At 38.4% G+C, this 56,210-nt stretch carries 65 protein-coding genes (2 of these 65 running past the window's edge); 45 read left to right on the top strand and 20 right to left on the bottom strand.

Annotated elements, in window-relative coordinates; genetic code table 11:
- The 3 genes from AAC026_RS10915 to AAC026_RS10905 all read left to right on the top strand — a co-directional run.
- Positions 1-3,974: the 3' portion of a translocation/assembly module TamB domain-containing protein gene (locus AAC026_RS10915; protein WP_339697815.1), read on the top strand. The gene continues 448 nt to the left of window position 1, outside the view; 3,974 of the gene's 4,422 nt are visible here — the last part of the coding sequence; the start codon falls outside the window, past its left edge; the stop codon is at positions 3,972-3,974.
- A gap of 41 nt (positions 3,975-4,015) precedes the next feature.
- Entirely contained in the window at positions 4,016-5,320 is a 1,305-nt protein-coding gene (locus tag AAC026_RS10910; RefSeq protein ID WP_339697812.1) for a deoxyribodipyrimidine photo-lyase, read from the top strand.
- 81 nt (positions 5,321-5,401) lie between these two features.
- Positions 5,402-6,766, top strand: coding sequence for a sigma-54 dependent transcriptional regulator (locus AAC026_RS10905; protein ID WP_339697809.1), 1,365 nt, complete (start codon positions 5,402-5,404; stop codon positions 6,764-6,766).
- A gap of 1 nt (position 6,767) precedes the next feature.
- Here AAC026_RS10905 and AAC026_RS10900 read toward each other — a convergent pair whose 3' ends face one another.
- Positions 6,768-7,127: a response regulator gene (locus AAC026_RS10900; RefSeq protein WP_339607743.1), complete on the bottom strand. Its 360-nt coding sequence runs from the start codon at positions 7,125-7,127 to the stop codon at positions 6,768-6,770.
- A 296-nt stretch (positions 7,128-7,423) separates the two neighbouring features.
- Here AAC026_RS10900 and AAC026_RS10895 point away from each other — a divergent pair, with 296 nt between their 5' ends.
- The 8 genes from AAC026_RS10895 (at position 7,424) to AAC026_RS10860 (ending at position 17,332) form a co-directional block, all read left to right on the top strand.
- Complete coding sequence (locus tag AAC026_RS10895) at positions 7,424-9,808, top strand: prolyl oligopeptidase family serine peptidase (protein ID WP_339697806.1); 2,385 nt, start codon at positions 7,424-7,426, stop codon at positions 9,806-9,808.
- Between the two features lie 6 nt (positions 9,809-9,814).
- A complete protein-coding gene (gene ggt / locus AAC026_RS10890; RefSeq protein WP_339697804.1) occupies positions 9,815-11,521 on the top strand; it encodes a gamma-glutamyltransferase in 1,707 nt (568 codons plus the stop codon).
- 125 nt (positions 11,522-11,646) lie between these two features.
- The gene (locus tag AAC026_RS10885; protein ID WP_339607746.1) at positions 11,647-12,987 is read left to right on the top strand and encodes a serine hydrolase domain-containing protein; all 1,341 of its coding nucleotides are present in this window, start codon (positions 11,647-11,649) and stop codon (positions 12,985-12,987) included.
- A 124-nt stretch (positions 12,988-13,111) separates the two neighbouring features.
- A complete protein-coding gene (locus AAC026_RS10880; protein ID WP_339697802.1) occupies positions 13,112-14,122 on the top strand; it encodes a hypothetical protein in 1,011 nt (336 codons plus the stop codon).
- Between the two features lie 109 nt (positions 14,123-14,231).
- Positions 14,232-15,722, top strand: a complete 1,491-nt coding sequence (locus AAC026_RS10875) for a peptidase S10 (RefSeq protein WP_339697799.1) — start codon at positions 14,232-14,234, stop codon at positions 15,720-15,722.
- Positions 15,723-16,076: 354 nt separating this feature from the next.
- Complete coding sequence (locus tag AAC026_RS10870) at positions 16,077-16,508, top strand: SRPBCC domain-containing protein (protein ID WP_339697796.1); 432 nt, start codon at positions 16,077-16,079, stop codon at positions 16,506-16,508.
- A gap of 1 nt (position 16,509) precedes the next feature.
- Positions 16,510-16,833 (top strand): metalloregulator ArsR/SmtB family transcription factor, encoded by a 324-nt coding sequence (locus AAC026_RS10865; RefSeq protein ID WP_339697793.1) that lies wholly within the window; start codon positions 16,510-16,512, stop codon positions 16,831-16,833.
- Between the two features lie 4 nt (positions 16,834-16,837).
- The gene (locus AAC026_RS10860) at positions 16,838-17,332 is read left to right on the top strand and encodes an SRPBCC domain-containing protein (RefSeq protein WP_339697790.1); all 495 of its coding nucleotides are present in this window, start codon (positions 16,838-16,840) and stop codon (positions 17,330-17,332) included.
- Positions 17,333-17,441: 109 nt separating this feature from the next.
- On the opposite strand, the gene AAC026_RS10855 is transcribed toward AAC026_RS10860, so the two are convergent.
- The 3 genes from AAC026_RS10855 to AAC026_RS10845 form a co-directional block, all read right to left on the bottom strand.
- The gene (locus AAC026_RS10855) at positions 17,442-17,966 is read right to left on the bottom strand and encodes a hypothetical protein (RefSeq protein WP_339697787.1); all 525 of its coding nucleotides are present in this window, start codon (positions 17,964-17,966) and stop codon (positions 17,442-17,444) included.
- A gap of 86 nt (positions 17,967-18,052) precedes the next feature.
- Complete coding sequence (locus AAC026_RS10850) at positions 18,053-19,318, bottom strand: hypothetical protein (RefSeq protein WP_339697784.1); 1,266 nt, start codon at positions 19,316-19,318, stop codon at positions 18,053-18,055.
- Positions 19,319-19,452: 134 nt separating this feature from the next.
- Positions 19,453-20,433: a helix-turn-helix domain-containing protein gene (locus AAC026_RS10845; RefSeq protein WP_339697781.1), complete on the bottom strand. Its 981-nt coding sequence runs from the start codon at positions 20,431-20,433 to the stop codon at positions 19,453-19,455.
- A 125-nt stretch (positions 20,434-20,558) separates the two neighbouring features.
- Here AAC026_RS10845 and AAC026_RS10840 point away from each other — a divergent pair, with 125 nt between their 5' ends.
- The 4 genes from AAC026_RS10840 to AAC026_RS10825 are packed head-to-tail and all read left to right on the top strand — an operon-like array spanning position 20,559 to position 22,132.
- The gene (locus tag AAC026_RS10840; RefSeq protein WP_339697778.1) at positions 20,559-20,972 is read left to right on the top strand and encodes an SRPBCC family protein; all 414 of its coding nucleotides are present in this window, start codon (positions 20,559-20,561) and stop codon (positions 20,970-20,972) included.
- Between the two features lie 17 nt (positions 20,973-20,989).
- Positions 20,990-21,208 (top strand): DUF4287 domain-containing protein, encoded by a 219-nt coding sequence (locus tag AAC026_RS10835; RefSeq protein WP_339697775.1) that lies wholly within the window; start codon positions 20,990-20,992, stop codon positions 21,206-21,208.
- Between the two features lie 4 nt (positions 21,209-21,212).
- Positions 21,213-21,644: a VOC family protein gene (locus AAC026_RS10830; RefSeq protein ID WP_339697772.1), complete on the top strand. Its 432-nt coding sequence runs from the start codon at positions 21,213-21,215 to the stop codon at positions 21,642-21,644.
- Entirely contained in the window at positions 21,641-22,132 is a 492-nt protein-coding gene (locus tag AAC026_RS10825) for a VOC family protein (RefSeq protein WP_339697768.1), read from the top strand. Before AAC026_RS10830 ends, AAC026_RS10825 begins: the two co-directional genes overlap by 4 nt.
- 152 nt (positions 22,133-22,284) lie before the next feature.
- Here the strand turns inward: AAC026_RS10825 and AAC026_RS10820 are convergent, their stop codons facing one another.
- Positions 22,285-23,262, bottom strand: a complete 978-nt coding sequence (locus AAC026_RS10820; RefSeq protein WP_339606654.1) for a helix-turn-helix domain-containing protein — start codon at positions 23,260-23,262, stop codon at positions 22,285-22,287.
- A 168-nt stretch (positions 23,263-23,430) separates the two neighbouring features.
- On the opposite strand from AAC026_RS10820, the gene AAC026_RS10815 reads away from it, so the two are divergent.
- From AAC026_RS10815 to AAC026_RS10710, 22 genes are all read left to right on the top strand, one after another.
- Positions 23,431-23,928 (top strand): DinB family protein, encoded by a 498-nt coding sequence (locus tag AAC026_RS10815; RefSeq protein WP_339606655.1) that lies wholly within the window; start codon positions 23,431-23,433, stop codon positions 23,926-23,928.
- A gap of 10 nt (positions 23,929-23,938) precedes the next feature.
- Positions 23,939-24,307, top strand: coding sequence for a DoxX family protein (locus tag AAC026_RS10810; RefSeq protein WP_339697765.1), 369 nt, complete (start codon positions 23,939-23,941; stop codon positions 24,305-24,307).
- A gap of 27 nt (positions 24,308-24,334) precedes the next feature.
- On the top strand, positions 24,335-24,547 hold the full coding sequence (locus AAC026_RS10805; protein WP_339697762.1) for a hypothetical protein: 213 nt from the start codon (positions 24,335-24,337) through the stop codon (positions 24,545-24,547).
- Positions 24,548-24,564: 17 nt separating this feature from the next.
- A complete protein-coding gene (locus AAC026_RS10800; protein WP_339697759.1) occupies positions 24,565-25,119 on the top strand; it encodes a dihydrofolate reductase family protein in 555 nt (184 codons plus the stop codon).
- Between the two features lie 11 nt (positions 25,120-25,130).
- Complete coding sequence (locus AAC026_RS10795) at positions 25,131-25,430, top strand: hypothetical protein (protein ID WP_339697756.1); 300 nt, start codon at positions 25,131-25,133, stop codon at positions 25,428-25,430.
- Positions 25,431-25,454: 24 nt separating this feature from the next.
- Positions 25,455-25,895, top strand: coding sequence for a VOC family protein (locus AAC026_RS10790; protein ID WP_339606660.1), 441 nt, complete (start codon positions 25,455-25,457; stop codon positions 25,893-25,895).
- A 12-nt stretch (positions 25,896-25,907) separates the two neighbouring features.
- Positions 25,908-26,267, top strand: coding sequence for a nuclear transport factor 2 family protein (locus AAC026_RS10785; protein ID WP_339697753.1), 360 nt, complete (start codon positions 25,908-25,910; stop codon positions 26,265-26,267).
- A gap of 5 nt (positions 26,268-26,272) precedes the next feature.
- Entirely contained in the window at positions 26,273-27,067 is a 795-nt protein-coding gene (locus AAC026_RS10780; RefSeq protein WP_339697748.1) for a helix-turn-helix domain-containing protein, read from the top strand.
- Between the two features lie 74 nt (positions 27,068-27,141).
- Entirely contained in the window at positions 27,142-27,516 is a 375-nt protein-coding gene (locus AAC026_RS10775) for a VOC family protein (RefSeq protein ID WP_339697745.1), read from the top strand.
- Between the two features lie 334 nt (positions 27,517-27,850).
- A complete protein-coding gene (locus tag AAC026_RS10770; protein WP_339606664.1) occupies positions 27,851-28,174 on the top strand; it encodes a metalloregulator ArsR/SmtB family transcription factor in 324 nt (107 codons plus the stop codon).
- Positions 28,174-28,542 carry a DUF1801 domain-containing protein gene (locus AAC026_RS10765; RefSeq protein ID WP_339697742.1) on the top strand — a complete coding sequence of 123 codons (369 nt, stop codon included), beginning with the start codon at positions 28,174-28,176 and terminating at the stop codon, positions 28,540-28,542. Before AAC026_RS10770 ends, AAC026_RS10765 begins: the two co-directional genes overlap by 1 nt.
- On the top strand, positions 28,539-29,036 hold the full coding sequence (locus AAC026_RS10760; protein ID WP_339606666.1) for an SRPBCC domain-containing protein: 498 nt from the start codon (positions 28,539-28,541) through the stop codon (positions 29,034-29,036). The genes AAC026_RS10765 and AAC026_RS10760 overlap by 4 nt, the downstream gene beginning before the upstream one ends.
- Before the next feature lie 93 nt (positions 29,037-29,129).
- Positions 29,130-29,612 carry an SRPBCC family protein gene (locus AAC026_RS10755; RefSeq protein WP_339697739.1) on the top strand — a complete coding sequence of 161 codons (483 nt, stop codon included), beginning with the start codon at positions 29,130-29,132 and terminating at the stop codon, positions 29,610-29,612.
- A 2-nt stretch (positions 29,613-29,614) separates the two neighbouring features.
- On the top strand, positions 29,615-30,256 hold the full coding sequence (locus AAC026_RS10750; RefSeq protein ID WP_339697736.1) for a DUF998 domain-containing protein: 642 nt from the start codon (positions 29,615-29,617) through the stop codon (positions 30,254-30,256).
- Between the two features lie 2 nt (positions 30,257-30,258).
- Positions 30,259-30,699 carry an SRPBCC domain-containing protein gene (locus tag AAC026_RS10745; protein ID WP_339697733.1) on the top strand — a complete coding sequence of 147 codons (441 nt, stop codon included), beginning with the start codon at positions 30,259-30,261 and terminating at the stop codon, positions 30,697-30,699.
- Positions 30,700-30,720: 21 nt separating this feature from the next.
- On the top strand, positions 30,721-31,110 hold the full coding sequence (locus AAC026_RS10740) for a DUF1801 domain-containing protein (protein WP_339697730.1): 390 nt from the start codon (positions 30,721-30,723) through the stop codon (positions 31,108-31,110).
- Positions 31,111-31,135: 25 nt separating this feature from the next.
- Positions 31,136-31,351, top strand: a complete 216-nt coding sequence (locus AAC026_RS10735) for a hypothetical protein (RefSeq protein ID WP_339697727.1) — start codon at positions 31,136-31,138, stop codon at positions 31,349-31,351.
- Positions 31,352-31,426: 75 nt separating this feature from the next.
- A complete protein-coding gene (locus tag AAC026_RS10730; protein WP_339697724.1) occupies positions 31,427-32,206 on the top strand; it encodes a HipA family kinase in 780 nt (259 codons plus the stop codon).
- Complete coding sequence (locus AAC026_RS10725) at positions 32,184-32,567, top strand: DUF3037 domain-containing protein (protein WP_339697721.1); 384 nt, start codon at positions 32,184-32,186, stop codon at positions 32,565-32,567. Before AAC026_RS10730 ends, AAC026_RS10725 begins: the two co-directional genes overlap by 23 nt.
- A 9-nt stretch (positions 32,568-32,576) precedes the next feature.
- Positions 32,577-32,969, top strand: a complete 393-nt coding sequence (locus tag AAC026_RS10720) for a thioesterase family protein (protein ID WP_339697718.1) — start codon at positions 32,577-32,579, stop codon at positions 32,967-32,969.
- A gap of 82 nt (positions 32,970-33,051) precedes the next feature.
- A complete protein-coding gene (locus tag AAC026_RS10715; protein WP_339697715.1) occupies positions 33,052-33,759 on the top strand; it encodes a hypothetical protein in 708 nt (235 codons plus the stop codon).
- A 273-nt stretch (positions 33,760-34,032) separates the two neighbouring features.
- Entirely contained in the window at positions 34,033-34,299 is a 267-nt protein-coding gene (locus AAC026_RS10710; RefSeq protein ID WP_339697712.1) for a hypothetical protein, read from the top strand.
- 96 nt (positions 34,300-34,395) lie between these two features.
- Here AAC026_RS10710 and AAC026_RS10705 read toward each other — a convergent pair whose 3' ends face one another.
- Complete coding sequence (locus tag AAC026_RS10705) at positions 34,396-35,388, bottom strand: hypothetical protein (RefSeq protein ID WP_339697709.1); 993 nt, start codon at positions 35,386-35,388, stop codon at positions 34,396-34,398.
- A 63-nt stretch (positions 35,389-35,451) separates the two neighbouring features.
- Positions 35,452-35,751: a hypothetical protein gene (locus AAC026_RS10700; protein ID WP_339697707.1), complete on the bottom strand. Its 300-nt coding sequence runs from the start codon at positions 35,749-35,751 to the stop codon at positions 35,452-35,454.
- Between the two features lie 426 nt (positions 35,752-36,177).
- Here AAC026_RS10700 and AAC026_RS10695 point away from each other — a divergent pair, with 426 nt between their 5' ends.
- On the top strand, positions 36,178-36,417 hold the full coding sequence (locus AAC026_RS10695) for a type II toxin-antitoxin system ParD family antitoxin (protein WP_339697705.1): 240 nt from the start codon (positions 36,178-36,180) through the stop codon (positions 36,415-36,417).
- A complete protein-coding gene (locus AAC026_RS10690; protein WP_339697703.1) occupies positions 36,410-36,697 on the top strand; it encodes a type II toxin-antitoxin system RelE/ParE family toxin in 288 nt (95 codons plus the stop codon). Before AAC026_RS10695 ends, AAC026_RS10690 begins: the two co-directional genes overlap by 8 nt.
- Before the next feature lie 60 nt (positions 36,698-36,757).
- Here the strand turns inward: AAC026_RS10690 and AAC026_RS10685 are convergent, their stop codons facing one another.
- The 5 genes from AAC026_RS10685 to AAC026_RS10665 form a co-directional block, all read right to left on the bottom strand.
- A complete protein-coding gene (locus AAC026_RS10685; protein ID WP_339697701.1) occupies positions 36,758-37,660 on the bottom strand; it encodes a histone deacetylase in 903 nt (300 codons plus the stop codon).
- Positions 37,661-37,776: 116 nt separating this feature from the next.
- Positions 37,777-38,334 carry a hypothetical protein gene (locus tag AAC026_RS10680; RefSeq protein WP_339606679.1) on the bottom strand — a complete coding sequence of 186 codons (558 nt, stop codon included), beginning with the start codon at positions 38,332-38,334 and terminating at the stop codon, positions 37,777-37,779.
- A gap of 92 nt (positions 38,335-38,426) precedes the next feature.
- Positions 38,427-38,948, bottom strand: coding sequence for an acyl-CoA thioesterase (locus tag AAC026_RS10675; RefSeq protein ID WP_339606680.1), 522 nt, complete (start codon positions 38,946-38,948; stop codon positions 38,427-38,429).
- A complete protein-coding gene (locus AAC026_RS10670; RefSeq protein WP_339697699.1) occupies positions 38,948-39,460 on the bottom strand; it encodes a DinB family protein in 513 nt (170 codons plus the stop codon). Before AAC026_RS10670 ends, AAC026_RS10675 begins: the two co-directional genes overlap by 1 nt.
- A 49-nt stretch (positions 39,461-39,509) precedes the next feature.
- Positions 39,510-40,034 (bottom strand): gamma carbonic anhydrase family protein, encoded by a 525-nt coding sequence (locus AAC026_RS10665; RefSeq protein ID WP_339606682.1) that lies wholly within the window; start codon positions 40,032-40,034, stop codon positions 39,510-39,512.
- 133 nt (positions 40,035-40,167) lie between these two features.
- Here AAC026_RS10665 and AAC026_RS10660 point away from each other — a divergent pair, with 133 nt between their 5' ends.
- On the top strand, positions 40,168-40,905 hold the full coding sequence (locus AAC026_RS10660; protein WP_339697697.1) for a YceI family protein: 738 nt from the start codon (positions 40,168-40,170) through the stop codon (positions 40,903-40,905).
- Positions 40,906-40,994: 89 nt separating this feature from the next.
- Positions 40,995-42,251: an anthranilate synthase component I family protein gene (locus AAC026_RS10655; protein WP_339697696.1), complete on the top strand. Its 1,257-nt coding sequence runs from the start codon at positions 40,995-40,997 to the stop codon at positions 42,249-42,251.
- Between the two features lie 51 nt (positions 42,252-42,302).
- Here the strand turns inward: AAC026_RS10655 and AAC026_RS10650 are convergent, their stop codons facing one another.
- Entirely contained in the window at positions 42,303-43,931 is a 1,629-nt protein-coding gene (locus AAC026_RS10650) for a hypothetical protein (protein ID WP_339697695.1), read from the bottom strand.
- 292 nt (positions 43,932-44,223) lie between these two features.
- Here AAC026_RS10650 and AAC026_RS10645 point away from each other — a divergent pair, with 292 nt between their 5' ends.
- Genes AAC026_RS10645 through AAC026_RS10635 form a run of 3 tightly spaced genes read left to right on the top strand, consistent with a single transcriptional unit; the run spans position 44,224 to position 46,623 of the window.
- A complete protein-coding gene (locus tag AAC026_RS10645; protein ID WP_339697694.1) occupies positions 44,224-45,597 on the top strand; it encodes a serine hydrolase domain-containing protein in 1,374 nt (457 codons plus the stop codon).
- A 2-nt stretch (positions 45,598-45,599) separates the two neighbouring features.
- The gene (locus tag AAC026_RS10640; protein ID WP_339697693.1) at positions 45,600-46,073 is read left to right on the top strand and encodes a sigma-70 family RNA polymerase sigma factor; all 474 of its coding nucleotides are present in this window, start codon (positions 45,600-45,602) and stop codon (positions 46,071-46,073) included.
- 4 nt (positions 46,074-46,077) lie between these two features.
- Positions 46,078-46,623 carry a hypothetical protein gene (locus tag AAC026_RS10635; protein ID WP_339606688.1) on the top strand — a complete coding sequence of 182 codons (546 nt, stop codon included), beginning with the start codon at positions 46,078-46,080 and terminating at the stop codon, positions 46,621-46,623.
- Between the two features lie 76 nt (positions 46,624-46,699).
- On the opposite strand, the gene AAC026_RS10630 is transcribed toward AAC026_RS10635, so the two are convergent.
- A complete protein-coding gene (locus AAC026_RS10630; protein WP_339697692.1) occupies positions 46,700-46,861 on the bottom strand; it encodes a hypothetical protein in 162 nt (53 codons plus the stop codon).
- Between the two features lie 154 nt (positions 46,862-47,015).
- Here AAC026_RS10630 and AAC026_RS10625 point away from each other — a divergent pair, with 154 nt between their 5' ends.
- Complete coding sequence (locus AAC026_RS10625; protein ID WP_339697691.1) at positions 47,016-49,853, top strand: pitrilysin family protein; 2,838 nt, start codon at positions 47,016-47,018, stop codon at positions 49,851-49,853.
- 68 nt (positions 49,854-49,921) lie between these two features.
- Here the strand turns inward: AAC026_RS10625 and AAC026_RS10620 are convergent, their stop codons facing one another.
- The 6 genes from AAC026_RS10620 to hisD all read right to left on the bottom strand — a co-directional run.
- Positions 49,922-50,356 carry a hypothetical protein gene (locus tag AAC026_RS10620; protein WP_339697689.1) on the bottom strand — a complete coding sequence of 145 codons (435 nt, stop codon included), beginning with the start codon at positions 50,354-50,356 and terminating at the stop codon, positions 49,922-49,924.
- A gap of 125 nt (positions 50,357-50,481) precedes the next feature.
- On the bottom strand, positions 50,482-51,825 hold the full coding sequence (locus AAC026_RS10615) for a hypothetical protein (RefSeq protein WP_339697687.1): 1,344 nt from the start codon (positions 51,823-51,825) through the stop codon (positions 50,482-50,484).
- A 44-nt stretch (positions 51,826-51,869) separates the two neighbouring features.
- On the bottom strand, positions 51,870-52,790 hold the full coding sequence (locus tag AAC026_RS10610; RefSeq protein ID WP_339697685.1) for a hypothetical protein: 921 nt from the start codon (positions 52,788-52,790) through the stop codon (positions 51,870-51,872).
- A 126-nt stretch (positions 52,791-52,916) separates the two neighbouring features.
- Entirely contained in the window at positions 52,917-54,014 is a 1,098-nt protein-coding gene (hisB, locus tag AAC026_RS10605) for a bifunctional histidinol-phosphatase/imidazoleglycerol-phosphate dehydratase HisB (protein ID WP_339698012.1), read from the bottom strand.
- 149 nt (positions 54,015-54,163) lie between these two features.
- Entirely contained in the window at positions 54,164-55,216 is a 1,053-nt protein-coding gene (gene hisC / locus AAC026_RS10600) for a histidinol-phosphate transaminase (RefSeq protein ID WP_339697683.1), read from the bottom strand.
- Positions 55,209-56,210 carry the 3' portion of a histidinol dehydrogenase gene (gene hisD / locus AAC026_RS10595; protein WP_339697681.1) on the bottom strand. 288 nt of this gene lie beyond the right edge of the window, so 1,002 of the gene's 1,290 nt are visible here — the last part of the coding sequence; the start codon falls outside the window, past its right edge — the gene reads right to left on this strand; its stop codon occupies positions 55,209-55,211. Before hisD ends, hisC begins: the two co-directional genes overlap by 8 nt.

Below are 56,210 nucleotides of genomic sequence, written 5' to 3'. Positions count from 1 at the left end.
TAAGAGCAGACATTCGCAACCTCGAATCCATAGGGAGTAATTTTGAAATCAATGTACAGTTTCTAACTGCCGAAGATCAAGCCTCAGGCCTTAAAATTGATAATCTTGAAACCATTTTTCAGACTTCATTAAAGAAAATGGCTTTTACCAATCTTGATCTTAAGATTGGCAAAAGTCACATTAAAGATTCGATTGTATTCAATTTTGATGACCCCTCTGCGATGAGTGAGTTTGTTACGGAAGTTGACTTTGACGCTAACTTTAAAAGTTCACTTTTACACTCTGATGAACTCAGCTACTTTGTTCCTGAATTCAAAAAATACGACCAACAAATTAAGATTGATGGTTATTTTCAAGGAAAAGTGAATTCGTTTTATTCCGATGACTTTGAAATATCTTTTGGAGAATACTCTAAACTCAATGGCAGACTAGATATTGAGGGCTTGCCAAACATTAATGAAACGATTTTTGATGTTGATTTGGACGACTCTTTTTTAAAGGCTACTGACTTACGGCAATTCATTAACGATCGTACTTTCAAAATATCAAATAAGCTTGGGCTGGTTAAACTGAATGGTCAATACGATGGGCTTATAAACGATTTTGTGGCAGATGGAGAATTTGAAACTGCTTTGGGCAATGTAAACCCTAACGTTCAAATTACTTTACCTGATAACAAACTCGCTTCGTACAGTGGTCGGTTATCTTTGGAAGATTTTAATGTAGGCGTACTTACAGAAGACAGCGTTTTCCAGAAAGTAAACTTACACGGTAGTGTTGAAGGTGAGGGTTTCACACTTGAGCAAGCCAATTTTAAACTAGATGCTAAGGTGAGCAAAATAGGCATATTGGGCTATCAATACGTAAACATCACCACGAACGGTACTTTTGCACAATCGTTTTTCTCTGGAGACATATCGGTAGACGACCCCAATTTGATTTTCAAGGCCGAAGGCTCTGTTGACTTAAGAAATAACAAAAGACTTTTTAAAATTAATGGGCGCTTGACTCGCGCAGACTTAACGGCAATCAAGCTTGCCGAAGATGACCTTTTCATCGCTTCAGACTTCGACCTTGACTTTGAAGGAGTTAAACTTGATAGCTTGCTAGGCAATTTTCATCTCACAGATGCTTACCTTAAGTATGGCAACGAGGATATTCTTATAGATTCCGTTTTCTTCTCTTCGCAACGCAACTCAAGAAACCGATCTGTAAAATTTAACTCAGATTACTTTAACATTAATATGGATGGCCAATTTGAGTTCTCAACTTTGCTTACTGAACTCCAAAACATTAACGGACAATACAAACTCGTTTTCTCTAGCCGAAGCAATGAAATTCCTGAATACTTAAAAACCAACGGAAAAAGCACACAAGCTTTCGATATTACTTACTCTGCCGAATTGCCCAATATTAATCCCATCATTCAGCTTTTCGACTCTGCAATTTATGTAGGAAAGAATGCTTCGCTAAATGGTCGGTTCATTAATTCAAACACAGAAGATTTTCAGTTGAATGCAAAAATTGATTCGCTCATTTATTCAAACATATCATTCTTAAACAATGAAATAGATATCAATGCCAGCAGTTTACGAGATCCTGATAAAGTTTTGGCTTTAGGTTATTTGTATTCTGAAAAGCAAATTTATGCGAACACCTCTGAAACTGACGCACTTACCTTAGAAACGGTTTGGGATGGAAAAAGAATTGAATTAAGACAAAACATTGGGCAAACTGCCAGCGGAAATTATGCTGAAATAGGAGCTGGAATTGATTTTTTTGAAAATAGAACTGAACTCAGGTTCCAAGAATCGAACATTATAGTCTTAGATCAAATCTGGAATATTACAGAAGACAATGTGGTTGTTTTTGGAGAAAACAACATCAGCATCGAAAACCTTGATATTTATAATGATAACCAATCTATTACTTTGGACGGGCAAATTTCGGTATCGAGAGATAGTACCGAAAGCATGAAGGTGGTTTTTGAAAATGTAGAGGTTGAAAACCTGAATACACTTACCTTAAAATCCTATTCAGGAAAAATTAACGGATCTGTTACAGCTCATAATCTGCTTTACAACCCCTTGCTATATGGTGATGTAAAGATCAACGAATTCAAAATTGACGATTTCTTGGTAGGCGATATCAGTGGTGCCTTACTTTGGAATGACATCAATAGTAAATTTGACATCAACTTGATTGTTGACCGTTTGGGCAAAAAAATCATTCAACTTGAAGGAGATTTCTACCCAGCTAGAAACACAAACCAACTGGATTTAGACTTAATTCTAAACGATGCCAACCTCAACATTGGAGAGCCTTATATTGAAGATTACTTTACCAGAGTAGCTGGAACAATCAATGGAAGACTCACTGTTGGCGGCACGCTCTCCGACCCTCTCATTCGGGGTAATGGAACAATCAAAAACGGGGGGATTAAAATCAACTATTTAAATACCGAATATAAGTTTGGTGGCGGTGTTAAATTCGACAAAAATCTTATTTCACTTTCAGGTTTACAGTTCCTAGATGTAAACGGAAATCCTGCTCAATTTGGAGGCGAGGTTCGCCATAACTCATTCCGTGACATTAGTCTCGACTTGAATGGTAACCTTGATAGGTTTGAAGTATTGAATACCACAGTGGACAATGGCGATATTTATTATGGTAACGCCTATGCTACTGGAAATGTAAGTCTAAGAGGAGCTGCAAGTAACCTCACCATCAATGCCAATGTAACCACAGCCCCCAACACCAAAATATACATTCCTATTAGCGAGGGTAACGATAATGCTTCGGTCGATTATATCAACTTCATCAACCTAACCGATACTACGCAAACCTATAGCTCAAGTGGCGATGAAGTGGAAAAAATGAAAATTGAGGGGCTAAAACTAGACCTTAATATTAACGTCACGCCAGACGCTTACACAGAAATCATTATTGACCCAAAAACAGGAGATATTATTAGAGGGCGGGGCAATGGTCAATTAAGATTGCAAATTGACACCCAAGGAGATTTTCAAATGACAGGAGGTTTGAATATTACGGAAGGAGCATACAATTTCTCTTTATACAACATTATCACCAAAGAGTTTGACATTGAGCAGCCGAGTCGTATTACATGGTCTGGCGACCCATATTCTGGCATTATGGACATCAATGCTTCATACTCTCAAAACACTTCATTGGCCCCTATCTTTAAGCAAACTGGTTTTGCCGATGGCAATGAGTCTTCAGCAGTCAATCGCAGGTACCCTACCAAAGTGCTTTTGCACCTAAACGGGCCATTACTTTCTCCAGAAATCAATTTTGACATTGACTTCTCTGAAATCAACGCACAAAACTTTGAATTGCAAACAGCATTAAATGCATTCAAAAATCGCTTGGCAAGTGACGAGCAGGAACTCACTAGACAAGTAGTGAATGTAATTGTGCTCAACAGCTTTTCTGATAATAACACTTTAAATATTGGAGGGAAAAGTGCTTCTCAAAACGTAAGTCAGCTGCTATCCAATCAACTAAGCCAGCTCGTTGCCCAATTAGATGAAAACCTTGAAATTGATTTTGATTTAGCTTCTTTAGACCAAGATGCCTATAATACCTTCCAACTAAGGCTATCTTATACTTTTTTGAATGGACGCTTGAGAGTAACCCGTGAAGGCGGACTTTCTAATCAAGTGAATCAAACTGATTATACCACGGACATTAATAGTATTGCGGGCGATTGGACAGCGGAATATTTACTTACTTCTGATGGCCGATACAAAGTAAAAGTCTATTCACGAAGCAGCTATAATTTTGCCACCGCTGTTTCTGGAGGAACTACTCAAACCAGTGGTGCCAGTATTACGCAATCTAGTAGCTTCAACAGCCTAAGTGAGTTCTTTACTGGGGTTGATAAAAAGAGAAGAGAACGCAGAGAAGAGAAACTAGCGAGAAAAGAGGAAGAAGAAAATAATTCGAACTAATTGCCTCTAAGTCGGTTGTTTTTCCAGATTCAAATTAACCCATGTCAAAAATCAACATATTCTGGTTTAGGAGAGATTTACGCTTTACCGACAATACCGCACTTTATTATGCCCTAAAGGAAAATTTGCCCGTGTTGCCCATCTTTATTTTCGACAAAAGTATTTTGGGAAAACTAGAAAATAAGGAAGATGCCCGAGTTGAGTTTATTCAGAACACTATTGCTAAAATGAATCATAAACTGAGGGATAAAGGCTCAAAATTCAAAACATTCTACTCCAACCCTATTGAGGCATTTGATAGTCTCACCAATGAATATGAAATAGAGTCGGTTTTTACCAATAGAGATTACGAACCCTCTGCCATTACCCGCGACCAACAAGTAGAAACATTCTTAAAATCGAAAGGCATCAAGCTCTATACTTTCAAAGACCATGTGATTTTTGAAAAGGAGGAAATTGTATCAGGTACCGGCAACTTTTACAAAGTATTTACCCCTTATAGTAAGGTATGGTTAGAGAAATATTCAAAGAACAAACCTGCCATACTTAATGATGGACTAAGTGCAAACAACTGGTATCAAACCAGCCATAAAGAAGTCCACTCCCTAGACCAAATCGGTTTTAAGAAAACCGAGATTCATATTCCTTCCGAAAGTCTTAAGGAAGAATTAATTAAAAAGTATGATCAGTTAAGGGACTTTCCTGCAAAAGACGCTACTTCTCGTTTAGGTATTCATTTAAGGTTTGGAACGGTCAGTATTAGGCAATTGGCTAAAAAAGCCGAAAGCATCAATCAAACCTTTCTCAACGAGCTGATATGGAGAGATTTCTATGCGATGATTTTAGCAAACAATCCTCAGGTTGTGAGTAATGCATTCAAACCTCAATACGACCAAATTCCTTGGCTACGCGATGAAGAAGGTTTTCAGAAATGGTGCGATGGCACAACGGGGTATCCGATAGTAGATGCAGGTATGAGGCAACTCAACCAAACGGGTTTTATGCACAATAGAGTAAGAATGATTGTAGCCAGTTTTCTTACCAAACACCTACTGATAGATTGGCGCTGGGGAGAAGCCTACTTTGCTGAAAAACTGCTCGATTTTGATTTAGCTTCGAACAATGGTGGTTGGCAGTGGGCTGCAGGAACAGGCACCGATGCACAACCCTACTTCCGTGTTTTCAACCCCGAATCGCAAACAAAAAAGTTTGACCCCGAATTGAAGTACATTAAAAAATGGGTGCCTGAATACGGTTCTTCAAATTATCCGAAACCAATGGTGGACCACAAGTTTGCCCGACAAAGAGCACTGAATACTTACAAAGTTGCGTTGGCAAACAATTAGAATTCATCAAACCGATTAAAGGTGTTTTTTTTAAGCCTATTTAATTAATATCTTCGCCAAGCACGTCAGCCACACTTTTTAATGGAATATATACCAGAACCAGTAAAGATCTTTGTTGTAGAAGATGATCCTGTTTATCAAAAACTACTAAAGTACATTGCAGAGCTAAACCCTGACCATGTAGTTAAAGTGTTTCCAAATGGCAAAGACTGCATTGCCCATTTGAACGAAAATCCTTCAGTAGTTACGCTAGATTACTCGCTACCAGATATGACTGGTGACGAAGTGTTAAAGGCCATTAAAAGTAATAACCCAGAAACCAATGTGATTGTGGTTTCCTCTCAGGAAGACATTAATACGGCCATAGGTCTATTAAAAGTTGGTGCTTACGACTACATTACAAAAGACGAAGAAACAAAAGACAGACTGCTTAACGCCATTAATAACGCTAAGAAAAACGCTTCATTAAAAGAAGAGATTATTCATTTGCGTGAAGAAATTGGCGAAAAATACGAGTTCGAAAAAAGCATAATAGGAGAAAGTAAAGCGATTCAAAGAGTATTTAAACTCTTAGCAAAAGCAATTAAAACGAGTATCACCGTTTCAATTACTGGTGAAACAGGAACTGGTAAGGAAGTAGTCGCAAAAGCCATTCATTATAACTCCGACAGAAAAGGAAAACCTTTTGTAGCTGTTAATATTGCCGCAATTCCAGACAACCTTATTGAAAGCGAATTATTTGGGCATGAAAAAGGAGCGTTTACTGGCGCTATGGCCCGTAGAAAAGGTAAGTTTGAAGAAGCAAACGGAGGCACTATTTTCTTAGATGAAATTGGTGAGATGGACATTAACCTTCAAGCCAAACTTTTAAGAGTTATACAAGAAAGAGAACTAAATCGTGTAGGTGGAAATGAGGCCGTAAAATTCGATGTTAGAATTTTGGTAGCTACCCATAAAAATCTAGCGGAAGAAGTAAAAAGCGGTGCTTTCAGAGAAGATCTATATTATAGATTACTCGGTATTCCTATTGAACTACCACCTCTCAGAGATAGAGACAAAGACATTCTTCTTATTGCCCGTCATTTATTAGCCAATTTTGCCAAAGAAAACGGACTAGGAAAAGTTAGCCTTAGTAGAAACGCCCAAACCAAATTATTGAAGTACGGTTATCCTGGCAATGTTCGTGAGCTGAAGTCCGTGATTGAACTAGCCGCAGTAATGTGCGAGAATAATCAAATTGAAGAAGAAGACATTACCTTTAACTCTTTGGCCAAAGAAGGGCAATTTTTAATGGATGAAATGTCGTTAAAAGATTACACCTTTAAAATCATTAGGCATTTCTTAGATAAGCACGACAACAATGTTTTGTTAGTAGCAAGTAAGCTCGACATTGGTAAGTCGAGCATTTATCGCTATTTAAAAGAAATGGAAGAGGAAGGAATTTAGTTTATTCCAACATTTCTGAAAGAGTAGACTTAAGCATAAAAGGCTCTAAGGGTTTTTGAAGGTAGGGCCTTTTACACTTCAGTCGTTTACTCACTTCCTCTTCTTCTAAACTTGAGGTAAGCACCATTCCAATATTCTGAAACCTTGGGTCATTACTCACACGGCTTATAAACTCGAAACCGTCCATTTTTGGCATTTCCAAATCTGTAATAACAAGATCAACTTTGTTTCCACTCTCTAGCCAAGTCAAGCCTTGAAGCCCGTCTTCAAATAAAAACAGTTCGTAGTCCCTAGAAAGTAAGTGTATTATAAGCGCTCTATTGGTAGGTTCATCATCTAGAATTAATATCCTCTTTTTCATAGTTATAGTCGCTAACCTCGCTGAATCCGTGCCAGAAATGTTGAATCCCTTCAAAAAGGTTAAATCAAGAGATTTCTAGAGTATATCAAATTTTATTATTCTTAAAACCATCCCAATTCGAGACTTTAATCCCTAATATTGACCCATATTCAAATATTACCTCCTATAAAAAGCCACCTTTCAATTGAATCTTTTTTAGTTAATTTTCCCTGTTCAAAGTAAATGAGGTAAAGTGGCCTATTTGGTCTGAATTCTCCTTGAAAAAAATAATAGCTGACAATCAAATATCAATTACCATGAAGAAATTTTTACTAGCGATTTGCTTTTTAATCGTATCAGGCTTCCTAGGTTTTGCCCAACAAAAGCCACTCTCTCAACTCACCGTTGAAGAACTAATGCAAGAGCCCGATCAATTTGTGGGCATTATGCCTTCTAGACCTCAATGGTCTAGAGATAGCAAATCAATCTACTTTATGTGGAACCCAAGCGGAGAAGGATTTCCTAGTTATCATAAGGTGGGTTTAGATGGAAACAATCCTGTTGAAATAGAAGATACAAGCGATGGTTTTCCTTCAAATTACCAATACAATAAAGATCGCTCTAAAATAGTTTTCGAACGATCTGGTGATATCTATACCATGGATGTAAAAACCATGACAGAAAAGAAGATAACTTCCACAGTCGCCAGAGAATCAAGCCCCTCTTTTCACAGCGATGAATCAGTTATCACCTTTATTACTGATAATAACCTATTTTCTATTGATACAAGAACTGGACTGATTAGACAGTTAACGAACATTAAAATTGCAGACGATAATGAAGATAGACCTAACCGTCCTTCTACCTCTAGAGATGGCAACAGAGACCAAGACAAATGGATTTCTGATGATCAACAGTCTACTTCTGAAATTTTAAGAGAGCAAAGAAACAGGCCAAGACGTTTTTCAGCAGCTGGCCAAAGGTTTTTCCAACAAAGCCAAGGCGAAGGCAGAATGTCGCAAATTGAATTAGACAATGTTAGTGGACTACAGCTTTCACCTGATGGAAAATATGTGAGCTTTAGTGTTTGGATTGCAGCAGAAAACCCAGCAAAAAACACAATTGTACCAAACTATGTAACCAGCAGTGGCTATACTACAGACATCAACGCGAGATCAAAAGTAGGTGGAGACCAATCTTACAGAGAACTGGGTATTTATAACATTGAGGCAGACAGCTTTTATATGGTAGACACAAAACAATTGCCTGGCATTACCGATTTGCCAGATTACGTAACAGACTACCCAGACAGAAGCTTTGATAAAGAGCCAAGAAAAGTGTCTTCTGGAAGTATCGCTTGGTCTAACGATGGTAAATACACAGTGGTGCAATTTTCATCTTTAGACAACAAAGACCTTTGGATCATGAGACTCCTTCCTTCTTCTGGTGATTTAATTCCTGTTGACCGCCAGCGTGATGAGGCTTGGATTGCTGGGCCTGGTATTGGAAGAGGCATGAACTTCTTACCAGACAACAAAACTATTTACTATCAGTCAGAAAAATCTGGTTACTCTCACCTCTATACCCATGATCTATCTACTGGTGTCGTAAAACAACTTACTACTGGAAACTACGAAGTATATGACCCTCAATTATCCAATGATGGAAAAACTTGGTACTTCACTGCAAACATGAAACACCCTGGAATCCGTCATTTTTATTCAATGCCATTAAAAGGTGGAAAGCCAACGCAAATCACTACTGAAGACGGCCATAACGATGTTACGCTTTCTCCAGATGAAAAAAACTTGGCTATTCTTTACTCTTACACCAACCGCCCACCAGAGCTTTTCATTCAAGCAAACAAGCCGGGTGCTGCTAAAAAACAAGTTACCGAAAGCTTACAAGCTGGTTTCAAACAGTATAATTGGTACAAACCAGAAGTAATTACTTTCAAGGCACAAGATGGTGAAATGGTGCATGCAAGAGTTTATAAGCCAGAAAACCCAAATGGAGCAGGTGTAATTTTTGTTCATGGTGCTGGCTACCTACAAAATGCACATTACGGCTGGAGTAGCTATTTAAGAGAATTCATGTTCAACAACATGTTAATGGCCAAAGGCTATACCGTATTAGATATTGATTATCGCGGTAGTGCCGGATATGGCAGAGACTGGAGAACTGGAATCTATCGCCACATGGGTGGAAAAGACCTTTCTGACAACATTGATGGAGCTAAACTATTGGTAAGCGACTATGGTGTAGATCCTAAGAGAATTGGAATGTACGGTGGATCATACGGTGGTTTCATTACTCTTTTTGCTATGTTCAATCACCCTGATGTAATTACAGCAGGTGCAGCTTTGAGATCGGTTACTGACTGGGCACATTATAACCACGGTTATACTTCCAACATCTTAAATACACCGTTAGAAGACCCAAAAGCTTATAAAAGAAGCTCCCCTATCTATTTTGCAGAAGGTTTACAAGGCCATTTATTGATTGCTCACGGAATGGTAGATACCAATGTTCATTTTCAGGATGTAGTTCGTTTGGCCCAAAGATTAATTGAACTGGGGAAAGACAACTGGGAAATGGCACTCTACCCTGTTGAAAATCATGGATTTACAACTCCAAGTAGCTGGACAGATGAATACAAAAGGATATTCAAATTGTTCGAAATGAACATAGGTAAGAAATAACCCCTTATGAAAAAACTAGCAACAATGGCTTTGGCACTGGCCTTTATGGCCTGCCAAAACCAAGCCCCCATAGACGACCCCAATATTGCAAGAGGCTTAATTGCCAGTAAAGCAATGGTAGTTTCCGCCCACCCCATTGCCTCCAATGTAGGGAAGGAAATTATGGAGAAAGGTGGAAACGCAGTAGATGCCGCAGTAGCCGTTCAATTTGCATTAGCTGTGGTCTATCCAGGTGCTGGTAACATTGGCGGTGGTGGCTTTATGGTTTCACGAATGGCCGATGGCACAGCCAATACGCTAGATTTTAGAGAAAAAGCACCAAATGCTGGTGGTCGTGATATGTACCTTGACGAAAACGGAGAGGTGATTTCTAACTTAAGTACACGCGGACATTTGGCTGCTGGCGTTCCTGGTTCTGTAGCAGGTATGGTAGAAGCGCATAAGAAGTATGGCAAGTTAAGCTGGGCAGAACTGGTTCAACCCGCCATCGATATTGCTTCAAAAGGATGGGTACTTACTGCCAGAGAAGCCTCAGGTTTGAATGGCAATCGTAAGTCATTCATGGACTTAAACACTGTAATGCCCGATTTCTTTTTGGCTGAAGAAGGTCAGGAATGGAAAGAAGGCGACTTGGTTAAAATTCCAGAACTCGCCAAAACCCTTGAAAGAATTCGCGACAATGGTCGTGACGGTTTTTACAAAGGTGAAACAGCCGATTTGATCGTTGCTGAAATGAAAAGAGGTAACGGAATCATTTCACATGAGGATTTAGAGCAGTATGAAGCCGTGTGGCGTACTCCTATTCAGGGCACTTATGGTGAATATGAGTTTATTTCAATGCCTCCTCCCTCAAGTGGTGGAATTGCATTAGCTCAACTTTTCGGGACAATGGAAAACTACAAGCTTAGCGAAATGGATTTCCATAGCACTGAGGCTGTGCATCTAATTGTTGAAGCTGAAAGAAGGGCCTATGCCGACCGTGCAGCACATTTGGGTGATCCAGACTTCTATGATGTGCCATTAAAGGGATTACAAGACCAAAACTACATTAAGGACAGAATGAAAAGCTTCGACCCTAACAAAGCCACACCAAGTAGCGAAGTTAGTGCTGGTAAGCCTGCCCCAGCCGAAAGTATGGAAACCACTCATTTCTCTATTATTGATCCAATGGGCAATGCCGTGTCGATTACTACCACGTTAAATGGCGGTATGGGGTCTAAAGTATTTGTGGGTGGCGCGGGCTTTCTGTTGAACAATGAAATGGACGACTTTAGTGTAAAGCCGGGAGTTCCAAACATGTATGGTTTAGTAGGTGGTGAGGCCAACGCCATTGCCCCAGGCAAAAGAATGCTAAGCTCTATGACACCAACCATTGTTTCTAAAGACGGAAAGCTCTTTATGGTGGTAGGAACACCAGGCGGTTCAACCATTATCACTTCAGTTTTTCAAACCATTATTAACGTAACCGATTTCGGAATGGGAATGCAAGAAGCAGTAGCTGCGCCCCGCTTCCATCACCAGTGGTTACCAGATCAAGTTACTTATGAGCGTGACGGCTTGAGCGCAGAACTACTGCAAGCACTTGAAGCTAAAGGGCATAAATTTAGAACCACAGGAGCAATTGGTCGTGTAGATGCTATTTTGGTAATGCCTAATGGCAAACTAGAAGCAGGAGCAGATCCTCGCGGTGACGATGCCGCTTCGGGCTTCTAACGAAAACAATAAGGACAACCATCCTTTTATCCATTTAGCCTGTAATTAACTCCATTTATCAATTGGTAAAACTTTGGAGCTTAATTGCAGGCTATTTTTATTTTATAACTTTAAAATAAAAACCCATGAAGAAGCTGCTTTTCATCTCCCTCCTATTCAGTAGTGTAGTTCTTTCTGCCCAAGATTTTGACAAACAAAAGTTAGACACCTACATCAACTCACTCCAGAAAAATGACAAAGCAAGCTTAGCAGTAGCCATCTCTAAATCGAACAAACCTGTTTATGAAGGTTACGCAGGTTTTCTCTCAGATAAAAATGAAAGGCAGATTGATTCAAATACCAAGTTTAGGATTGGCTCCATTACTAAAACCTTTACTGCAGTAATTGTTTTTCAATTGATTGAAGAAGGGAAAATCACTTTAGACACAAAGGTGGACCAGTTTTTTCCTGATGTGAAAAATGCAAATAAAATCACTGTAGCCCATCTTTTAAGTCATCAAAGCGGCATTTTTAATTTTACAGATGCACCATTATTCATGAACCTAATGGTCCAGAAAAAATCGAAGGACGATCTACTTGAAATCATCAAAGACCAAGATTCGGTTTTCGAGCCCGGCAGCCAAACCTCCTACTCCAACAGCGGCTATGTACTATTGGGTTTAATTATTGAAAAGGCAACCGGCAAAAGCTATGAAACACATCTAAAAAACAGAATCATTGATAAGCTTGGACTAAAGAACACTGCTTATGGCGACAAAATTGAAGCAGAGAAAAATGAAGCCACTTCTCTAAGTTTTCAAAATGGAAAATGGAATAACTTTCCTTTAGAGTCAGACATGAGTATCCCCTTTTCGGCAGGCGCTATAGTTTCAACTCCAAACGACTTAAATCAGTTTACCTACGCCCTATTCAATGGAAAGCTAGTTTCTGATGAATCAATAACAAAAATGAAGGAAATCAAGAGTGGTTTAGGACATGGCCTAATACCTGTTCCTTTCTATGGAAAAACCGCTTACGGGCACAATGGAAAAATCGACAATTTCGAATCTAGCGCGTATCACTTTAAAGCTGACGATATGAGTATTTCCGTTCTGGCCAATGGCTTAACCATTGGGTTCAACGACATTATGGTTGGAATGCTAAGCATTTATTTCAACCGAGATTTCGACCTCCCAAGCTTTGATCAGAAGCCCATTGAATTAAGTGCTGAAAGCTTAAAGAAATATGCTGGTTTGTTTTCATCTGATGCCCTACCCATCCAGATCGTGATTAATGCAGAAAATGGAAACATAACAGCTCAGGCTACAGGGCAAGCTGCCTTTCCACTTACACCTTACAGCCATAGAGAATTCAGGTTTGATCAAGCGGCAATAGTTATTCTATTTGGTGGAACTTCTGATGCGGTAGATTATACCACCTTCACACTCAAGCAAGGTGGTCAACAATTCACCTTTAAAAAGCAGTAATAAAGAAACACCTCAAGACAAAGTCTCTTTATTCATAGAATTATCCCAAAGCCCACTATATTAGTGCTTGGTTGTAAATAATGATAGCTCAGTTGTAAAGCTGACTGTCAAAGAATTGTGCTCAATGGTTTCGCTGTCAAGAATTCGATTTTGTATCGCCTTACTACTTTTCCTGTGCTCTTTCGGCCTTCTCAATGCCCAAGAGCAAACCACTGATTTTTTCCCGAAAGAATTATCTAAAGAACTAATAACGCTACCTACCGAGGGCAACCCACGCTCATACACCATAAGAACGCAAGAGCTTAAAGACAAAGCATCTACCATTACCATGTCTGAAATAACTCAAGAATACCTTTTAACCAACAACCGAGTTTATCAGGTGAGTTTAAAAACCCGAAAAGCACCTTTAGCAACTTATACTTTCGATTCACTTTTAAGAATAAAAACTATTGAAGACTATACAGACAGCGCTCCCACTCCTTGGGCTTTTTATCAATACAATGACATTGACCGCACTATAACAGAGTTAAAATTAAGAAGTGACTCCACTGTCTATACCAAAACTGTTTTAACCTTCAACAAAAACAACTCACTCGTTTCTAGGAAAGAGTATTTTGGTGAATCTGATCTAAAAAGCGAAAAGCATTTCACCTATAACGAGCATGGAGACTTACAGACTGAAAGCACCTTAGGTAACCAAGAAGAAAGTACAAGTATTTACCAATATCAGTACGATAGCAATGGTGCTAAATTAATGCGTAAGAAATTCAATAATGAAAAATTGGAAAACAGAATTGAGTATCAATACTTTCCAGATTCAACCGTCCAAATATCAACCGATTATGGTTTCAATAAAAGGCCTAAATCTCAAAATTTAACTGTTCTACAAGATTCACTCAGGGTAGAAATTGTAGGTTACTTTTCCAGCATAGACACCACCCAGTACAGATCTAGCTTTAAAGAATTATATGTGGGCGAAGACCTATTGGAGTACGAAAGCAGAACAATTAATGGGGTATTCGTTAACCGTTTCAAAACATTCTACGAATATGATTCACATGGAAATTGGATCAAACGTATGACCTATGAGAACAACAAATTGATTAAGGTAGAAAACCGTTTATTTCGGTATTAATCATACCAAAGGGTTGAGTTTTTAAACTTTAAGCATTCCACTAAAAGGTATTCCCCTTCTTCATTAGAATTCCTTAAATTCAGCCAATCAATTCTTACTTTTTGCAATCATGAAGCACCTTTATTCAACCTGTCTAATCTTCACCTTTCTTCTTTGTTCCACATTTAGCTTTTATGGTCAAGAACAGAAAGACCCAAAAATACCTGAGCCAAAGAAATTCACAACCCAACACGAAGGAGTTTTTGGTGGTAAAAAAATAGCCTATACAGCTTCGGGCAGCGAAATGCACTTGACCAACTCAAAGAACGAGCCTACTGGCTCAATGTGGTCGGTGGCTTATACTAAATCGGGTAGTATTGAACAAAGTACTCGCCCCGTTACTTTTGTTTTTAATGGAGGCCCAGGATCTGCTTCTATGTGGCTTCACATGGGTTTCTTTGGCCCAAAAGTAGTACGTGTAGATAGTGACGCTGTTGAAGATGACGGGGGCGCTCCCTACCCTATTGACGAAAACAAGTTTGGCCTTTTAGATATTACTGACCTGGTATTCATCGACCCAATTGGCACAGGCTATAGTCAGTTGATTGGTAATGGAAAGGGAGAAGAATACTGGGGTTTGAATCAAGATGCGCAATCAGTAGCTACCTTCATTCGCCAATGGGTAACTCAGAATAACCGATGGATGTCGCCTAAATATATTGCTGGCGAAAGCTTTGGTACCACCAGAGCTGCTGCTGTTTCTCAAGCATTAGAGGGCAGCGGACAAGCCTTGGCTTTGAATGGTTTAATCTTAATTTCTCAAGCCTTGGATTACGAAGGTTCAACCTCAATTGATGATAACATTACTTCATATGTTACCTACATGCCTACAATGGCCGCTACGGCTTGGTACCACAAAAAAGCAGGGCAAGGCAAAACCTTGGAAGCTTTTGCACAAGAAGCACGCGATTTCGCATACAATGAATATGTATCTGCGCTCTATAAAGGTGATTTAATTACACCACAAGAAAAAGAAGCCATTTCCCAAAAGCTGGCTTATTTCTATGGCATCGACATTAACTTTATAAAAAGAGCCAACAATCGAGTGTTGACTGGTCGTTTCAAAAAAGAGCTTTTAAGAGACAGAGGTGTAGCATTAGGCACTTTAGATTCTCGATACTATGGCGATGATCCCGATGACACTGCCGATTCTCCTGAACTGGGCGATGCCTCTAGTTATAAGGTTTCCGCAGCCTATACCGCAGCGTTGAACCATTACTTTACCAATGATTTAAAGATTACCATGGACAGACCTTACCTTACTAGCGGACGATTGAGCAGCTGGGACTGGGGCGCTGGTGGCGAACCTATGTACGTAAAAACCTCCCGTAGATTGGCCAACGCCATGCGTAGAAATGAGGGAATGAAAGTATTGGTGGCTTGTGGTTATTATGATATGATTACCCCCTTTTTCGATGCTGAATTCACCTTCTCTCGTAATGCCATCCCGATGGCCCGCGTGAAATTAACCTATTATGAAGGTGGTCATATGATGTACAACCATCAGCCCGATTTCGAAAAGCTAGCCAACGACATCAGGGCGTTTATTACAGAGAAGTAAGGCGAGAATTAACGAGCTAATAAAACATTCAAGGCTTTTTACTTGAATATAGCAACACCCTCTACTAACAGAATTATAAATTTTCAGACCTTTCGTTCCTCAAGGAAAGAAAACAAGCATTTTCTGTTTTAGCGAATAAAAGTTGTATGCACACTCCTTTTCATCCTGAACGGTAGTGAAGGAACTGAAAACTATGTCATTATCAAAGCTCAATAATCACTACATAACCTATTCGGAGCGTCATTGCGAGAAATAAGCGATGCGCAAGCATGAGCTTATGACGAAAATCAATCAAAAAATATTTTGAGTAACTCAAAAGTTACATATATATTTGCGTAACCTTAAAGTTACGCAATGATGAAAACAGAAATTAAGCACAAGTGGTTTTACAACCAATCTCCAGAAGAAATTTGGGAATATCTTACTAAAGCGGAATTAATCGAAAAGTGGCTTATGCCCAATAATTTCGAGCTCAAAATGGGTCACGAGTTTAGATTTAAGACAAACCCGATTCCCAGCTTAGGTCTTGATGGAAACTTCTATTGTAAAGTTCTAGAAATTGTTCCCCTCAAGAAACTTGTTTATAGCTGGAAAGGTGGTTTGAGTGAAAAAAATCCAACACTTGAAACCATAGTGGAATGGACTCTAGAGGCAAAAGAAAGTGGAACCGAACTAAGACTTGCTCACACTGGATTTAAGGAAGATAATGGTTCAATCCTCGCAGCGATGTTTGATGGCTGGGACAAAAACATTCAAAAAATGCTCACCCATTTAAACTTACACTAGAATGACCACACCAACTCTTGATGCATTTCAGGTAATTGCTGATCCAAGTCGTAGGCAAATACTGGGCATGCTTACTCAAAGCACTCATAATATAAACTCATTAGCAGAAAATTTTGATATGAGCAGACCTGCGGTTTCAAAGCATGTTAAAATACTGCAGTCAGCAGGTTTTATCTCAATTCAAGAAATAGGCAGGGAAAGACATTGCATTTTAAATCAACAGGGGTTTAATGAACTCAAAACTTGGCTTAACTACTTTGATAAATTCTGGGATAGTAAGCTGAAAAATTTAGAAGCTATTCTCAACAACAAAATCGATAAATAAGACAATGATGAACTACGAAAACTATTCAGCTACAATTTTAGTTGAAAAATCACCTGAAACAGCATTTAAAGCAATTCAAGACTTTCGATCTTGGTGGTCGGAAGATATAGAAGGGAAAACAGACAAGCTTAATGAGGAGTTTTTCTACCACTATAAAGATGTTCACTTATGTAAAGTGAAGCTAATTGAAATGGAGCCGAATGAGAAGTTGGTTTATCAAATCATGGACAATCAGTTCAGTTTCACAAAAGATAAAAGCGAGTGGATAAACACTAAATTGGTTTTTGAAATTTCATTGCAAGACGGCAAAACACAAGTCAAATTTACGCACAAAGGACTAGTACCTGAATATGAGTGTTATGAGATTTGCGAAGACGCTTGGAGCAACTACATTAAGAAAAGTCTGTATAACTTGATAACTACAGGGGAAGGACAACCTAATCCAAAAGAGAAAGATGGTTTCAATGCGGAAATAGTTGAAAAATGGAAGTTGAAGTAAAAATCACTACCCAACAATGAGCCTGAAGGGTCTACATTCCCAATAATAGCTACTTATCAAATTAGATAGGTAGCTATGTTTTGCCTCTCCCACCCTATTTTACCAATGCTTAACAAATAGGCTTAACTGGATTTCCGAAAACATCAGTCGCAAAACTAGAATTGAGATAGAAGTTGCAGTCTGGCATTCGTTCTTTTAAAATGATCGCCTTTTCAAGGATGCCTTCTTCATCATCTTCTGAATCTAAAAACACTTCTTTGAGGCTTTGATTGTTTAAACTGTCACATAAATCGGCTAATGTGATTCCTGTTTTTGTGATGTTTAAGCTTTGTAAAGAGGCCATTTCATTGAAAAACGGAATACTTGCTTTAGTGATTTTACTATGACTCCTTAAACAGAGATTTTCCAAATCCTTAAGCTTAGCGATGTGCTTCACTCCCTCATCTGTAACCAATGTGTCTTTCAAATAAATCTCCGATATGGATGAAACGCGCAAAGTGAAAAAGTAGAAAAAGTCATCATCATTTTCTGAATCTATCGATTTATAGCCGCTCCATGCTGGAGGAATAGCATCTAGCTTTTCGATTCGAAAATGGCGCTTCCAGAATTTCTTTTCTTCTTTTAAGAGGTTCATTTCAACTTATTTCTTAGCTGAATTTATTAAATAATATGTATTGAAAATTACTCAAAGCAATTAGGTTTCGCTGACGAGAACAGTTTCTATTTTTTCATCAAACTTTTAATGTCTAAATGGAATAAAGCGTCATCATCAGATTCATAAATAACAGTTTTACTGCTGTCTAATAAGTGAAATGCCCCGGATGAATTTCTCACGAACATCTTTTGAATTGCTCCATCTTTGTCAAATACTTTATAATATCCAAAAGTTGCCGAATTAGCCATTTTTCTAGCTTCTGTATTCGCCTCAAATTTGTTGTTACTTTCAAATTTCGTGTCATCTCCGATAAAAACAACCACAATATCCAAATGCAAGGATTTGTAACCGTTGGTATTTTCAGCATTATTCGACTCTTCAATCAAACTGTATAACGTTTCAAGTCTACCTTTTGCTTCAGATGTACTTATATCACAAAAATAAATTAAGGTAAAGTCTGATTTAATTTTGTAAAGATTTGGTTCTCTGTCTTTAAGACCAACATTACGCGTAATTGAAAAATCTGGGGCTTTATAAGGTACAAAAGGCTTTGGCTTTACATAGTTATTGTTCTTAAACCAATAAGTGCCTTCCTTAGATTTAGTGAAGTCAAAATCATACTGAATTTCATCTGTGGGCATGTATACAAGCTTCATATTCGTTGTTCCATTTGATTCCTCAATAACTTGTTTAAGCAAGGCTTCATTTTCTGTGCTTGGAATCCATTGACCATTGAAAAACTTAGTCCGTGAAGAAGTAATGGTTTTTGACTCCACCAATGATAGTAGTTTTTCGATTCCATTAATTGAAAGACTACGACTCATCAATGTTGATGTGACGATGTTAAAATCTGTATCTAACCAAAACAATACAGGGGTAGCTTCTCGATCATGAAAGCCAAAAAGGTTATGAAAATCAAATAGGCTTATTAATTTTTTAGCATATAAGGGATTCTCTCGATCTATTGTTGAAATGAACTGCTCATCTTTATCATAAAACCTTTTCGGATTTCTGTTGATTATAACAATATTATACTTTTCATTGACCTTACTAATCAAAAGCGAATCAATAACTCTTTTGCTGCTCAGATCATATGAGGCCCATGTAAAGACAAGTGTTGGTTTCTTTTTAAGTCGTATTTTATTTTTTAAATGGCTTAAATAATTCACTTCCTTATTATCAGAAGTGCGCATTTTGCCTTCATTAAAGTTTTGATACAAATTAAATTTGACGGGCATTGGCGTTGAAATGCTATCCTTCAGTGCTTGAGCTCTCAAAGACAGGCTGCAAAAAATAAAACAGATTATGACTGCGGCTTTACTTACTCCCATACCATCCAATTTTAAGTGAACTATTCGATTTCGGTCAGCTTATAAAGCGTTACCCTTCTGAAAGATCAGTTAATTTCTTGATCTGGAAATGCGGCCACGAGAATTTATTTTTTGCCTTTAAAAGCCATTAATAACTAAACAGCCACTTCCACTTTGGCATATTTGTTTCGATATTCGATGGGTGTTAGCCCCGTGATTTTCTTAAACACATTACGGAAAGCTTTGGTATCGGTATACCCCACATCAAACATTACTTCATTGATGTTTTTTCGGCTCGATTCAAAACTGCGTTTGGCCGCTTCTATTTTGATCCGTTGGAGATATTCTAACACCGTATTTCCTGTGGCTTGTTTAAACCTGCGCTCAAAACTTCTTCGGCTTACGGCTACATGATCGGCCACATCATCTACCGATATTTTCTCTTGAAAATTCTCTTCTAAATATTGCTGAGCAAGACTTACCGCTTCGTCATTATGATCTTTCTGTCCATTGAAAATAGCAAAGGAAGATTGACTGTTTCTGTCAATATCAATTGCAAAATATTTGGACGCTAGAATGGCCGTATCGCGGTCGGTGTATTTTTCAAGAATATATAGCAGCAAATTCCAATAGGAGTTGGCTCCCCCACTCGAATAGATTCCTTTTTCCTCGGTAATAATACTACCGTCCATGATTTCCACATCAGGAAAAGTCTCTCTAAACTCATTATAATAAGCCCAATGTGTAGAGCATTTTTTATCTTTTAGTAAACCTGTGGAAGCCAATAAAAATGCGCCAACACAAAGAGAAGCCACTTCCGCCCCTTTATTATGTTGTTCAATAATCCATGGAATTGCTTCTTGATTTACTTCCACGGCATTTTTCATATCTCCAAAAAGGGCAGGAATAACAATTAAGTCGGTTTGTTTTACTTCCCCAATCAACTTGTCTGCATGAACGGAAAAGACACCATCGTGAAGCTTCACTTCTTTGGTTAATGCTACCAACTGAACATTGAAGAGTGGTGCTTTTCCTGCTGCCTGCAAAAATTGATTAGCAGCAGTAAACATATAACGAGGATCAGCCACAGCCTCCATTACAGACGACTCCGGAACAAATATGGAAACGGTTTTCATCCTTAAAAGTAAATCAAAAGATTGGCGGAATCAACCCCATAAAGTGTCGGTATCTCCCCTCTTCCGTTTAGAATCGAGTCCCGATATTTGTAATGTAACTTTTGAAAAACCTTAATAACAAACACATGGAAAAGATAACAATTAGAGCAACAGTAAATGCACCAGTTGAAAAAGTTTGGGATTTCTGGGGAGCACCAGAACACATTACAAAATGGTGTAGCCCTTCAGACGACTGGCATGCGCCAAGTGCCAAAAATGATTTAAAAGTAAATGGGAAGTTTTCAACCAGAATGGAGGCCAAAGATGGAAGTTTCGGTTTTGATTTTGCGGGAGTATATGATGATGTAACCAAACATAAGTTGATTGCTTACACCTTGGAAGATGGCCGACAAGTAAAAATCACTTTTGAAGAGAAAGACGGAGCAACAGAGGTTATTGAAACTTTTGATCCAGAAAGCGAAAACCCTATTGATATGCAGCGCGATGGATGGCAGGCCATCTTAGATAGCTTTAAAGCCTACACCGAAAAGAATTCGTAGCAATTAAAGATTTCAGCATGTCATTTCAAGCATACTTAGACAACATTCAAACCAAAACGGGCAAAACACCAGAAGATTTCAAGGCCTTAGCAGAAACCAAAGGCTTTACCGAAAATGGTGAAATCAAGAAAGGTGTGAAGGCCACAGAAATCACCAATTGGCTAAAAGATGATTTCGATTTGGGGCACGGCCATGCCATGGCAATGCTTGCTTATATAAAGGGAAAAAGGAGTTGACAAAATGAGTCGACTCCTTACATACCTTACCTTTAACGGCAATTGTCGCGAGGCAATGACTTTCTACCATACTTGCTTTGGTGGCGAAATCCAATTTCAAACCATTGGTGATTCTCCATTGGGCAGCAAATTGAGCCCCCAAATGCAGCAGTACATTCTACAAGCGTCCATTTCTACTGACCATTTTACGCTCATGGGAACGGATATGGTTGGAGATCAGGGGCTCGTACAAGGTAATGCAGTTTCTATTTGGGTAGAATGCAATAGTTCAAGTGAGGTTTATACTTACTATCAAAAATTGGCTGAAAAGGGAAATGCTTACCAACCTATTGAACAAACATTTTCTGGAGCTTTATTGGGCGGGCTTTCCGACAAATTTGGAAAACACTGGCTGCTTCATTGCAAAAATGACTCAATTCAAAAACCACGGTTATGAAGAACGAAACACAGCAAAAAATCACAATTTTTCTCACATTCATCGATCAGGCTGAAGAGGCTATGAATTTATATGTGAGTCTTTTTAAAGACAGTAAAATCATTAACAAGTTTTACTATAATAATGATAACCCAGAACTGGCAGGCAAACTAATGACTGCCACAATTGAGCTAGCAGGGCAACGCTTTATGGTACTGAATGGGGGCTCTTCTTTTAGTTTTACACAGGGTTTTTCCTTGTTTGTAAACTGCCAAAGCCAAAATGAAATCGATGAATTATCCGCAAAACTTATTGGCGATACTGGTGAACAATTGCCATGCGGCTGGCTCAGAGATAAGTTTGGGGTATCCTGGCAAATCGTCCCTTCTAATTTGGGTGAAAAGCTGAATAGCGGAGACCCTGAAGGTTTTAAAAGAATGTTTACCGCCTTAATGAAAATGAAGAAAATAGACATGGCCACATTGCAAAAGGCCTATGATGAAGCATAACCTTAAATTTGAAGAGGCCCCTCCAAAAGTTAGTGTTCCTAGCTCATCTGAATTAATGGTAAAACTTTTGGAGGGCTTTAGAAATGTAGAACTCTTTCTGTAATTTCTTAAAGCTTACTTAACTAATCGAGTCAAGGTCACTGAATCCCAACTTAAGCCACTTGGGTATTGTACCTGTTACGGTATTCAATTGGTGTTAAGCCTGTCATTTTCTTAAATACATCCCGAAAGGCTTTGGTATCGGAATAACCCACATCGTACATCACTTCACTCACAGTTTTTCTTCCTGTTTCCAGCTCTTTTTTGGCTGCTTCCATTTTTACCCGCTGTAAGTATTCCATTACGGTATTACTGGTTGCCTTTTTAAACCTTCGCTCAAAAGTTCTTCGGCCCACATTATGTTTATCACATAACTCATCAACCGTTATTCTTTCCTGAAAATTGGATTCAATGTATTCTTGAGCCTCCAAAATCGTTTCGTCATCGTGCGTTTTTTGACCCTTAAAAATAATAAAGGGCGATTGGCTATCACGATCTATATCGATTTCAAAAATTTTTGAAGAAAGGATTGCCATTTGACGACCAGCAAATTTTTCAACCAAATACAGGTTCAAGTTCAGGGAAGAGTATGCCCCTCCGCTCGTATAAATGCCTTGCTCGTCTGTAATGATTTTATCATCAATCAAATTCACATTCGGGTACATTTCTCTAAACTCCTGAGCCGCCAACCAATGTGTAGCACAGCTTCTTCCTTCCAACAAACCCGTTTTTGCCAAAAGAAAAGCTCCAATACATAAACTGGCCACCTCGGCTCCTTGCCTATACTGTTCTACAATCCAAGGCACAAAATCCTTATTCGTTTCAACCACTTTTTTATAATCACCATGAATGGCAGGAATAATAATGAGATCTGTTTTCTTGACTTGATCAATGGTCACATTTGGTTTGATACTGAAAATGCCATTACTCAATTGCACGTTCATATTTGTACCCACCAATTGCACATTAAAAACAGGAGCCTGCCCCATTCTTTTGAGCGATTCATTGGTAAGGGTGAACATTTTATATGTAGCCTCTAGATTACTTAGGCTCGAATCTCCCTCTGGAATAAGTAATGAAATATGTTTCATAGGTCTAATAAGTGTATTGATAAACCGAAAAATGACTACCCAAAAGTAGTGTAAGAACTTGTCGTGATCAACCCCCTACTATGACGGATACACACCGCTTCTGATTCACCTTATCTACGCAAATTTGTAATGTACAAAAAGAGATAACCACCAAACAACCCATACAACATGAAAGACGATGTATTAAAACAGTGGAAAGAAACCAGTTCAGAATTGATCAAACTTTTGAATTCGGTAAGCCAAGAAAAGTTCAACAAAATACCCTTTGAAGGAAGCTGGACTGCTGGTCAATTGGGAGATCACCTTCTAAAATCTTACGGTGCTGTGGAAGTACTAAATGGATCTACCGAGAAAACAGACAGGCCAGCAGACGAAAAAGTAGCTGAAGTAAAATCATTATTTCTCGATTTCAGCATAAAAATGGACTCGCCAGAAGAAATACTTCCTTCAGAAAAACCATTGAATAAGGAATCCATAATTAACGGGCTACAAGAGAAAATAGAAGCCTTCAATTTAGTGATTGAGAACAAAGACCTGACTGAAACTTGTACAGACTATGCCATTCCAGAATACGGGCCATTTACCCGTTTGGAGTGGATCCATTTCAGCATTGCACATACCCAAAGACACGTACATCAATTAAGAAAAATCATTTCAAACCTATAACCATATCACTATGAAAAAGAGCAAAATCATTTTCTGGAGCACCACCATTCTTATTTTTCTATTTGAAGGTGTAATGCCTGCCCTTACTTCGCAAACCGAACTAGCCAAAGAAGGGATCCGCCATTTGGGCTACCCCGATTATTTTGGCGTAATGCTTACCGTTTTCAAAGTACTTGGCTCATTAGCACTGATTATTCCGGCCGTGCCAAAGCGTGTAAAAGAATGGGCTTATGCGGGTTTTGCCATCGATTTTATTGCGGCATTTGTAAGCACAGCCGTTGTAGATGGTTTTGGCCCAGTGCTTTTACTTCCAGTCTTTTTCATGGTTGTGTTAGTGCTTTCTTATATCCATTATCATAAATTGAACTCAGATATTTGATAATTGGCCGTTAACAGCAACCTGTTTATGATCGAAGTTTTTGCTACAAATATTACCACCGAAGGAAAAGCCAAAAAGGTTCTAAATCAAATTCAAGAGGCCTTTCCAGACTATATGGTCAACTTCGATTTGGAAGATTGTGATAAAATTCTTCGTATCGAAACCCATAAAACCATCATCGACACGAAATCCATTATTCGTCTTGTAAACGAAATGAATGGCCAAGCTTCACTTTTATAAAAAACAGAATACATGCCATGCGTAAACTAAATTCATACACATTTTTATCGCTTAATGGTTATTACAAAGACCTAAACGAAGATACCAGTTGGCATCAACATGGTGAGGAAGAAGCTAAATTTTCTGAAGCATCGCTTGAGGCCGAAAACACTCTTTTGTTTGGTAGAACCACCTACGAAATGATGAATAGCTTTTGGCCTACCCCAATGGCAGCTGAAATGTTTCCTAAAGTGGCCCAAGGAATGAACAGCGCTAAAAAAATAGTATTCTCAAACACTTTAAAAGAAGCAGAATGGGAAAACGCTTCTATAGTTAGTGGAAATATTATTGAACAAATTACAAAGCTAAAACAAACGGAAGGAAGCGACATGACCATTCTTGGCAGCGGAAGTATTGTGGCTCAATTTTCTGATGCAGGTTTAATCGATACTTATCAAATCATGATCGACCCTGTTGCATTACCCAGTGGACACACATTGTTTAATGGTATAAAAGCAACTTTAAACCTTAAACTTATTGATTCAAAAGTGTTTGGTAGTGGAGTGATTTTGCTCACTTATGAAAAACAATAAAGCATTTGATAGTGGCTACAAAAAAGGAAAAACAGTTACGAACTTGCTCCAAAGGACATCAGTACTACAAAAGCAGCGACTGCCCTACCTGCCCTATTTGTGAGGCAGAAAGAAAACCAAAAACTGGTATTCTTTCGCAAATCAGCGCTCCTGCAAGAAGGGCTTTGGAAGCACATAGGATTTCCAGTTTAAAACAACTATCTGAATACAGTGAAAAAGAAATATCAACGCTTCACGGTATGGGGCCAAAGGCCATAACCATATTGAAAGAGGCATTAAAGGAAAATAACTTACATTTTAAAACAAATTAAAACCAATATCTAAAACTTAAAATTATGGCATCAGTAAGCACTTATCTTAATTTTTCTCGCAATACCGAAGAAGCATTCAATTTTTACAAATCCGTATTTGGCGGAGAGTTTTTCGGAGAAGGCATTATGCGCTTTGGTGATATTCCAGCACAAGAAGGAATGCCTCCAATGGCCGAAGAAGACAAAAACCTTGTAATGCATGTTGAACTCCGCATTTTAGGATGCCACACCTTAATGGGTACCGATGCTCCTGAAAGTATGGGTTTCAAAATGAACTTTGGGAACAACAGCTACATTAACCTTCAGCCCGACACCAGAGTAGAAACAAAAAAACTCTTCGATGCCCTTTCAAATGGCGGAAAAGTAACTCAAGAACTCGAAGAGATGTTCTGGGGCGATTATTATGGAAGCTGCACCGACAAGTTTGGTGTACAGTGGATGTTCAATTGTGGTGAAAAGGCATAACTCCAATTTTTCATGATAACAGATCACAACAAAGACATTGCAACAGCCTTTTCCAAAGGCGAATTCAGCTCGGTATATGATAAACTAGCGGATAACATTGAATGGAATATTGTGGGTGAAAGGTTATTAAAAGGAAAAGAAGAGGTGACTGCCTATTGCCAGAAAACAGCTCAGTATTTTTCGGAAGTCGATACAGACTTCCGATTAATGAATGTAATTGCAGAAGGCAATCAGGTAATGATCGATGGAACAGCCGAATTTATTAGTAAATCAAACAAATCCACTTATATTTCTTCTTGCGATGTGTATTCCTTTGAAGAGAATAAACTTCGAGAAATCTATTCATACTGTATAAGAACTAATAAAAGCTGAGCCATTTGATTTACCGCACTGTTCCTCCTTCAATAAAGCTTAAGGACTACATCCGCTGCTTTTGGTTTCTAGAAAGCGACCAAGCCTACACCCATTATGGGATGGCCGATGTATGTCCCGAGCTTGTTTTTCATTACAAAGGCCAGTTCGATGAAATTGATGAACAAGGCAGCAGAAAACCATCCTTTTTATCAGGAATAAATGGCCCCACTAATCAAACCAGCAAGTTTGTAATCGACAGTGGCTTTGGCATGTTTGGGGTTTATCTTTACCCACATACTATCCCATTGCTCTTTGGTATGCCAGCAAATGAATTGACCAACCAAATGGTAGCCATTGATTTATTATTAAAAACACTTGGCGGCAATTTAGAAGAGCAAATTATGAATAGCACTTCTGACGCGCAACGGGTAGGCATTATCGAAAATTTTGTTCAAGAACGATTGGCAAAAACTAAAACCACCCAACTCCCAATATTTAATACACTAAAACATATTATTCATTCAGATAGAACGCCAAGCGTAAAACAGCTTTCAATGGATCATGCCGTTAGTGGACGTCAGTTGGAACGCCAGTTTTCACAATTCACAGGGTTCAGCCCCAAGAAATTTATCCGAATCGCGAGGTTTCATCACACCATTCAGTTTTATGGAAAGGAGTATCTGAAATTATCAGACATTGCCCTAGAATGTGGTTATTATGATCAGTCGCATTTCATTCATGATTTTAATCAATTTGCGGGAATTGGCCCTAAAGAATACTTTTCTGGAAAATCGCCCAATACTAAATGGAGAGATTGAATGTCGGGTTTTTCCAATTTTAGTAATAAGACGAAGCCTAATTTTGACTCATTGTTAACTAAAAAAGAAACACAATGAAAATACCTCAAGGACACCAATCTGTAATGCCTTACCTCATTTTACCAGAGGCAGAGAATTTTAGTGAATTCACAAAACAAGTCTTCGATGCGAAGGTGAGCTTAACCAAGCTGCGTGAAGATGAAAAAACCATAATGCACTCTGAATTAATGATCGGAAACAGTACGATCATGTTTGCTGGGGCTACAGAACAATTCACTCCCCAAACAGCACATTTATTTGTTTATGTAGATAATGCGGACGAAACCTATCAAAAAGCATTGAACAATGGAGCCACTTCAGTAATGGGCTTATCTGATCAAGATTACGGTAGAACCTGCGGAGTTTTAGATCCATTTGGCAATACTTGGTGGATTACGTCTGTGAATTAAAGGGTATTGGGAAGTGGGTATTGGGTATTTTGAAAGCCAACCCCATCGGCTCCGTCATTGCGAGAAATGAAGCCTGTGCTAACAAGGTTTCATGACGTGGCAATCTGTTTGTTCTAGACCACAGTAGTTTAGAACAGACAGTTCGGAGCTTCTCCCTCTGACTGAAATTTCAGAATGACGAAGCAAAGAATAATCAAATTTCCATCAATTTTCCAGCTCCCCTTTTCCGACTTCGGACTTTAACTCAATACTAAAAATTTTCCTTAAAATCATTTGCGTAAGTGAATACTTACGCTTTTATTTGTAAGCAAATACTTACATATAAAAAGCAATTATGAGAAGAGATGTATTTCAGGCAATAGCAGATCCAACGAGGCGAGACATCATTAATCTCATTGCGCGAAAATCGCTCAACCTAAATTCAATAGCAGAGAATTTTGAAATGAGCAGACCGGCAATATCGCAGCACATCAAAATACTGACCGAATGCGGCATTGTGGTAATTAACCAACAAGGCCGTGAACGCTACTGCGAAGTACAGCCCAAAAAGCTAATGGAAGTAGCAGATTGGCTAGAACCATTTAGAGAAATGTGGGAAGCAAGATTTGATAAGCTGGATACTTTACTCAAAGAAATGCAAAGCAAAAAGAAGGAATAATGAACTCACAAAAACCAATCACAGTAGATGCATACATTTCTGATTTCCCGATGGAAGTGCAAGAGCTTTTAATCGAGGTAAGAGATGTAATTCAAAAAACGGCTCCAAATGCCGAAGAATCCATTAGCTATGGAATGCCAGCCTACAAGCTAAACGGTAAACCACTGGTCTATTTTGCCGCTTTTAGCAAACATATTGGGTTCTACGCCACCCCTACCGGCCATGCCAAATTCGCAAAAGAGCTGGCGCATTATAAACAAGGAAAAGGCTCCGTTCAATTCCCCATAAACAAGCCAATGCCACTTGATTTAATTGGCAGCATTGTAAAATTCAGAGCAAATGAAAACTTAAACAAATTAATAAAATGAACCTCTATCAAACAGAAATCCGAAAAGATTCCGTGAACAAAAAGCTTCACATCACACGACAATTCCAAGCACCAAAAGAAATGGTTTGGAAAGCCTGGACTACTGCAGAACTACTGGACCAATGGTGGGCTCCTCGCCCTTACGAAACCGTAACCAAATCTCTGGATTTTAAAGAAGGTGGCTTTTGGCTTTACCACATGTTAAGCCCTGAAGGCGACAAACACTGGTGCCGTTTGGATTACTTAACCATTGTTCCTCAAGATTACTATACTGCCATAGACGCTTTTTGCGATGAAGAAGGCACTCCAAACACCGACATTCCCCAAATGACTTGGAAGAACACTTTTACCTCTGAAAACAACGAAACAAAGGTGACAGTGGAAATCAGTTTTGAACGAGAAGAGGACATGGAGAAAATTATCGAAATGGGAATGAAGGAAGGGTTTAGTGCTGCACTTGAAAACCTTGATGAACTCTTAGCAAAGGGAAATTAACTGAATCATGATCTGGAATATTTAAATACTTCCCTAATCACTAAAGCAAATACTGATTAACAAGGCTAAAAACAGAATATATAAACAAAGAATATGACACCAAAAACGCACATCATTGCTGAAAAAGGAAAGCAAGAGCTTTTCATAACAAGAGAATTTGACGCTCCTAGAGAGCTAGTGTATAAAGCATTTTCAGAGCCCAATTTGCTTGTTCAATGGATGGGGCCAAAAGAAATGGACACGATTGTTCATAAGCTAGATAATCGTTCTCATGGTTCATGGCGGTTTTCGCATACCGACCCTCATAAAAACACCCATGCCTTCAATGGAACTATACATGAGGCCAGTGCTCCAGAAAGAATTATAAGAACCTTCGAGTATGAAGGGATGCCTGAAAGAGGGCACGTATCTCTGGAGTTTTTAACACTAGAAGACTTACAAAACAATAGAAGCAAAATGTCTATTCAAGTTGTTTTCAAATCTGTAGAGGATAGAGACGGCCAGATTGAAGCTGGTATGGAAAGAGGTGTGGTCGATTCGCACGAAAGACTGGATGTTCTACTTAAGTTACTTTAAGAATGAAACAATTAACTTTTTCAAAATTCAGTGCTATAGGTTTTATAGTACTTCTTACCCTCCTCCATTTCACAAACACCAGTGTAAATCCAAATTGGCAACCCATAAGCGAGTATTCGCTTGGTAATTTTGGTTGGTTGATGAAACTCGCCTTTATTTTACTTGGTCTATCATTTTTGTCTTTAGGTGTTTATGTTCTTCAGAAACTCCCAAAAGTAGGAACAAAAATAGGAGGCATACTATTACTACTATCGTCTATTGGAGTTTTTCTAGCTGGTATTTTTGATACTGACCCAATAAGTACCCCGGCAGAAAACATGACAACCAGTGGGCAAATTCATACCGGAGCTGCTGGTTTACTAGGTCTTATGATCTTGGCTACTATATTTTTGACTTATCAGTTTTTCAAACAAGAAAATCTTAGACCTTACAAAAAATCAATCTTATGGATAACCATTATTCTTTGGGTTGCTGAAGTTGCTTTAATTGGTTCAATGGGGTATTACCTAAGTAAAACAAATGGTATGATCACAGATGAAACCCCCATTGGTTGGCTTGGCAGAATTGTAATCACCTTATGCGCAATATGGGTTTGGATATGTTCAAACAATATTAAAAAAGCAAACACCCTTAATGACAAATGAACATGACGAATAAAAGTGATTTAACAGTAGAAAGATTGTTTGATGCCTCTATTTCCGAAGTTTGGCAAGCAATCACCCAAAAGGAGCTGATGAAGCAATGGTATTTCGACTTGGCTGAATTTAAAGCAGAAATAGGCTTCAAGTTTGAATTTACAGGAGGCCCACCCGAAAAAGAGTATTTGCACTTGTGTGAGGTAACGGAAGTTATTCCTGAAAAGAAACTCACCTACAGTTGGCGTTACGATGGCTACGAAGGCAATTCCTTTGTCAGCTTCGAACTTTTTGAACAAGGCAATCAAATCTTGCTTAAACTGACACATACTGGCTTAGACACCTTTCCGAAAAGTAATCCTGATTTGGATATCAGTAACTTCAGAATGGGCTGGGATGAAATCATTAACATTAGTTTGAAAGACTTCTTAGAACACAAAAACAAGTCATAAAACATTTTCAACTCATTTGTTATGCAACCCAATTCACAGCAGGTAATTGATTTTCTTGATCAAGCACAACACCCATTAAGGAGCGAAATTGATTATTTGAGAAATATCATCAACAATTCGGCTCCTGAGCTTACTGAACATATTAAATGGAATGCACCAAGCTTTATGCTCAATGGTGACGACTGCATTACCTTCAATTTGCCTCCAAATCAAAAAACAATCAGACTTGTTTTTCATCAAGGCGCAAAAAAGAAAGAACAGCCTTCGGCACGGTTTATTTCTGATACTCCTGATTGGTTTAAATGGGCGACTAACGACAGAGCAGTGGTTACTTTTTCAAGCAAAGAAGATATAAAAAGCAAAGAAGAACAGATCATCACTTTAATAAAAGAATGGGTAAGCAAGAATTAATGCCTTAAGTCTAAATGCAGATTATATGGCCACCATTGAAATTTTCAAAACCAATGTGAACGACCCAAGGTCTGCTGCTCAAATTATTAGAAGTTTGAAAAGCGGATTCCCCTCCTATCAGTTCAATTTTGATCTTGAAGATTGTGATAAAATATTAAGAACAGAAGGTGAATCCATTGAAGTGGATAGAATCTGTCGACAAGTGAATTTAACTGGTTTCGAATGTGAAGTCATTCCCTGAATCCTCAAACAGTAATTTTTGTTTACCTTCGGAAATATTCATGAGTGAAGGCTTAAAAAGGGGATTTCCCACGCCATGTTAAGAACTGTAAATGTAACCCGATACATCCAACCCTTACGCGAGGGCGGCTCATTACCCGCTTTGGCCGAGGCGGACGATGACTTCAAATACGTATTAAAATTTAGGGGCAACGGCCATGGCCCCAAGGTGCTTATTGCCGAATTGATTGGTGGAGAAATCGCCCGTGAACTCGGTTTAAGAGTTCCCGAATTGGTCTTCGCACATTTGGATGAAGCCTTTGGTCGCACCGAAGGTGATGAAGAAGTGCAAGACTTATTGAAAGGAAGTCAAGGCTTAAATATTGCGTTGCACTTTCTTTCGGGCGCAATCACCTTCGACCCCGTGGTTACCCAAATTGATGCGGAAACCGCTTCGAAAGTGGTGTGGCTCGATTCCTTTATTTCCAATATTGACCGCACGGTGAAAAACACCAATATGTTGATGTTCAATAAAGAATTGTGGTTGATCGATCATGGCTCTTCTTTGTCATTTCACCATGCCTGGATGCACCTTGAAGAACGCGCCAAATCGCCATTTCCTTTTGTGAAAGAGCATGTACTGCTGGCTCAAGCTTCTTTGCTACAAGAAGCCAACGAGACGTTCAAAAAACTGCTGACGCCTGAGAAATTACAAGCAATTGTAGCCTTAATTCCTGATTCATGGCTCGAATGGCCCGATACCGATGAAAGCCCCGAAGCGTTAAGAGAGGCTTACTCCGAGTTTCTGGTTACGCGTTTAAATCATTCCGATACATTCACCAAACAAGCCCAAGATGCAAGAGAAGCACTTATATGAATATGCGATGATTCGGGTGGTCCCTATTTTGGAACGTGAAGAGTTTCTGAATGTGGGGGTGGCTGTGTTTAGCAAAAGAGCTAAATTCATTAAAGTGCTTTGGACGATTAATGAATCAAAAATTGCTTTGCTTTCAGACGAACTGGACATTGATCAGATCCGATTGAATTTACAGAGTTTCGAAAAAGTGGCTTTGGGCGATAAAGAAGGTGGTAAAATAGCGCAACTTGATATTACAGAGCGCTTCCGTTGGTTAACCTCCACCCGAAGCTCGGCCTTGCAGGTTTCCAAAACCCATGCGGGTTTATCAGACGATTTAGAGAAAACCACCCAGCGTTTGTTTGAGAATCTAGTATTATAAAAACCTGCTATGCCCGCTATTTTTGAATCCACTTTTAAAGTAACCTCAGACGACTTGGACGCCATGCAGCACGTGAATAACGTGCGCTATCTGCAATGGGTACAAGATATTTCAGAAGCACATTGGACGCAGGCGGCAAAACCATTGTGGCTAGAACAATACAAATGGGTGGCCATTAACCATTTTATAGAATACAAGAAACCTGCATTTTTGGGCGATCAAATCCAGATCAAAACCCATGTACACGAACACACTGGAGTAAAAAGTAATCGACTGGTACGTGTATTCAATGCCACCACAGGTGACCTGCTCATGCAGTCCAGCTCGTGGTGGTGTATGATAGATGCCAACACCCTAAAGCCCACCCGAATTCCTAAAGAGGTTACTGAGGCTTTTGTGTGATTACTCCAATTTGTGATAGATAAAATCGGTAGGTTTTTATGGAAGTTTTGAGCAACTTTCTGTTAAAATGTATTAACAACGAATGAAAGAACAATTTAATGAAATCATAAAATCAGATGAATTGAAGGACATTTCAATTAATTTAGTTGAACAGGTTCTTGATAATGAAATTTCAAGTGATACTCTTAAAGAAATACCAATCCTAAAATACTTGGTTGCAGCTAGGAGCATATACACTTCATATTCAGATAGGATTTTCATTAAAAAAGCAATGAAAGTTCTCTTAGAAATCGGAGACATCAATTGGAAACAACGAGTTGATCTTGCATATGATTTAAACGATGAAGATGAAAGTGGTGTTGAAAAGATATTAATGGCAATCGATCGCTTAGAGACCACTAAGAAATGTAGAGTATATGGAAGGTTATGTCGGCTAAAAGCATTAGGGAAAATAAAATATACTGAAGACTTTTTAAGGCTAACTAAATTAATTCAGGATGCATACCTTGACGATTTAATTCTTGTTACACAATTCGAAAAAAGAAAGGGAAAAGAAATTCATGAAGGAAGTTATTACCCATTGATAAGTTTAGGTTTATTGTATCAAGAACCTTCCGAACAAAATCCAATAGAAAAGGTTGAGCAGTATTATGTGCATGATCCCGAATTTAAGGGCGGAGAAATCACATTTAACTATTACCTCTCAGATTTAGGTGAAATGCTATTAGAATACTATTATGATTTGTTCCCTGAAGACAAACCTACTGTCGCAGGTTCTCCGAACCTGTGACTCAATATGCCCCCAAAGAACTCTGTCCCCATTTCTAACAGTACGATTTTCAGCCCCCCTCTTTGTCAAAAGGATGAGCTAAAGCTTTTGTATTTCGGGAAAAGATCCCTACGGGGATGACTAGGCAGCAAGCTTCTCTGGTCAAAATATATCTGTTGCAAAAATGAATGCGAAGTCATTCCCTAAACTCCAAAGCTAACAACCTCACCTTTTTTCATTAACCATACTCAGAATGAGATAAATCTCATAAATTGTATAGCAAAAGGTCAAATCATGAAAACAACGGTCACTCCTCTCCTTCTAACTTTTCTACTTATTGTAACCGCCTGCGGTACTTCATCAAATAATGAATCAGAGGCAGGAAAAGTAAGTTACGAACTGACCCAGCTAGAAGACAAAGTCTTTATGCTGGATGACGAAACTTCTGTGGATGGAATTCAAGCACAATATGTAGTGGTTGATGGTGTCGGTTATTACACCTTCTTGAATCGGCCTAACCGACACATCTATTTCTATAATTATAAAACTGAGGAAATTTAACTTATTCCATTTTGTGAAAAATATTTGTTGTTATTATATTTACCAGTAAATTATTCATAACAAAACAAGATAAATTATTTATTCAATTTAAGATTTCTAATCGATATTAAACAACTCAATTACCCCATTGTTTTTTTCGAATGTTAATAGTTTTTCGCCATTCTCAAATATGGCAAAGGTTTGGTAATAACCATATTCAGGAAGGCTAATTACTCCGTGTGATTGCCAGTCCCCATCATGATTTTTAAATTTCATTATTGAATTACTTTTCAATTCCGTAGAAGCCCCATCCCTCGTTAGAACCAACAAATAGAGTATATCATTATACATCTTAACACACTTGACTTCTGCCCGTTCTGAAATAATAGCCTTAACACCCGAAGGGACTCCTTCTAAATTCTTAACTACAAATTTATTCGATTCGATTGCCAACCCTCTAGCAATTAACGGATAGTTTGCAAGACTTACAGAATTAGTCAACTCCCAACCCTCATTGAAGGTATCAATGAATGGAGCCCCATACCCATTAATTGTGGTAAATTTATTATTACTTTCAATGATATTATATCCAAAATATGATCTAATATAATCGTTAGGTAATTTCTTTTTTGGCAAGTGCTCTTTTTTATTTAAATCATATCTATTAATAAAATTAGTACTATCTGTCAATAAGTTCGTAAAAAGCAGAATTGAATTTTTTATTATAGGACGATTATATAAGACTATACCCAATGATATCTCTGATTCAAAAACCTCTCTTTCAGTATCAAAAGACATAAGGTTCCTTTTATCCCGGTCATAAATATACAATAAATCAGATTTTTCATCATGGACTAGTATTTCAGGACTCATCATTTCGCTTGATTCATACCCTCTTTTTCCATAAATCTTAATTTCTTCCAAGAAATGATCACTTCTAATTAATTGCGAAAGGCCTCCATCTAAAATAAATATTTCACCATCAAGTTCAATAATATCAGTGACTTTAACTACATAATAACCAGGTAGATATTCATTTATTTCCTTAATTTTCTCTGCTATAATTTCAGAGCTTGAGCTTGTTTTATAACAAGAAGGGATTAGGAACAAAATGAAAACACTAATCAATGTGAAACGAAAAAGGCATCTATGGCCTACAATGAGGGAGTCCACTTATTGTTGTTGACATGTATACACACGAATATCTTCTCCACATACCCACGTCACTGTTAACTGACCAGGCACGGAGTTATCCTCATAAATTGGGCAATCTCCAGACCAATCACAAGTGAATGCCATACCACAAAATACAAGCCCACATTGTCCTGGTATTGGATTTTGATCATCTAATGATAAATACTCGTAACTAATTGGTTCATTTTTTTTGATTTCTTTGCTGACCGATGTTGAGTTTACAAAGCTAAGTATAAAAACAAACAAAGCGATTTTGGTTAATTGATAAACTTTTCTCATAATATATAGTTTTTTGTTCTTTTAAAGATAAACAAAAAAATTAAGTGCAAAAATAAATACATAATTATAATCACATCAAATTGATACATAAAACAATTGATCAAATCAAAAGTTACTCTGAATCATATCTCTTATCTTAAATGAAAACACTTATGTAAATTAAATAAAAGATGGAGAAAGACTGATTCGGTTTGTTACCCGATAAATCAAGTCACCTTAACTAGCGCCTTTGTAACCGAAGAAGGTATTCATTTTCCTTTAAAGGAAGCAAGCTCAGAAAGCGAAAAAACCTATAAAGTGTTTAAAGTGAGCCAGCTTTAGCATTGTTACTTTTAGCTATGAAGTGAACTTACTGCTACTATTTGTAACTATAACACCATTGATATTGGTGCGTATTTGATGTAAATTCGAATCAAAAAAATTCTTATGGCAAGGCAAAGTATTTCACTGACAGAACCCAATGATGAGTGGCTAAAAACCCAAGTGGATAGTAAAGAGTACGCTAGCAAAAGTGAGCTTATAAACGATTTAATTAGACAGGCCAGAAAGCAACAAAAGCAAATTGATTGGATTGCTGCGAAATTGGAAAAAGCCGAGAAAAGCGGATTCACAAATGATAGTAAAGCCCAGATACTAGCCGAATCAAAGTCATTGCTTAATGGCTAATTACAAGTTATGTAATATAGCCAAAGATGATTTGATTAGAATTCATCAATATGGTGTAAATAGGTTTGGCATTAGCCAAGCTGGTAAATACTTCGATACATTCTTCAAATATTTTGATTTGATAACCGAACGTCCACTTTCCTTTGAATCAGTTGATTTTATAAGGCCAGGTTATAGACGATGCGTTTGTGGTTCGGATAGTATTTACTACAGAATAAATGATGGCGTGGTAGAAATCATGACCATTATTGAAAGACAAGACTTGGACAATATTCTATAGTCTAAAATTACTCTTGAAGGTTCTCCGAACCTATGACTAATATCACAGTCTATTCTTGCTCTAGAAAAAAATCTCTTGGGCCAATCGAAAGGTATTGGAGTGGGCTTCAACAATATGTGCTACTTTTTCGGAGTAGCCACCACCCATGCAGGCCATTATAGGAATGTCGTTTTGCTTGCAGGTTTCAAGTACAATTCTATCGCGCTGTTTACAGCCTTGCAAGGTCATTCCTAAGCGCCCTAGCTTGTCGGTTGCCAAAACATCAACTCCCGATTGAAAGAACACAAAATCAGGTTGAACTGTATCGATTAAAGCTTTCAGATTAGCATCCAACAAGCTTAAATAGGTATTATCATCCGTTCCATCTTTAAGCCCAACATCTAAATCCGATTTTTCTTTGTGTAGCGGATAGTTGGCAGCCCCGTGCATACTGAAAGTAAAAACCCTAGGTTCGTTCTCAAATATTTGAGCCGTTCCATTGCCCTGATGCACATCTAAATCCACTACCAAAATTTGTGTGGCCAACCCATTATCGAGCAAATCGTGAGCAGCAATGGCAATGTCATTCAGCAAACAAAAGCCCTCACCCCTGTCGGTAAATGAATGATGCGTACCTCCTGCCATGTTCATGGCAATTCCATCCTCTACCGCAAAACGAGCGGCCATTACCGAGCCTTCCATAATTACGCGTTCCCTCTCTACCAAAGCAGCAGAAAGCGGAAAGCCTGTTTTTCGTTCTTCCTTTCTTGATAAAGAAAGGGTTTTCAGGTTATCCCAATAGTCAGCTTTGTGGGTTCTTACTATTCTGGTTTCATTCAACAGTTCAGGAGCGAAAAGATTGCTTTCAGAAATGGTACCTTCATACAAAAGTTGTTCGGGCAGCAGAGTGTATTTTTCCATCGGGAAACGATGGTTAGCTGGCAAAACGTGAGCATAAATATCTCTCCAAGCTATTTTCAACATAAATCAGAAAGTGAATATTGAAGTTGAATGTTTAACACAAAGGTGATAAAAGGAAAAATCCCTAAAAGTCGAATCAATGACCGTTAGGGATTTTTTATCGTTAAATAGATCAATTTTTATTCTTCGTCATCATCACCTTCCATTTGGAAAGAGAAGTAAGTTGGATCAAGTTCTAATGTATCGTTAGTGAAATCTTTGATAAACTTCTCAATCACTTCAGGAGTAATTTTGTCTACATTCAAACCTACATCTAAGCCCACACCAAAGTCAATGTTCTCATCAATGTCTACATGTTCTTGAACTTTAACAGCATCCTCTTCTTCCAACTCTTCCATCACTTCGGCCATATATAGCCCAATTTCTTCTTCCAAATCGCCCAATGGAGCAATGTCTCCATTTTCGTCTTCTTCGTAAGCAATGGCTTGGTATTCAGGAAATTTCTTAGCGGCTTCGTGTTCTGCCATTTCGTAAATCTCACTAGCGTGTTGAATTTTCAAAGTGTAGAGTGCTACATCGAACACCACTTCTTTGCCATCAAAATCTCCGACAAAATGGAAATTCATGTAATCATCAGAATTATCTTCCGACTCGATCACAACATATGATTTTCCTGACGCCTTAATTTTGGCCTTAAACTTTTCGATTTCCTTTGGATCAAACCCTTGATTTTCCATGGCTACGGTACTAATATATTAACAGTTGTTTTGTGGCGGCAAGATAATAGCCAGTCCGAATCTTTAATAATTTAATCTTCTATTTCGAGAAATCAAAAGATTGAACGTGTCTCATTTTTAACATGATAAACACGTTCATCGAATTTAGCCGGGTGATATTCCACCCCTGTGTACAATATTGCCTTCAAATAAGCCTCTACTTCTTCTGAATGTTCCACCGTTCTGCTGGTATTCATACCTACATATTTAAAGGTGGTCCACATTAGAGTTTTTAAATAGCTTTTAGAATCATCGAACATACAGTACTCTACCACCAAAGTGTTATTGTTGTACCAAATCACTCTGCTAACTATTCTAACCCATTCTGCCATGTTCGCAGGTTTTAGGTAGGCTATATGATGGTTATACACCACCCAAACGGCATCGAAAGACTTAATAATTTCACGCATTTCAACCCCATAAATCTTTGGTACTTGATCTTCCCTAGCATTAAAAAAGTAATCGAAGTATTTGGCGTTGTTCAGATGACGCAATGGATCACAATCCTGAAAGCGGATCAATACTCTGGATTCTGTTTCTTTAGGGTAATTGAAGTTGGGGTCGATGATAAACATTATAGATATCTTTCTTTGATGATTTGAATATGATGGGCCGCATGTCCTACTGTCATAGCAGCAAGTGCTCTAACTGTTACTTTATTGCCACTGGCCGTTCCTTCTTGCATAATTTCTTCTTCTCTTAAGTTTTCGAAAAGGAAGATGGAAGCAGAACGGATGGCTTCAAACTCAGCTACATAGCTTCGCAACGAACGAGAGGTATTAGTAGCTGCTACTTGATATGAGTCTTGGTCCATACCCGGAAGCGGTTGTTTGTCACCCCTAGCAATGGCCAATGCACGGTATGTGAAAATACGCTCTACATCATTGATATGGTTCAAAACCTCTTTAATTGTCCATTTACCTTCAGCATAAGCTGTGTTTGATTTTTCTTCTGAAATGGAATTAAAAAGTGCAGCAATTTCTGCCTTCTGTTCGTTAATGCGCTCTAGTATATTTTTGCCTTCTAATTGGCTAATATAGGTTTGATAGAAAGGGCTGTATTCACCCTTTGATGGAAGAGAAATCATACTTCAAGATAATTTATTTTTTGAAAATGTAACAGGAATAAATGAATGATCAAGGGTTTGGAAGGTCTTCGATCCAACCACTATACATAATGTAATTTTCAGGTGTTTTGTCAATCACCATTCTCAATCGAGAATCTATTTCTTTGATTTTTTTAGCTGGTGTTCCTGCATAAAGTGAATTGGGCTCTATTACGGTGTTAGCCAATACCACAGCCCCTGCCGCAACCATAGAGCCCGAACCGATGACCGCATTGTCCATTACTATGGCGCCCATACCTATGAGTACATTATCTTCTATAATGCAGCCATGCACAATGGCGTTATGACCAATACTTACATTTTTGCCCATAATGGTTTTAGACATGTTTAGCGTACCATGAATTACCGCGCCATCCTGAATATTACAATTATCTCCAACTTCAATTCGGCATACATCGCCCCTTACTACGGCATTAAACCACACACTACAATTATTACCCATATGCACATCGCCTACCACAGTGGCGTTGTCTGCTAAAAAACATTTTTCTCCAAAAACAGGGATTACACCCTTTACCGCTTTAATTACTGCCATTGAACAAATTTATATGTACGTACATTGAACTTTAATTTTCAAGATGTAGTTTTGCATCTGATAAACAAAATGGGTAGTAAATCGATTACCTATTACATCTTGAAAAGCAATTAACAATAATTAATTAAACTAAATGAAAACTTTGAAATCAACCTTGGCAATTGTAGCCGCAGTTTTATTTGTAGCAGCTTGTGGGCCAAAGGAAAAAACAGTTGAAACATCTGATGCAAAGGCTGTGGCTTCTTCAGAAAGCGCAACAGCTCTTGCCATTAATACGGAAAGCAGTGTAATTACTTGGATTGGCTCGAAACCAGCAGGTAAACACAATGGTACCATCAAATTAACCGCAGGCGAAATTGGCTTAAGTGACAATCAAATTGTAAGTGGAAATTTCACTATCGACATTAGTTCTTTGAAGAATATAGATATGGCTGGTTCTAAAGGAGCAACAGATTTAGAAACTCATTTAATGAGCCCAGACTTCTTTGACGAAGCGACTTACCCTGAAGCTACTTTTGAATTAACTGGTGCTACAGCTTATGTGGCCGAGAATTTAGAGGCTGACAAAGAAGAATTCGAAACTGAATTTACTCCAGCTACTTTAAGCGAAGTAATGGTAGAAAATCCTACTCACTTTATTTCTGGCAACTTAACCATGAGAGGAACTACAAAAAACATTACTTTCCCTGCTTCTGTAAGCATTACCGATGGTGTAGTTAAAGCTATTGCCAACTTTAACATTGACAGAACAGAATGGAATTTAACTTACGGTGATGAAGCTTCGGCTGTAGACAAAGCCAAAGATAAATTTCTTTACAACACTGTAAATGTAGGCTTTGAGCTTGAGGCAGGAACAAAGCCAGCACTTTAAGAAAACTGAGATAGAATAATGAGGGAGTCTTTGACTCCCTTTTTTATGCTCATTGCTTTACTAACTTTGCATCGCTTTAGTAAAACGCATTGAAAAATACCTTCATCAATAACAAACCGCTGTTCTTAGAAAAAGCCCTGCACTGGGCGAATGGCTTTTCGCATTGTGCTTATTTTCAATCCAACGGAATTTCTTACCCTTATCAAGGCTTCGATGAAATACTGGCAGTTGGTGTTAAGCGTATTTTTTCACCGAATGAAAAGGATCGTTTTGAGGCGCTCTCTGCCTTCCATCAAAACAAGTGGCTGTTTGGCTATTTGGGCTACGACCTAAAAAACGATACTGAAAAGCTATCAAGTAATAATGCGGACCATGTCCTGTTTCCTGAAATCTCCTTTTTTGAACCTCAACACCTTTTATTTTTTAAGGGAAACGAAATTGAAATTTGGTCGGAAGAAGATGTTCTAGAACAAATAGACAAAACCGAAAGCCATTTAACTCAAAGTAAACTGAGCCAACCGCAAGCCAGCATTAATAAAGCAGAATATATAGGCATTATTGAAAAGCTGCGTCAGCATATTGAAGATGGAGATTGCTACGAAATCAATTTCTGTCAGGAGTTTCACGGTGAAATAGAAAACGTTAACCCAATTCAACTTTATTCAGACCTTAACAAACTCTCTCCTAGCCCCTTTTCATGTTTTCAAAAACATCATGAACATTATATTCTTTCTTCTTCGCCAGAAAGGTTTATGAAGAAAGAAGGTAATAAAATTGTTTCGCAACCGATTAAAGGCACTCGCCCCAGAGGGAAATCAACAGCTGAAGATGAGGCATTAAGAAAAGAGCTTTGTTCTGACGAAAAGGAATTGGCTGAGAATATGATGATCGTAGATTTAGTCCGAAATGATTTGGCACGTTCATCTAAAATAGGAAGTGTTAAAGTAGAAGAGATTTTCGGTATTTATTCGTTTCAGCAGGTGCATCAAATGATCTCCACCATTGTTTCAGAAAAGCATGAAGATGTTAGCGCTTTCGAAGTCATCAAAAACGCCTTCCCTATGGGCAGTATGACGGGTGCGCCAAAGATAAAAGTGATGGAACTGATTGAGCAATATGAAAATACAAAGCGTGGTGCTTTTTCTGGTGCTGCCGGATACATCAGCCCCAATGGCGATTTCGATTTCAATGTATTAATCCGCAGTCTCTTTTTAAACTGTTCTTCAAAAACCTATTCTTTTCAAGCAGGAAGTGCCATTACTTACGATTCCATTCCCGAAAAAGAGTATGAGGAATGTATGGTGAAAGCCAAAGCTATAATCTCACTTATTCAGCAAGGCGCATAAAAAAAGCCCTTGAGATTACTCTCAAAGGCTCTTCAATATGGCAGAAAAATTTTAGTTGTTTACGGTATTCTTAGTCACTGTTACCTTCCAGATTTTACTAGAAGCAGCGGATTTCCCTCTTCCAAAAGTACCTGGAGTGTTCTCAAAAGCTTCAATACCTCCATAGATAAAGCCAAGATCAAAGCCTTTTCCTTCTTGAAAAGTAGCATCGGCATTAATCACTTCGGTAGCATCACCATTTACAGACATAAATGAAATGGCTTGTTTGCTGTTAAAAATGAATTCTGTTTCGGCACCATAAAATGAACTACTTCCGAAAATGTTCTGGTCAATTACTTTTGGTGTGCTCTTACCCGTGCTCAAATCATAACGCACTTGGGTAAGACTATTGGTAAAAGGAGAAAGTGTCTGCGGTCCTTGGTAAGTTCCATCACCAATTCCGCCCATTAAAAACGTGCTCACAGTGCCCGACACAGCATCGTAAAGTTCGAAATCAGCACAAGCATACACATTGAAGTTCTTCTGATTGTAGTCTGAGTCAATAGTATAATTGGGTGCCAAACTAGGGGTTACATAAATAGCGGTGTTCCATGCACGCAAATAGCTTACAGTGCTGTCATTCCCTTCTTTATTCTTAATATTTAACGTCACCACACTGTCGGGTTGAAAAACACCCCCATAAAAAGCCAGGCCTTCTGTAAGTTTATTGCTGGCATCCATATATAATGCTGGAACGATTGGGCCATCTCTTCTTCTAAATTTAGAGGTAGCATCTGCTGCTGGCGTTCCAATTGTTGTAGGCACATCCGTAATCGGAGCGCTCACAGTAATATCCAGTGCAAAAGGATTAGTGGTAGAAACTGACATTGTAAATGGATAAACAGCGTCTACATATTGCTGCCCTTGACTTGCTGCTGGAGCAGTACTTCCAAAATTATGCCCACCAGCCAAGTAGAAGGTATTTCCTATTTTAAACATTTCGCCTCCAGTGCTCACCAACTTATCGTTGCTGCCAAAAGCAACCAAGTTTTGCCAATCCGTTAAAGTCAGCGACCCCAAATCTGAATTGATTACTTTAATCATAGAGGGCACATTAATTCTAGCTACTTGGTTAAAAGTTTGGTAGGCATTTCCGTTGTCTGTCTGATCTAAAGGAGTGCCATAACCACCTGCCAAATACATGTAATCATTTTCTTGCATCACCAGAGGATTGGTAGATCTAAAGACTGTTCCATTGGCCTTTAAGGCAGCAACTACTTTAGGTAGTAATGCCGTAATCGCTGTAGAGTCAGTGGAGCCTGTAGCTGGTGTGAAACTGCTTATTTCACTTACCATTTCATTAAATGATAAAGCTGAAACCACATCGGTATCCACATTATAAACGAAAATGTCTTCATTGTAAGAAAGGGGTAAGAAAGAGGTGTTAGAGTAATTGGCATTTAAATCATGGAGTCCTCCATCGTCATTAATTCGGTTGGTTCTGCCTGCAAAAAGTAGCCAGTCGGCACCATTTACACCATGGGCATAGGATTGTAGCGCGGGAGCATTCTCTTGAGTTACTAAGGTAACGTTAACAACATATTCTGGAATTGGCGTGGCCTCTTCTTTTGTAGGCTTACAAGATAAAAAACAGGTAGCCAATAATATAAGCATTGCACTGCCTTGCGTAAAGCGTTTCATAATAATTTGGTTGAGTTGATTAATTATTAAAAATATAGAATTGGTTTGAGTATTAAATCAATCATGCGTAATGACTTAATTCAATCACTTTGATAATTCAATATCTTACCATTTCATATTTCCAAATATAGTACATCATATCCCCCTTGATGTACCCCAAAAGAGGTATTCGTTTAATCAGCATTATGCTGGATATGAATCATAGAAATTTGAAAGAAAAAATAATTTCCAACCTTCTGTAAGTTTTCGCTGAGCTTTTACAACCTATAGGGAAATCAAAAAATTCGATACTATGGGTTTTACAAAAAAAATTTACCTCATTCTATTACTTCACCTTTCATTCTATAACCTTAAGGGGCAAGATAGACTTACATCGAAGCAATCTGAAAATTTAGAAGCCTATTTAGAATACATTCATGGTCAAAAAGGTTTTAGTGGGGAAATACTGATAAGCAACTCAAACTCCACCCTATTCCAACGAGGAATTGGCTTGGCATCTATAGAGTACAATATCCCTATAAAGCCTAATGCCAAATACAAAATTGCTTCTATTACCAAAACCTTTACAGCCACCTTAATTGTAAAGGCCAAAGAAGAAGGGAAGTTGAATTTTGAAGACCCAGCATCTAAATTCATTCCTAAACTGGACCGTAAGTTTAAAGCAATCAGTATTCATCAGTTATTAACCCATACTTCTGGCTTGCCGCATAACCAGGCCATAGCGGATTATTGGCTTGTTAAATCCAAATTATCCATGACTACTGATCAGGTGATTTCAGAAATCAACCAAGTGAATTTACTTTTCGAATCTGGCACTCAACTGCATTATTCTAGCCTTGGTTATTTTCTATTGGCCACCATTCTAGAAAAAGTATATCAGGAAAATTATGATCAGATTTTAAAAACCAAAATATTGAATCTACTCAATATGACATCGACTGGAAGCACAAATTCCTTATCCATTATTCCAGAAATGACCAATGGCTATCATTTGATAAATGACGACAGCTTGGTGGTTGCTCCATATCGCAATTATTCCATGTTAAAAGGTGCTGGCGATTTATACTCCAATAGTACCGATTTGTTAAAATGGGCGAGTGCAATGCTTAATAATCAATTAGCAACAGAAACCTCTTCATTCATTCCAAATGGAGATTTTAAAGATAATTCTGGTAGACAGTACGGCTATGGCTGGTTTATAGAATCGGATGATTATTTAAAATATTCACACGGTGGGGGGACATGGGGTTATTCTTCAATTTTATCGTTATACCCTAAAACGAAAACGAGCATTATAGTCCTTAGCAATGTTTCGACATTACCCACAGAAGCGATCTTAAAAGGTATTGAAAACATCATTTTTAAGGAAGATTTTGAAGTGCCTAAAATGCAGATTGAAATAACTTCTAACCCAGCTGAGGTAGAGAAATATGTTGGAAGTTACATTTCCGATTCTGGGCAAATGAAGTTAAATATTGTCCAAGACGAAAACGGTTTATTGGCTCAGTTGGCCGGAAATCCCCCTTTTCAAATTTACCCTAAAGGTGAACATCAGTTTTTCGGTAAAAAAGTGGAAATTCTAATCTCCTTTAAACGGATTGACGGTAAGACTATTGGGCTCACAGCAGAAAGAATGGGACAAAAATTTGAGTTCAAAAAACAGTAAAAATGAAAGCGGAATTTCTGCAGATTATAGAAGTGAATCAGGGCATCATTTACAAAGTGAGCAAGATGTACAGGAACTCAAAAGAGGATCAAGAAGATCTCTTTCAGGAAATAGTATTTCAGCTGTGGAAATCTTTCTCAAAGTTTCGAGGAGCTTCTAAAGTAAGTACTTGGATGTACCGAATTGCCCTGAATACCGCAATGGCTTCTTTTAGAAAAAAGGCTATTCCCATTGAATACAATGACCATCCCTATCAGCAATCTGACCTGATGGAAAACACCGAAGTATCAGAGAATGAGGAACGGATGTATGATTCATTAAGACAACTCAACGATTCAGATAAGGCCATTATTTCGCTCTTCTTAGAAGACTACTCTTATTCCGAAATAGCAGAAATAACCGGAATCACTGAGAATAATGTTGGCGTACGAATCAACCGAATCAAAAGCAAATTAAAAACAATCCTAAATCAATAATCAGATGGAACTTGACGAATTAAAACAGAAATGGCAGCAATCAAGAGAAAGCAAAAGAGACCAAAAGGAATTGGCCATGATGACCCAAGTACAGCAACATCCAAAACTCAAACGAATTCGTTTCAAATTGATTTTTGAGGCCGTCATATTGCTTGTTTTTGTTTTTACTTACAATGACATACTGGACGGATCGACTAAACCATTATGGGCAAATATTACATTGATTGCAGGCGTTTCCCTGTTTGTAATCTCTGACATTATCAGCTACCTAATGATTTACAACCCCATTAAAGCCGATAACCTTAAACTATCCATCGAATCTTTCGGTAAAAATTTAAAAAGGTTGAGCATCTTTTCCGTTTTCTCAACGCTGCTTTTCGGAAGCTCAGTCATCTTATTTATGATTTCTACCATTGATTTGACACAAATCAAACAACTTATGATTTTAGGAATGATTGTCACACTTATTGTTCTGGCCTATCTTTCCTACAAAAACTGGTCGTTGAGAATTAAGAGTATCCAAACTACTTTAGAAGGTTTCAATAGTTGATTTTCATTCGGTAAACATTAGAATCACAGTCTTCCCACTTCCATCTTTGGCATAAGAGCAAATATAATTACATTAGTTACATGGAAATCACTGACATATTACTTCCCACAGCGATTTTACTTACCGTAGTTTTGTGGTTTTGGGCATTGACAGACCTATCTAAATCAAGATTTAAGTCGGGAAAAGCTAATTTAATATGGCTGTTAATTGTTCTTTTCTCCCCTATTATAGGTTCCATTCTTTACTTTCAATTCAAGAAAAGTTTTGTTGAAAGGCGCCCAAGAAGGTTTCAGCCAAAATTTAATTAAGCATTTTTCACACCATACATAGTGCTCAAAATTGCTTTGAGCAGATTATTTAGTTAACTATCGGTACTAAATAATTTAACAACTATGTTGAAAAAAACAACCCTATTTGCTGTATTAGTCTTATCAGCCTTTGCTTGTACACAGAAAAGCGAAGTCCCGAAAGTCGACTTTAAAGTTGATTATGAAAAATTCACTCTTGACAATGGCCTAGATGTCATTCTCCATGTAGATAAATCTGACCCAGTAGTTGCTGTAGCCCTTACTGCCCATGTGGGTTCGGCCAGAGAAGTAGAAGGAAGAACAGGCTTTGCCCACCTTTTTGAACACTTGCTGTTTTTAGAATCTGAAAACCTTGGAAAAGGTGGATTGGATAAAATGAGTGCACGAATTGGAGGCTCAGGCGCCAATGGTTCTACTAGCCGTGACCGTACCAATTATTTCCAGACCGTTCCAAACGATGCGTTAGAGAAAATGATTTGGGCTGAAGCCGATAAACTTGGTTGGTTTATAAATACAGTAACAGATCCGGTACTGGCCAAAGAAAAACAAGTTGTTAAAAACGAAAAAAGACAAAGTGGCGATAACCAACCTTATGGTCATACTTCTTATGTCATCGATAAAAATCTATATCCAGAAGATCACCCTTATAACTGGCAAGTGATTGGTTCATTGGAAGATCTGCAAAACGCTACGCTTCAAGATGTAAAAGACTTTTTTAACCGTTGGTATGTGCCAAACAATGTTACACTTACTATTGCGGGAGATTTTGATCCTGAGCAAGCCAAAGCATGGGTAAAGAAATATTTTGATGAGATTCCTGCAGGTGAGCCTGTAAAGCCTCTTTCACCTCGTTCAGGAAAAGTAGCGGTAACCAAAAAGCTCTACCATGAAGATAATTTTGCGCGCGTGCCTGCCCTTACTTTGACATGGCCAACAGTAGAACAATACAGCGCTGATGCCTATGCACTGGACGTATTGAGCAATTACCTTTCTAGAGGTAAATCTGCTCCATTAAATCAGGTTTTGGTAGAAAACAAAAAATTGACTTCTGGTGTAGGCATGTTTAATAGTACCTCTGAATTGGCAGGTCAATTACAGATATCTGTAAGAGCTTTTGCCGACAAAGATTTGGACGAAGTGTTAACCGCCATCGAAGAAGGGCTTGTTAAATTTGAAAAAGAGGGAATTTCACAAAAGGATTTGGAACGTATTAAAGCAGGACAAGAAACTGGCTTCTATAATAGCTTATCAAGTGTTTTGGGTAAAGGTTTCCAATTAGCACAGTACAACATTTTTGCCAACGACCCTGGCTTTATCAGCAAAGACATAGAAAACATTCTTGCTGTAACTACTGAAGATGTAATGAATGTTTACAATAAGTACATCAAAGGCAAAAACTATATCGCTACCAGTTTTATACCAAAAGGGCAAAAAGATTTAGCCCTAGAAGGCTCTGAAAAAGCTGAAGTAGTTGAAGAAAAAATTATTGAAGGAGCTGAAGAAGATTTTGATCCTAAAATTGCCGCTACCTATGAAAAAACTCCTTCTACATTTGATCGCTCAAAAGAGCCCCCAAGTGGTGAGACACCAGAAGTAAAAACCCCTGAAGTATGGCAAGAATCTTTAGAGAACGGGCTTAAGGTATATGGAATTGAAAGTAAAGAAGTACCATTGGTTCAACTCAATATTGTTATTGACGGTGGCCAGTTATTAGATGACCCAAATAAAGGTGGAGTAGCTAACCTTATGGCGCAAATGATGACCAAAGGCACTGCATCGAAAACTACAGCTCAGCTCGAAGAAGCAATAGAGCAGCTTGGAGCATCCATTAGAGTATCCGCTTCTACTGAAAGCATTAACATATCCGTCAATACTTTGAAGCGTAACTATAATGCTGTGATTGATTTGGTTGAAGAAATTTTGCTTGAGCCAAGATGGGATATCACTGAATTTGAACTGGCCAAGCAAGCAGTAATTGCCAGAATCAGGCAGCAAGAAGCCAGCCCGAACTCTGTAGCTCAAAACGCTTACAATCGTTTGATTTACGGTGAAGGAAATATTAGAGCTCAGAACATCTTGGGCACTGCCGAATCTGTGAACGAAATAACCATAGATGATCTGAAAAAGTATTACGAGAATTACATTTCTCCATCTGTAGCTAAAATGCATGTGGTAGGTGATATCAATACTGTTAGTGTAATGACTTCTTTGCGCGACCTCAACTCTAAATGGGAAGCCAAAGCGGTAGACATTCCAACTTATGATCCTCCAGCAAAACCAGCTGAATCAACAGTGTATTTCTTCGATGTTCCAGATGCAAAGCAATCTGTTTTAAACTTTGGTTACCCTGCTTTAGCAGTAACAGATGAAGACTACTACCCTGCCACGGTAATGAATTATATTCTTGGTGGTGGCGGATTTGCTTCTAGGTTAACACAAGAGCTAAGAGAGGAAAAAGGCTATACTTATGGTATAAGGTCTGGTTTTTCTGGAAGCAAGACTAAAGGAGCCTTTACCATTTCGAGTGGAGTAAGAACCAATGTAAGTTATGAGTCTGCTCAACTTGTAAGAGATATTTTAGCTAATTACGGTAACACTTACACTGAAAAAGACCTTGAAACTACTAAAAGCTTTATGATTAAAAGTGGAGCGAGGGCTTTTGAAACAGCGGGCGCTAAACTGAACATGCTAGAAAACATGAGCGAGTATGGCTGGACTGCCGATTACGTGAAAGAAAGACAGCAGATCGTAAAAGACATGACTGTCGAAGAAATTCAGCGTTTGTCTAAAGAGTATCTTGATCCAGAAAAAATGATTTGGTTGGTAGTAGGCGATGCCAAAACTCAATTAAATAAAATGGAGCAATTAGGCTTTGGCAAACCCGTTTTGATCAACAAAACTTCTGGGCCAGAGAAAAAATAAGCCAAGATTCAAACTCACTAAAAAGCCCTGTGTTCATTAGAATACAGGGCTTTTTAGTGAGTACACATTCAGTTATTTGTCCAAATTCTTACTAATCCATTTTTAGCATTAGCCCCATAAATAGAGAGTGGAGCGTGTTTATTAACTCTAACATGGTGTATGTTTCTAGGCTTCAAAACAGAAATAGACTGTTTAGCCTCTTCAATACTTAATTGTCTATCATTTATCATAAAAGCAGGAAATTCTGAGGGGTTTGAAAATGTTTCTCTGATCTTTCGCAGTTCTTTTTTCTTGTCCTTCAACTTTAAGGGCGAAGCTTTATGAATCAAGACAATCAATAAATTGGGTCTAAAAATAGTTGTTGAAATTGAATCAGAAAATAGATAATTTATGGAGAGAAATTTATCCTCAAGATTGTACTTAATGAGTTTAGATTCGATTCCAGTACTATCATAAGGAACACCATCAACAACATATAGCACTTCCTTGTTTTCAAATTTCATCTCTGGCAGACACCTTTGAACATACTGATTAACATACCCTAAGGTAAGCGATTGCCCCCGTAAGCAATTGGGTAGGGAAACGACTAAAAGGAAAAGTAGAATTCTAGTACGCATAGGTTTTCGCGTTAATTCAACTTAATTCTTCTGATTTCAATAGGTTTTACTTTGCTTAAATCGAGTTCTCCCTCATCATAGGCAATCCAAGGGCTGTTAGCCAAATAATAGAAATAGCCGTCTTTCACTTGTCCCAAAGTAGGCTCCCCCAAAGAAGGCCCGCCTTGGTTAATCACCCTACCGAACAAAATATGTTGGCCAGTATCATCTAAAAAATATTGCATAATCCTATAAGGTTTTACTCCATTATGGATGGCAATCAGAGTGTTTTTATAGTAATACAGTCCGTCTATTCCTTTCAGCAGAATTTCTTCTGGAGCAAATACTTTAACTACATCATCTGTTTCAATGTCAATGCGGTGAATTCCTGTAATATAATCGGCCAAATAGAGAAACTTCTCATCCTCATTCAATGCCAAGCCTTGTAGGTTAAAAAATCCATTCGATAAATCGAATTGCTTTCTGATAAATGCACCAGTAAAATCGGTTGTATCTGTATTATCTCTTCCTAAGGTAGGCTCTAGTGAGTTTGAAAGCCAAATTCTAGATTCTTTATCGATGGCCAAATCTCCAATGATTGTGCCCTCATCATATTCCAAACCTTGAATCACCACACCGGAACTCGGGTCAATTTGCATGATCAAGCTTTTGCCTTTATCGGCTGGGTTGTAATCTAGCATTTCGGGCATGGCTGCTGTAGCTGCCCAGAGTAATCCATTTGTTGGGTCAACGTGCATCCCCAATACGGAATATTCTGTTTTCACCAAATCAATTTTACTCCCCTCAGGATCAACCCTAATAATTTTTTTCTCACGAACACTTCCTAAAAGAATGTCGCCATTATCCATTATCACAAAACTTTCAGGGTGAATTTCACCAGCATCTATGGTTCTAAAAACTTCATCGTGCTCTTCTACCCTATTGAGTTTTGCTTGAAGGGTTATTAGTTCATCATAACCCTTATTTCTTCTAATGCTTTTAAAGTCTTCGTTCTGTTGAAAATCATAGGTTGCATCCATCAATAACAACTGATTGAGTCGCTGAATACTCCGTATTTTCCTACCATTCAATGCATAAGCACCTGCCAAATTATAAACTACAACAGGGTAATTGGGCCTAAGTTCATCAATCGCCTCCATCGCTTCCAAATAAAGTTTATAGTCTTTAGCTTCATAAGCCGCAAGGCCTTCTTTATAATATTCATTGATTGTTTTTTGACTAAAAACTAAGTTAGAAACTGAGAGAAGGGCGAGGGTTAAAAAGAGTTTAATCATAGTCGGTATGGCCTTAAAAAAACGAATTCCAGTGTTGGGCTGGAATTCAAGGTAGTTAATGTGAAGATATTTTCTCCTCAAAATGTCTCGTTCAAATAACACCAGATAAAAAACATACCCTTATTCTAATCTAAAACTTCTGCCACATTAATTCTGTAATTGATTGAAAAGGTATCCCAATCCCACTGCCTTAATCCGTGATGATAGCCTAAACTAATCGCTCCTCCGCTAAGTTCTTTAGTCAGATTGAAACGAAGAAAAGAAGGATTATCTCTGTGTTTCTGATAGCCCTGATAGTTAGTCCAATCAGTATCTATCTTCCATTTAGAATGGTGATACTCTAATCCCAAACCATACAATGGGGCATCATTTTGTCTTTCTGTTGATCCGTTAATCAGACGGTTAACATTGGTTTGGTAAGTATAAAAACCCAATAACATTTTACCCAAAAAGCGAGATTCATCATTCCTGAAAAATGACTTACTAAATGTTCCTTCCCAATAAAACATTCCGGCATCAGTATATCGGGCATTGGCCAAGTTTCCGCCTGTGGTAGTTTTTGAATGGGCACGCATGGCAAAATTAAATGGCCCCATTTTGTCTTCATCAAATATTTTGTAAATAATTCCAAAGGCAATATCTCCCGTGGTTTTTCCTTTTCCAGAAATACCGGTCATTCTGCGCTCATCTCGTGTTGAGGCTTCTACATTCCAGTTTTCGATTGGAATACTATTTACATAGAATAAAGCTCGATCTTTTTTAATGGGAAAATTGAATTGCAAAAAGGCGTTATCGGTAATGTCTCCATTCCCTACATGGTGTTCCCAACGAATATCAAATGAAATATTATTGTCAATAATTACATTTTCTAAAACAGGCATTCTAAGCGCATTTGGCCCCATATATCCAGGAGAAATTGAAATGTAATTATTTCTCTCTATACCTGCTGCTGCTGGATAATTGTGTAGTTGATCCCACCAGTCTAAATTTTGAGCTTGGGTTTGCCCTATCAATAATAAGGCGAAAAAAGTCATTAAAAATTTCATCGCTCGAAATAACAAAATTTTCGATTAATCTGCTGACCAATGATATGAGTTAACCACCTATTGAAGTAAATAATCATAGCAACAGCCGAGAGTTAACTCGGCTGTTGCTAGAAAATCACCATACGCCTAAAGTACGCCTTTGGTACTCGGCAGAATGTCCATTTCATCTGCATTTCGCTTTACCGCCATTTTAATGGCTTTAGCAAAAGCTTTAAAAATCGACTCTATTTTGTGATGCTCGTTATCACCTTCTACCTTAATATTCAAGTTGCATTTGGCGGCATCGGAAAACGATTTAAAGAAATGCATAAACATCTCTGTTGGCATATCGCCCACCATTTCGCGTTTGAATTCAGCCTCCCAAACCAACCAAGGCCTGCCGCTAAAGTCGATGGCTACTTGAGCCAAAGCTTCATCCATGGGAAGTAGAAAACCATAGCGGTTTAAGCCCTTTTTATCTCCTATGGCTAGCGCATAAGCTTCGCCCAAAGCCAAAGCTGTATCTTCAATCGTGTGGTGTTCATCAATGTGTAAATCGCCTTTCACCTTCACGGTTAGGTTCGCACCAGAGTGTTTCCCCAACTGATCGAGCATGTGATCAAAAAAGCCCAAGCCAGTTTCATTATTGCATTGGCCTGTTCCATCTAAATTCAACTGGATTAAAATGTCCGTCTCTTTGGTTACGCGATGTACTTCTGCTTTTCTCTGAGGCATCTGCAAGAACCTGAATATCTCATCCCAGCTGTTTGTGCTTAATGCTGCTTTAGGGTTTTGTTCTTCGGTAATAAAGATGGCCTTTGCCCCAAGGTTTTCTGCCAATTGAATGTCAGTTTCCCTATCGCCCAAAACAAAAGAATTGGCCAAATCATAATCCCCATTAGTAAATTGAGTAAGCAAAGCCGTTCCTGGTTTACGCGTTGGTGCGTTCTCGTATCCAAAAGTGCGATCGATGATAATTTCGTCAAACACCACTCCTTCGCCCTCAAGGGTTTTGAGCATCTTATTTTGTGCTGGCCAAAAAGTATCTTCAGGGAAAGAATCTGTCCCTAATCCATCTTGGTTAGTCACCATCACAAGTAGATAATCTAACTGCTCGGCAATTTTCCTGAGGTTAGAAATGGCGCCTGGTAAAAACTCAAGTTTCTCTAAAGAGTCTACTTGAAAGTCGGTTTTGGGTTCAACGATGATCGTACCGTCACGATCTATAAAGAGTATTTTTTTCATCATTTGGTTAAATAGGTTCTTAGTATTTAGTGCTCAGTGCACTGCTTATTATCCAGTAACTCAGTGTTTTCTATTTCTTGATCAACAGTGAATTTTCAGTCTTAATCAACGGATACTGAGACAAGTTCAGCATGACTACCCAACAGTCACTATTTCTCACTTAAGTTTTTGAGTGCATCAATCAGTAATTCATTTTCCTTTTCAGTGCCCACAGTGATTCTAATTCCACCTTTGCATAGCGCTACTTTAGAGCGGTCGCGAAGAATGATTTTCTCTTCGATTAGCTTCTTATATACTTCAGAAGCATTCTCCAATTTCACTAAAAAGAAGTTCGAATCGGTGGGGCAAATCGTTTTAATCATAGGGGTTTGCTTTAAAGCTTCTCCTAAAGATTCTCGGTTTTTCAGAATTTGATCTACCATCTTATCCTTCTTCTCAAGGTTTTCTAATGCTTTCAAAACAGTTTTTTGAACTAAACCACTTAGGTTATAAGGTGCTTTAATTTTGTTCAAAATGGCCAATATTTCTTCCGAAGCGAAAGCCATTCCTAGCCTTAAGGCCGCTAAACCCCAAGCTTTACTGAAAGTTTGAAGCACCAACAAGTTGGGGAATTCTTCAAGCCTCAACGTAAAACTCTGTCTACTTGTAAAATCTACATAAGCCTCGTCTACCAAGACAATTCCATTGAAAAACCGCAATACCTCTTCGATCTTATCCAATGAAACATCATTGCCCGTTGGGTTATTGGGCGAACAGATAAAGACGATCTTCGTGTTTTCGTCTATGGCAGATTTAATGGCCTCAACATCCAAATCATAATCGGCTGTCAGCAATACTTCACGTGCCTCTACATTATTAATATCAGCACTTACCTTGTACATGCCATAGGTAGGCGGATTAATGATCACATTATCCTTTCCCTGCTCGCAGAAAGCTCGGAATAATAAATCAATAGGCTCATCGCTGCCATTTCCCAAAAAGATGTTTTCTGACCTTACTCCCTTGATTTGAGCAATTCTAGCCTTCAATTCTTTTTGGTATGGGTCGGGATAGCGATTCCAATCCTCTTCCGTAATTGAACCCAGTGGGTTTTCGTTGGCATCTAAAAAGACGCCTTCGTTACCTTTATAGTCATCTCTGGCAGACGAATATGGCACTAACTTTTGCAAGTGCGTTCTTAAGAGCGCGTTCGGATCAAACATTGTTCAAAGATTTAAGTCTCAAAGTAACCGCATTCTTATGTGCCTCAAGCAATTCAGCCTCGGCCATAATTTCCACCACAGGCCCTAAGTTCTTAAGTCCTTCTTTTGTGATTTCCTGATAGGTAATTTTCTTTACATAACTATCTAAAGAAACTCCGCTGTACATTTTCGCATAGCCATTAGTGGGCAAAGTATGGTTTGTACCCGAGGCGTAATCTCCTGCCGACTCTGGTGTGTAATTACCAATAAATACAGATCCTGCATTAATGATTTGATCCGCCACTTCCCACGGCTTTTCAACACATAAAATTAAGTGCTCAGCCCCATATTCGTTCAACAAATCAATGGCTTGCATTCTATTCTCTAATACAATTGACACACTGTTTTCCAAGGCCTTGGAAGCCAATTCTGCACGTGGCAAAACCAATAATTGAGTTTGCACTTCTTGTTGAACCGCATTAACAATTTCTTCAGAAGAAGCTACCAACACCACCTGAGAGTCGGCACCGTGTTCTGCTTGCGAGAGTAAATCGGCAGCTACGAAAGTTGGAATGGCTGTTTCATCTGCATACACTGCCACTTCCGAAGGACCAGCGGGCATATCTATCGCCAAACCATACTTGGTTGAAAGCTGTTTAGCAGCAGTGACAAACTGATTTCCAGGGCCAAAAATTTTATTCACCTTTGGAATAGTGGCGGTTCCAAATGTTAATGCTGCAATGGCTTGGGCTCCACCTACCTTGTAAATCTTAGTTACACCCACCAGTTGTGCTGTAAACAAGATGGCTGGATTTACATTTCCATTTTTATCTGGGGGTGTACATAACACAATTTCTTTACAGCCTGCAATTTTCGCAGGAATGGCCAACATCAAAACAGTAGAGAATAAGGGTGCTGTCCCTCCTGGAATGTACAAACCAACCTTTTCAATAGCCACAGATTTACGGTAGCAATTTACACCGGGCATGGTTTCAACCTTCAATACTTCCCCTTT

It is taken from the genome of uncultured Roseivirga sp., from assembly GCF_963973945.1.
In the GTDB taxonomy this organism is placed as follows: domain Bacteria; phylum Bacteroidota; class Bacteroidia; order Cytophagales; family Cyclobacteriaceae; genus Roseivirga.
The sequence above is the reverse complement of the archived record's forward strand: the minus strand, read 5'-3'. Positions and strand labels throughout refer to the sequence as shown.

Excerpts from the sequence above, each read along its gene's own strand:
- AAC026_RS10735 (WP_339697727.1), top strand. The coding sequence starts at position 31,136 with ATGGCCACCATTGAAATTTTCAAAACCAATGTGAACGACCCAAGGTCT.
- AAC026_RS10910 (WP_339697812.1), top strand. The coding sequence starts at position 4,016 with ATGTCAAAAATCAACATATTCTGGTTTAGGAGAGATTTACGCTTTACC.
- AAC026_RS10760 (WP_339606666.1), top strand. The coding sequence starts at position 28,539 with ATGAACCTCTATCAAACAGAAATCCGAAAAGATTCCGTGAACAAAAAG.
- AAC026_RS10875 (WP_339697799.1), top strand. The coding sequence starts at position 14,232 with ATGAAGCACCTTTATTCAACCTGTCTAATCTTCACCTTTCTTCTTTGT.
- AAC026_RS10710 (WP_339697712.1), top strand. The coding sequence starts at position 34,033 with ATGAAAACAACGGTCACTCCTCTCCTTCTAACTTTTCTACTTATTGTA.
- AAC026_RS10680 (WP_339606679.1), bottom strand. The coding sequence starts at position 38,334 with ATGGAAAATCAAGGGTTTGATCCAAAGGAAATCGAAAAGTTTAAGGCC.
- AAC026_RS10825 (WP_339697768.1), top strand. The coding sequence starts at position 21,641 with ATGAAGAACGAAACACAGCAAAAAATCACAATTTTTCTCACATTCATC.
- AAC026_RS10905 (WP_339697809.1), top strand. The coding sequence starts at position 5,402 with ATGGAATATATACCAGAACCAGTAAAGATCTTTGTTGTAGAAGATGAT.
- AAC026_RS10740 (WP_339697730.1), top strand. The coding sequence starts at position 30,721 with ATGCAACCCAATTCACAGCAGGTAATTGATTTTCTTGATCAAGCACAA.
- AAC026_RS10850 (WP_339697784.1), bottom strand. The coding sequence starts at position 19,318 with ATGGGAGTAAGTAAAGCCGCAGTCATAATCTGTTTTATTTTTTGCAGC.
- AAC026_RS10660 (WP_339697697.1), top strand. The coding sequence starts at position 40,168 with ATGAAAACTTTGAAATCAACCTTGGCAATTGTAGCCGCAGTTTTATTT.
- AAC026_RS10810 (WP_339697765.1), top strand. The coding sequence starts at position 23,939 with ATGAAAAAGAGCAAAATCATTTTCTGGAGCACCACCATTCTTATTTTT.
- AAC026_RS10765 (WP_339697742.1), top strand. The coding sequence starts at position 28,174 with ATGAACTCACAAAAACCAATCACAGTAGATGCATACATTTCTGATTTC.
- AAC026_RS10880 (WP_339697802.1), top strand. The coding sequence starts at position 13,112 with ATGGTTTCGCTGTCAAGAATTCGATTTTGTATCGCCTTACTACTTTTC.
- AAC026_RS10670 (WP_339697699.1), bottom strand. The coding sequence starts at position 39,460 with ATGATTTCTCTTCCATCAAAGGGTGAATACAGCCCTTTCTATCAAACC.
- AAC026_RS10865 (WP_339697793.1), top strand. The coding sequence starts at position 16,510 with ATGACCACACCAACTCTTGATGCATTTCAGGTAATTGCTGATCCAAGT.
- AAC026_RS10650 (WP_339697695.1), bottom strand. The coding sequence starts at position 43,931 with ATGAAACGCTTTACGCAAGGCAGTGCAATGCTTATATTATTGGCTACC.
- hisC (WP_339697683.1), bottom strand. The coding sequence starts at position 55,216 with ATGTTTGATCCGAACGCGCTCTTAAGAACGCACTTGCAAAAGTTAGTG.
- AAC026_RS10870 (WP_339697796.1), top strand. The coding sequence starts at position 16,077 with ATGATGAAAACAGAAATTAAGCACAAGTGGTTTTACAACCAATCTCCA.
- AAC026_RS10645 (WP_339697694.1), top strand. The coding sequence starts at position 44,224 with ATGGGTTTTACAAAAAAAATTTACCTCATTCTATTACTTCACCTTTCA.
- hisB (WP_339698012.1), bottom strand. The coding sequence starts at position 54,014 with ATGAAAAAAATACTCTTTATAGATCGTGACGGTACGATCATCGTTGAA.
- AAC026_RS10815 (WP_339606655.1), top strand. The coding sequence starts at position 23,431 with ATGAAAGACGATGTATTAAAACAGTGGAAAGAAACCAGTTCAGAATTG.
- AAC026_RS10900 (WP_339607743.1), bottom strand. The coding sequence starts at position 7,127 with ATGAAAAAGAGGATATTAATTCTAGATGATGAACCTACCAATAGAGCG.
- AAC026_RS10895 (WP_339697806.1), top strand. The coding sequence starts at position 7,424 with ATGAAGAAATTTTTACTAGCGATTTGCTTTTTAATCGTATCAGGCTTC.
- AAC026_RS10755 (WP_339697739.1), top strand. The coding sequence starts at position 29,130 with ATGACACCAAAAACGCACATCATTGCTGAAAAAGGAAAGCAAGAGCTT.
- AAC026_RS10730 (WP_339697724.1), top strand. The coding sequence starts at position 31,427 with ATGTTAAGAACTGTAAATGTAACCCGATACATCCAACCCTTACGCGAG.
- AAC026_RS10805 (WP_339697762.1), top strand. The coding sequence starts at position 24,335 with ATGATCGAAGTTTTTGCTACAAATATTACCACCGAAGGAAAAGCCAAA.
- AAC026_RS10845 (WP_339697781.1), bottom strand. The coding sequence starts at position 20,433 with ATGAAAACCGTTTCCATATTTGTTCCGGAGTCGTCTGTAATGGAGGCT.
- AAC026_RS10840 (WP_339697778.1), top strand. The coding sequence starts at position 20,559 with ATGGAAAAGATAACAATTAGAGCAACAGTAAATGCACCAGTTGAAAAA.
- AAC026_RS10725 (WP_339697721.1), top strand. The coding sequence starts at position 32,184 with ATGCAAGAGAAGCACTTATATGAATATGCGATGATTCGGGTGGTCCCT.
- AAC026_RS10835 (WP_339697775.1), top strand. The coding sequence starts at position 20,990 with ATGTCATTTCAAGCATACTTAGACAACATTCAAACCAAAACGGGCAAA.
- AAC026_RS10620 (WP_339697689.1), bottom strand. The coding sequence starts at position 50,356 with ATGAAATTTGAAAACAAGGAAGTGCTATATGTTGTTGATGGTGTTCCT.
- AAC026_RS10830 (WP_339697772.1), top strand. The coding sequence starts at position 21,213 with ATGAGTCGACTCCTTACATACCTTACCTTTAACGGCAATTGTCGCGAG.
- AAC026_RS10885 (WP_339607746.1), top strand. The coding sequence starts at position 11,647 with ATGAAGAAGCTGCTTTTCATCTCCCTCCTATTCAGTAGTGTAGTTCTT.
- AAC026_RS10720 (WP_339697718.1), top strand. The coding sequence starts at position 32,577 with ATGCCCGCTATTTTTGAATCCACTTTTAAAGTAACCTCAGACGACTTG.
- AAC026_RS10750 (WP_339697736.1), top strand. The coding sequence starts at position 29,615 with ATGAAACAATTAACTTTTTCAAAATTCAGTGCTATAGGTTTTATAGTA.
- AAC026_RS10745 (WP_339697733.1), top strand. The coding sequence starts at position 30,259 with ATGACGAATAAAAGTGATTTAACAGTAGAAAGATTGTTTGATGCCTCT.
- AAC026_RS10860 (WP_339697790.1), top strand. The coding sequence starts at position 16,838 with ATGATGAACTACGAAAACTATTCAGCTACAATTTTAGTTGAAAAATCA.
- AAC026_RS10630 (WP_339697692.1), bottom strand. The coding sequence starts at position 46,861 with ATGGAACCTATAATAGGGGAGAAAAGAACAATTAACAGCCATATTAAA.
- AAC026_RS10700 (WP_339697707.1), bottom strand. The coding sequence starts at position 35,751 with ATGAGAAAAGTTTATCAATTAACCAAAATCGCTTTGTTTGTTTTTATA.
- AAC026_RS10785 (WP_339697753.1), top strand. The coding sequence starts at position 25,908 with ATGATAACAGATCACAACAAAGACATTGCAACAGCCTTTTCCAAAGGC.
- AAC026_RS10690 (WP_339697703.1), top strand. The coding sequence starts at position 36,410 with ATGGCTAATTACAAGTTATGTAATATAGCCAAAGATGATTTGATTAGA.
- AAC026_RS10625 (WP_339697691.1), top strand. The coding sequence starts at position 47,016 with ATGTTGAAAAAAACAACCCTATTTGCTGTATTAGTCTTATCAGCCTTT.
- AAC026_RS10770 (WP_339606664.1), top strand. The coding sequence starts at position 27,851 with ATGAGAAGAGATGTATTTCAGGCAATAGCAGATCCAACGAGGCGAGAC.
- AAC026_RS10820 (WP_339606654.1), bottom strand. The coding sequence starts at position 23,262 with ATGAAACATATTTCATTACTTATTCCAGAGGGAGATTCGAGCCTAAGT.
- AAC026_RS10695 (WP_339697705.1), top strand. The coding sequence starts at position 36,178 with ATGGCAAGGCAAAGTATTTCACTGACAGAACCCAATGATGAGTGGCTA.
- ggt (WP_339697804.1), top strand. The coding sequence starts at position 9,815 with ATGAAAAAACTAGCAACAATGGCTTTGGCACTGGCCTTTATGGCCTGC.
- AAC026_RS10715 (WP_339697715.1), top strand. The coding sequence starts at position 33,052 with ATGAAAGAACAATTTAATGAAATCATAAAATCAGATGAATTGAAGGAC.
- AAC026_RS10790 (WP_339606660.1), top strand. The coding sequence starts at position 25,455 with ATGGCATCAGTAAGCACTTATCTTAATTTTTCTCGCAATACCGAAGAA.
- AAC026_RS10610 (WP_339697685.1), bottom strand. The coding sequence starts at position 52,790 with ATGAAATTTTTAATGACTTTTTTCGCCTTATTATTGATAGGGCAAACC.
- AAC026_RS10855 (WP_339697787.1), bottom strand. The coding sequence starts at position 17,966 with ATGAACCTCTTAAAAGAAGAAAAGAAATTCTGGAAGCGCCATTTTCGA.
- AAC026_RS10675 (WP_339606680.1), bottom strand. The coding sequence starts at position 38,948 with ATGTTTATCATCGACCCCAACTTCAATTACCCTAAAGAAACAGAATCC.
- AAC026_RS10640 (WP_339697693.1), top strand. The coding sequence starts at position 45,600 with ATGAAAGCGGAATTTCTGCAGATTATAGAAGTGAATCAGGGCATCATT.
- AAC026_RS10800 (WP_339697759.1), top strand. The coding sequence starts at position 24,565 with ATGCGTAAACTAAATTCATACACATTTTTATCGCTTAATGGTTATTAC.
- AAC026_RS10685 (WP_339697701.1), bottom strand. The coding sequence starts at position 37,660 with ATGTTGAAAATAGCTTGGAGAGATATTTATGCTCACGTTTTGCCAGCT.
- AAC026_RS10635 (WP_339606688.1), top strand. The coding sequence starts at position 46,078 with ATGGAACTTGACGAATTAAAACAGAAATGGCAGCAATCAAGAGAAAGC.
- AAC026_RS10775 (WP_339697745.1), top strand. The coding sequence starts at position 27,142 with ATGAAAATACCTCAAGGACACCAATCTGTAATGCCTTACCTCATTTTA.
- AAC026_RS10665 (WP_339606682.1), bottom strand. The coding sequence starts at position 40,034 with ATGGCAGTAATTAAAGCGGTAAAGGGTGTAATCCCTGTTTTTGGAGAA.